Genomic DNA, 57,393 nt, shown 5'->3' on the forward strand with positions numbered 1-57,393 from the left:
TACTGGTTGCGTAGCCGGTATCACTGCTAAACATGGAGCTTTTGGCGGTCGCTGATGTTTTGTCGAAGGTGATAAACGTCACTCTAAAATCACCTAATAAAACCTTGTTTTGGCCGGTAAAAGTGTCGGCATTTTCAATGGCAATTGGATCAACTTGCTTTGTGGCGCCACCTATTCCGGCGCAGGCGCTTATCAGCGTGAGAATCACGGCTGAGAAAATTATTTTTTTCATGGGGAACTCGTAATTTTTCTAGGGGGTGTTCATTTTAGGAGGCTAGGCGTGCGTGGGTAACCCCCTAATTAGGGGGCTTCAGGTGGGGAATAAGGGCGGAGCTATAAACTGCGTTTACAACGGTTTGTCTCCGCCCTAATAATCACTGGCTTTTCTTAACGAATTCTGACTTTAGCATCATCGGGCCTATACCTTTGATATTGCAATCGATGTCGTGATCGCCCTCTACCAGCCGACCAATTTTCACTTTAGTGCCAATTTTTGCGGTAGTCGATGTGCCCTTGATTTTAAGGTCTTTAATCAGTGTCACATAGTCACCTTCGGCCAGCAGGTTGCCGTTGGCATCTTTAACAACGAATTCACTTTCTGTTGCTACTGTTTCGTTAGGATTCCATTCGAATCCGCATTCCGGACAAGATAATACGGCTTGTACTTCATAGACGTAGCTTGATTCACATTTTGGGCAGGGGGGTAGAGTATTCATTACTTATCTCCTTTAAAAAATTATAAATAAACCGTGAAATCACTTAGGCCAAGTGATTTGATTAATGGGACTAATGTATTTAAGTCTTCTGTGGCGATGGGTTCGTCATCATTGTCGGCAAAAACAAATGACTTGCTGTGCTTGTCGCGTAGCATAACAAACCATTGGGCTTGATTGCCCGGCCTGATTCGCACTTGCGCTTCTTTCCAAGCGCCGGTTTTGCCTAAGGCAATGGCATTATCTAGTTTCATATGATGTTCCTTTCTTTAGGGCATCTTCAATGGCATCGTCTAGCGTGGGAAATGATGCGGCTAGAGCGCCTGAAGCTTCTCCTCGTGCTTTTGCTAAGGTTTTTAGTGGTTGAAATTGCCAGTTAGAAAAACGAATTGATATTTTATTTTTTTCGCAGTGGTCAATTAATTTCTTGATCGCAGAGAGCCCGCCGGCGTCCAAGTAGGCGCTGTATTGTAAGTGTATGATAAGGCCATTAACCTCAACCATTTGGGTAGAAAGTTCTCCGACGATGCGATCGGCGGCGGCAAAAAATAAGGGACCTCGAATTTTTAAAACTCTTATATTCTTTGGTGGCTTTGTGTGGACAAAGTCCGGGTTGTTAGTAATGTCGACCACATCTGTTAGTGCGGCAATTTCTTTCATAAATAATAGAGAAGCCAACACGATGCCGGCGGTGATGGCGATGACCATATCGAAGAAAACAGTCAGCGATAGGCAGGTCAAAAATACCAGTACATCGCTGGTGGGAGAGGAGCGTACCAGTTTTACGGATTTTGCCGCTTCGCTCATATTCCAGGCAACCACTATAAGAAGTGCTGCCATGGCGGGCATAGGAATGTACGCCAAGATTCGAGCTAGAAGTAATAAACTGAGTAATACAACTATTGAGTGAACAATGGCTGCAATAGGCGATGCGGCACCGGTCTTAAAGTTGGTTGCTGAGCGCGCGATGGCTGCTGTTGCCGTTACGCCGCCAAAGAAAGGAGTTATCAGGTTACCTAAACCTTGCGCTAGTAATTCGCTATTGGCGCTGTGGCGTTTGCCTGACATGCCGTCGAGTACAACTGCGCACAGCAATGATTCGATGGCACCTAGCATGGCGATGGCGAAGGCGGCGGGAAGTAGCTCTGATATTAAGCTCAGGGATAGCCCCAGTGCTTGCCCATCTGCGCCGGGTCTGTTCCAGGGCCAGTCAAATGTGGGTAGGTAAGGGGGGATGCCAGGCGCTTGTTCACCGCTGGGTAGCAAGTAATGGAAGCGGGAGCCAATGGTGTCCACGTCGATGCCTTGCCAACTCAAGACAATCCCTAATAGGCAGGCTAATACCAGTGCGGGCAAGTGCGCTGGAATACGGGTACCAAGTCGCGGCCACACAATCATAACCGCAAGCGTGAATAGGGCTATGGCGAAACTACCCAAATCGATTTGCTGAAAATGGCTGCTGATGGCGATTAGCTTATCGATGAAGTGTTCCGGCATTTTGTCGATTGTCATGCCGGTAAAATCGGTGATCTGTAAGACGGCGATTACAATGGCAATACCGCCCGTAAACCCCAATGTTACTGATTCAGGGATGTACTCAATAAAGCGGCCGAGTCGCGCGTAGGCCATAGCGACCAAGATGCCACCGGCCATAATTGAGGCCAACAATAAACCTGCTAAGCCATATTTTTCTGCCAGTGGATGCAAGATAACGACGAATGCAGCCGTCGGTCCAGAAATGCTGAAACGACTCCCCCCCGTCAACGCAATGATGGCACCGGCAATCAGCGCCGTATACAGACCGTATTGCGGTGCTACACCGCTGGCAATAGCCAGTGCCATGGCTAATGGAATGGCAATAATACCGACGGTTATTCCGGCGATGACGTCTTTGATTAAATCTGCGCGGGAGTATCCATCGGCAAATGCTTCACGGAGTGCATGCCCTGCTCGCAATGACAAAAGATGTCCTCTATGAGACAAGCGAGGTTTTCCTTTTCAGGGTGAGTGGTGGATTAGCTTCTTACTACCATCAATTTGGCCTTGCCGCGTGGGCGAAAATATCATCTCCATGCATTGGGGTGTGCTTAGTTATGCTATACGGGAGCATTGTTAAGTATGATAATAGTATTATAATGATATTATCATTTAAGGTTGTTGAAAGTCACATCCATATTAACTTCAGTAAAAGGAACCCTAGTCATGTCTCTCCTCCGATTACAGCAGGCCCTTCAGCACTATGGCATTCATGATTCTGAGGCGATTCTATACAATCCGGACTATGAGACCTTATTCCAAGAAGAAACGCGTTCAGAGCTGGAGGGTTATGAGTCGGCGCGTTTAACAAGCAGCGGCGCAGTCGCGGTGGATACCGGTATATTCACTGGCCGCTCGCCAAAGGATAAATATTTCGTCAAGGACGATACCACCCGCGATACGCTGTGGTGGTCAGATCAGGGTAAGAACGACAATAAACCAATTACTCAAGAAACTTGGCAATCCCTAAAGGCCGTAGTGGGCGAGCAGCTTAGCGGTAAGCGCTTGTTTGTTGATGATCTATTTTGTGGCGCGAATCCTGCGAGCCGTTTAAAAGTCCGCTTTGTAACAGAAGTCGCTTGGCAGTCTCACTTTGTAAAGAATATGTTCATTCGTCCTTCGGCGACTGAGCTTGAAAACTTTGAGCCGGACTTCGTTGTGCTGAACGGGGCTAAGACGGTTAATCCGAATTGGCAGGACCAGGGTCTGAATTCGGAGAATTTCGTTGCTTTTAATATGACCGAGGGGGTGCAGCTTATTGGCGGTACTTGGTATGGCGGCGAAATGAAAAAAGGGCTTTTTTCAGTTATGAATTACCTGCTGCCGCAGAAGGGAATTGCTTCCATGCATTGCTCTGCCAATGTTGGGCCCGACGGCGACACTGCGATATTTTTCGGGCTGTCTGGGACAGGCAAAACCACCTTGTCAACCGACCCCAAGCGCGCATTAATCGGTGATGATGAACACGGTTGGGATGACAGCGGCGTGTTTAATTTTGAGGGTGGCTGCTACGCCAAAACCATTAACCTTAGTCAAGAGCAAGAACCCGAAATATATGCAGCGATCAAGCGCGATGCATTATTGGAAAATGTGGTTGTTGATGACGCCGGTAATGTCGATTTTTCAGATTCGTCTAAAACTGAAAATACCCGAGTTTCGTACCCGATTTACCATATTGATAATATCGTCAAGCCGGTTTCTGTGGGTGGTCATGCAAATAAGGTTATCTTCTTAACCGCTGATGCGTTTGGTGTGTTGCCGCCGGTGGCGCGATTGACTAAAGAGCAGGCGCGCTATTATTTCTTGTCCGGCTATACCTCTAAATTGGCGGGCACCGAGCGGGGAATTACCGAACCTACGCCAACCTTTTCGGCGTGTTTTGGTGCTGCGTTTTTAAGTTTGCATCCCACCCAGTATGCAGAGGTGCTTAATAATCGCATGGAACAGTCTAACGCTCAGGCTTATCTCGTAAATACGGGTTGGAACGGCACCGGTGAGCGAATCTCTATTAAAGCGACTCGACGTATTATTGACGCCATTCTGAATGGTTCAATTGAGGACGCGGAATTTAATACGTTACCTATTTTTGGCCTGCAAATTCCTCAGGCTCTTGAAGGGGTAGATGGCGGTATTATCGACCCGAGAAATACTTACGGTGATATTAACGAATGGACCGATAAGGCCTCCGCGCTTGCTGCAAAGTTTGTTGCTAATTTCAGCCAATTTACGGATACCGAGAACGGCCTTGCCTTGGTGGCTGCAGGCCCCAAACTAGGCTAGTGAGAGGTGTAAGCCAATTTGAGGTGGGTGTTGAGTGCGGGTAGCATTTTCCCCTGCTTCAGTTTGGTCGACGGGTTTTTGTCAGTTTTTTGGGCTGCGGATAAGTTCTGGTGTAGTGCTTGTAGTCGCGATCTATCGCATAGCGGCCAGTGTTATCGCTTCGATTTTGGGCCTTTTGCGGTAGCTGGGCTTGTGCTGTAGGTGACGCCATGCTCGTTTAGGTAGCCGCGAATTAGTTGGCGTACTACTTGTGATGGGGTGAGGTCTTGAGTTGCGCAAAGCTCTTCGAATGCCGCCTTCTTTGCAGGGTCAACTAAGACAGTCAGTCGAGCAGTTTTTGATTCCAAAACATTCTCCAATTATCATTAAATTATAACTCAATGATAATATTAAGATATCGCGCGGCAATGATCCATTAATTTACGTAATTAGACGTGGTGCATTGTGTCATGAGGGTTGAGGTAGGTCTGTGATCAGCTGAGGCAGATTAGTTGTGTTTGCTGGAGTTACTGTAAAGTGCTTCTAAGCTCATCAACTTCTTGTTTTGCTTCTGTTAAAAATGCTAGGCCTTGTTCGGGGCCTATTTCTTCTAGCCCTAGCTTTTTAAACGCCGGTAATCTGGATAGTTGTGGCAGTTTGCCGTGACTGCGTTCGGCAAGGTAGGTGTGGTAGCGAGCGACTAGAATAAGGTCGGCTAGGTCGGCTTGCGGGGATTTGTCTCTCATCCAGTTTTCGCGGTTAAGGCCGACTTGAACGAGCTCTTCGTCAAATTGCCAGTTGTGCAGTATGAGTCCGCTAATCTTGCCGCTAAATTCGGCGAGTAATTTTTGTAATTCGCCGGGGGCTGCGCAGAGTTCTGGGTATGACTTAACATTTGCCAACAGTGGCAGCGCGCCAATATCTTGGAGTAGCCCTGCGAGCAGTGCGCGGTCAGGATCAAATTTACAGTGCCGAGCCATTACATGGGCGAGTGCGGCGGTGTGCACACTGCGTTTCCAAATATCCCGCATATAGCTTTTTACGGTTGGATCCTGAATAAGGAACAAGGTTTTTAAGGCGTAGCTCGCGGTAAAGTCGCGGGCGGCGTTGAGGCCTAGGCGCTGGATGGCGGCGCTAAGATTACGGGCGGGCCTGCCTCGGTTGTAATGTGCGCTGTGACTAATTTTTAGTAAATAGGCGCTGAGGCCGGGGTCCTGTTGGATGAGTTTTGCAAGGTCGCTTATTTCTAAATCTGCTTGGTTAATGGCGACGCGAATGTCGATCGCAATATCTGGAAGGCTCGGTAATTCTATAGTGCCGGCGCGCAACGAGTCCGCCACAAACTTTAAAAGCTGTGTTTTGGGCGGTGTTGCTAAAGCTTCTGTTGCCGGCATTATTGAGTCTATTCAGTACAAATGACCTTACACTGTCAGGCTTGTACGTTTTTTACTCAATAGGGGCTTGCCGTAGTGGAGATTGAAGGCCGACGCGACTATGTCGGCCTTCAATTGGTTTGATTTACTTGGCGAGCGCCAGTTGATGCGACAGAAACTCGTCGTAGCTTCCTTGGAAATCAATCAGTTGCTCGTCTTTAATTTCGACAATGCGGGTTGCTAACGACGACACAAACTCACGGTCGTGGCTGGCGAAGATCAGCGTGCCTTCGTAGTGCTCTAGGGCTAAGTTGAGCGCCTCGATGGCTTCCATGTCCAAGTGGTTGGTCGGTTCGTCCATGATCAAGACGTTGGTGTCTTGCATCATGAGCTTGCCGAACAATAGGCGGTTTTTCTCGCCGCCGGAACACACTTTGGCGCGCTTGTTAAAGTCGTCTGATGAAAATAATAGGCGGCCTAAGGTGGCGCGAACAATCTGGTCGTCGTGTTCTGGTTTGCGCCAGCGGCTCATCCAGTCGAAAAGATTTAGGTCGTTATCAAAGTCGTCGGTGCTGTCCTGTGGGCAGTAGCCTAAGGTGGCGTTCTCCGCCCATTTAACAACACCTTCGTTGGCGCTTAACTCATTCATTAGGCAGCGTAAGAAAGTGGTCTTGCCCGCGCCGTTTTCGCCTAATACGGCCAAGCGGGTTCCCGCGTCTAAAATCATGCTGCCTTTTTTGAACAGGACTTCGTCAAAACCGTGGCCGATGTTCTCAAGGGTTAGGGCTTGGCGGTGAAGCTTTTTGTCTTGTTTGAAACGAATATAGGGCGACTGGCGGCTAGAGGCTTTGATTTCATCTAGCTGAATTTTGTCTATTTTCTTAGCGCGCGACGTCGCTTGTTTTGCTTTGGATGCGTTGGCAGAGAAGCGGCTTACGAAGGCTTGTAAGTCGGCAATTTGGGCCGTTTTCTTGGCGTTCTGGGATTGCATGCGCTCGCGTGCGGCGGTGGCCGCGGTCATAAAGTCGTCGTAGGTGCCGGGGTAAACACGCAGCTCGCCGTAATCGATGTCGGCCATGTGAGTACACACTTCGTTTAAGAAGTGACGGTCATGGGAGATAATGACCATGGTGCTTTTGCGATCGTTAAGCACGCCTTCCAGCCAGCGGATGGTGTTGATGTCCAAGTTGTTGGTTGGCTCGTCCAACAGCAAAATATCTGGATCAGAGAATAGTGCCTGCGCGAGTAGTACGCGGAGCTTCCAGCCGGGTGCCACTTCACTCATGGGGCCAAAGTGCAGGTCTAGTTCAATGCCCGCGCCGAGTAAGATTTCGCCAGCACGGCTTTCTGCGCTGTAGCCGTCCAATTCCATGAACTGGGTTTCAAGATCGGCTACTTTCATACCGTCTTCTTCAGACATTTCTGGCAGAGAGTAAATACGTTCCCGTTCTTGCTTTATTTCCCACAGTTCGGTGTGACCCATGATGACGGTGTCGATGACCGAATATTCCTCAAAGGCGAACTGGTCTTGGTGCAGCTTGCCGATGCGCTCATTGGGGTCTAGTGACACATTGCCGGAGCTGGGCTTTAAACTGCCGTCCAGAATCTTCATGAAGGTGGACTTGCCGCAGCCGTTTGCGCCGATAAGGCCGTAGCGATTACCACCGCCAAATTTAACGGAGATGTTTTCAAAAAGCGGCTTGGCACCAAACTGCATGGTGATATTTGCGGCGGAAATCAATGTTGTATACCCAATGAGTGATGAAGTAAAAATTGCTAAAAGAGGACGATGTGCGGGGCGCGTACTATACGGGTTTCTTGGTCTCAGGTCGAGGTATGGCTTGGAATTGACGTGATAATCCGCGAAAACGATGTCAATTCGTGCTATGCGGCGCCATTTGCCGCCACCTTAGCGACTGAGCGAGCATGGAATAAGTGAAAGTAGTCCTTTTATTAGTGAGTGTCGTTAATTAACAGCGAAGTCGTCGTGCGCCGCTATTCTAATTTTTACTGGTCAGCGTAGTTTATGGGTATCTGATAAAACCATAAAAATGAGGTAGCTATGAATAATGATACGCGGGAGCCAGTACCGCTCTGGGCCAGATTCTTTTTGGCCTTTGCGGATATAACCATCTTCAACGCCCCAGGTAAGCCCTTTATGAAAGTGGCTTGGGCGGTGGATTTACACAAAATATTCACCCTCTTTATTATTTACGGCATGATGAGCTACTACGGCAACTTTAGTGTGGGCGCGTGGGTGTTTTTGGGCTTGCACGGCATATATGGCTACTGCTGGCTGATCAAAGATTTCGGTTTTCGGGATCATCAATTAGAAAACAAACTGAGCTTTCTAGGCTTTATAAATCTCTATGTACTATTGATAGCGTGGTATTGGTTGATGCCGTGGTTGTTTATTGCGCGCGCGATTGAGCCTTCCGGCTTGGTGCTGTTTTTCGCGATAGCCATCCACACTCTAGGTGTTGTAACCATGGTGGCTGGTGATGGCCAGCGTCATTGGATTTTAAAGTACCGCAGTCAGCCGGGTCTAATTCGTGAAGGTATGTACCGTTACACCCGCAATCCAAATTACCTCGGTGAGCTTATGTTGTATGCGGCTTACGCATTGCTCGCTAATCATTGGATTGCTTGGGCTATTTACGGGTATATGGCGATTTATTTTCTTGCGCGTATGAAGGGTAAAGATAATGCCATTTCTCGTCATCCCGGCTGGGCAGATTATAAAGCGCAGTCAGGCTTGGTTATTCCTTGGGCGCTTATTAATGGTCGGGCAGTAATGGATCGCATCTCTAAAAATAATAAGAAAACAAGGGAGTCACAATTACATGAAAAATAGTCGTGCTTGGCGGGGCTTCTTCCAGTTCTCCGCCATTTTTAATTTTACCGCTGCGTTTGCCATGCTGTTTGCTCCTGAGTTGCTGTTCAAGATTTTAATGATGAGCGACACGCTAACGAAGGAAGCCATTCCATGGCTACATCAATTTGCCGGTTTGGTCTTGGTGTTCGGTATGGGGTATTGGGTTATTTCAAGAAATCCTATGCTCCATAAAGATATTGTCTGGATGGGCTGTATAGGGAAAATAGTGGTGTTTTCTTTGGCGTGGATTGATATCGCGCTATTTAATGCACCGGTGGGTTTTGGGATTTTGGTAATAGCTGATTTACTGTTTGCGATATTTTTTGCGATGGTATGGCGGGCTAAGGAATAATTTTTTTCTGGTGAAACTGCGTAGTTGAGCCGGCTTGAATGACTTTAATATTAGCTTGGGCCTCTAAACCAAGCTAATCCTCAATCAAACAAACCGGTTCAATCTATTCCCCCGTTATTGCCAAGGGTTGTTCATGTATCCCAGTTTATGGAATTTCTCGATGAGTTCGCGGTGACCAAATGCCCCGGCGGCTGACTGGAAACCCACCGCCTTAAGTTCACCATTTAATAAGCGCTCCGCAGCCTCTGTGCAAATTTCACCTGTAAAGGTGTAGGGCGCATTTAATGATAGCGGGAAAACGGTAGTGACTTGGCGGCCTTGGCCAATACAGGTAATCACGGTGCGGTGAATATCTGGGCTGTCTTTGGGCGGCTCTGCGGGCGTCATTTCATCGCCAAACTGATTGGTTAGTGCTTCTTTTTGCTCTTGGTTCATGCCAACAGATTCTTTGTTAAAGCGATGAATTAACGCAACCACACCCTCTATAATTTCATCACCGAAGGCGGTGAGCACTTTACAGTTGATAACACGGTCGTCGTGTTCGTACCAAACCGGCTCGCAGCCACCGCTCCAAGGTAGGGCAAGTGCGGGTTGCGACATATGAGGAGCGGTAATGGTGAAGTGGCGGTCACCTTGCCATTCAATCATTTCATTATTTTTCAATAAATACTGTGGATTGTTCACCATGCGCAGGAATGATTTTGTAGACGCCTGGGAAGGTAGTGCATCATTAATTTGATAGCTTAGATCCAAGCTGTCGACGCCTTCGGTTTCAAGTACAACTTCAGCCGCTAGCGCACCGGCGCACCACATATAGCTATTTGCGGGACTTAGTAACAAGTTCTTTTCGGCGAAGGCTTTGCCATATTGATTACGAACTGCAATAACAAAATCCTGTTCACCGGTGGTGTCCAAGTAGTGGCAGTTGGTTTCAAGACAGGTTTCAACCACTGGCCACGCCAATTGCATAAATGGCCCTGCGACATTGATAACGACTTCAACTTTTTCGAATAAAGGCAGTAACTCTTCTCGGGTGTTTGCGGCCTGAACAATCGTGGCCGGTGCCTTGCACCCTAGTCGTTCCTCTACGATTGCTAACGACGCCTCTAATTTTTCTTTACTTCTACCTACAAAGTAGAAGGGCATATTGCGTTGCGAAAGGCACTCGGCGACTAATTTTCCGGTATAGCCACTGGCACCATAGATGAGTATGCGTGGTGAATCAGACATGGTCATGCTCCGTTATTTTATTGTTAGGAAATTATTTTGAGCCATTTCAATAATAAAAATGGCGGTGATTTAAAGTATCGAAAGCGCATGATTTTAAGAATGCGAAATCCGGACAGGCGCTTGCGAAATACGGACGCCGGTGATAGCTTGAAAAGAAAAGAGCCTTGTGTGAAGCCAAAATATCATTCCGCAAAAACGATACTTTCGCCACTAACGCGTCTGCGTGAAGAGGGTGTTTCGGTTGGTCAGGCTTTAACGGGCACCGGCTTGTCGCTGTCGATTTTGAATAAGCCGGAACAGCATGTGAGCTTGAGTCAGGAGCTGATGTTTTTGAGGAATTTGCGCAAGGCTACGGCTAATCCAGCTATTGGGCTAAAAGTGGGGGCGTGCTATCCATTAAGCTTATTCGGTATTTATGGTTACGCCTTGATGAGTGCGGCAACGATTAGCGATGCGTTAAAACTCGCCTACGAGTATGTAGAGCTTAGCTTTGCGTTTTTTGAGCACAGTTTGTCGTTCAGTGGTAATCACGTTGTTATGTGTATGAGCTCGAACGATTACAGTGCTGACGATATCGCCATGCTTAACGAGCGTGAAATGATCGCCACCCTGATGATTCTTCGCGGTTTGATGGGCGAAGATTTTCGCTTGCACTCGGCAACCTTGCGCAATGCGCCGCAAACGTCGATGTCAGAGTACGAGAAATATTTTGAATGCACGGTTAGCTTTAATGCAGACAATAATGCACTGATTTTCTCTGCAGAATTACTTCATATTCCAGTACTGCAGTGCGATAGCGATACCGCCAGCCTATGTATTGAGCGGTGTGAGCGCTTAAAGGCAAGATTGACAGAGGAATATAATATTGTTGATGAGGTGCGTGAATTAATACTTTTGCGGCCAGGTTACTTTCCAAATATTGATGAGTTGGCTGGTAAGTTAAATATGTCTGGCCGAACCTTGAGACGTAAGTTGTCTGCGCATGGTGTTGGCTATCAAAAAATACTAGATGATTTGCGCTTTGAGTTGTCGAGGGAGTATTTGTATACCACTAATATTAGTGTGGAGCAGATGTCGATATTATTAGGTTATAGTGATCCCGCACATTTTTCTCATGCCTTCCGCCGTTGGGCGGGTGTGTCGCCGTCTGATTTTCGCTCGGCGTTTATCGCTGAATCTCGGTGACGTAAATCGCTGGGATTAACGCCGGTCCAGCGTTTATAGGCGTGGCAAAAACTAGATGAGTCTGAGTAACCTAGTCTCACGGCAATTTCTTCAATCGTGAAGGTGGTGCTTTGCAAATATTCTATTGCTAGGTTGCGGCGCACATCTTCAAGTATATCTTTGTAGCTGCTGCTTTCTGCGCTTAATTTGCGCTGCACGGTTCGCGCAGTCATATTTAACGGTTCGGCAATGGTTTCTAGCGTAAAAATTTCTCTGGGCGACGACAAAATATGATTGCGAATAATATCTGAAAATGTACTGTTTCTAGATAGCTGAGCACATATTTTTTCACATTGATTACCGTATATTCTCGCGGTTTCTGGTTCTGACTGTGCCAGTGATTGGTATAGCAGTTTACTGTCAAAGGCGTAGTAATTTTCCGCCGAGTTAAAGTGCACTGGGCATTTAAAATAGTCGCTATATACGTCTGCGTATGAGGGCTTTGCCTGCTTTAAATGGACTTCGAGAACGGGCAGGTCCTGACCGAGGGCTTCTTTAAAAATGGTATGGGACGCAACTAGGCCGCGATCAATCATGTACTGATAACTGCCGCCAAGGTCTCTGAGTTTTTCTAGGCTGACATAGGCTCGGTCTCCACGCACGGTGGTGTTCCATAGCATGTACGTCCATGTCATTAATATATTTTTGTATAGAACGGTCATGCCTGCCAGTAGGTTTTCGCTGGTCATAATCGCCAGCCCCAGTAATCCGTAGGCCGATAAGTGATAGCGGCCCCCAACGATCAAACCAATTTCGGGAATATTAATTCCGCGGATAACTTCTGTGGTGAAGCTCAATTCTTGGTGGGGTGTTAGCTCGTAGGTTGGGTCTTCCAATGCCTGTGCGGGAATGCCGGCCACATCTAGCATCGGTGCCGGATCGAGTTTGTGTTCCTTTAGTAAGGATATCAAGGGGTTGAGCCCGTAGCTTAGGTGTCTAGCGGGTGGTGTGCTTAATGACGACCTTAGCTCCATCGTTGGATTCTCTTATTATAATTTTAAAGGCTGTCGTAAATTAACAATCATATTGTCCTCTGTAAACATCTAACTTCTCAACTTGCACCGATAGTATGGTCACCTAATTTGGAATATTTATAAAAACCATAAGAATAGAGGTGAGCCAATGTCTACTCAATCAGTCCAAGAAATCGATTTACCCGCTGCCACAGATTATAGAAATTTAGATGCCCCTATTTATTCATGGGACGCGACGCCGAAGGGCAAGTTAACGGTATCTGGTGCGGAAGCGGCCTTGCCTGAACACATTGCTGATTTTCAGCAAACGCTGAGAAGTTTTGCGCTCAACGTTATGCGACCTATTGGTATAAAGCTAGATCGTATGACGCCAGAGCAAGTGATTGCTAAGGATTCTCCATTCTGGGAATTTAGAAAAAAGTATTTGGAGCTTGGCGTGACAGTCGAGGCGCTTGGCGAAATGGAGCCTCAGGAAGCGGCGCTGCTCTTCTCAATTTTATTTGAAGAGCTGGGCTACGGTGATGCGGGCCTTGCGATATCGGTTGGTGCGGGAATATTGCCGCAGTGGTTGTGTGCGAAGTTCGGCCGCAAAGATTTATTAGACGAGTTCCCAGATGCGGTGCTGGGTTGCTGGGGTATTACCGAACCAGATCACGGCACGGATATGCTCGATCCAAGCCGTCAAATCGTCTACCCCGGAAGTTCCTATGGGCGCCCAAACCTAGTTGCAGATTTAACGGGTGATGACATTGTTTTAAACGGTCAGAAATCTGCATGGGTATCTAACGGCGTCATTGCCGATGTGTGTATTCTTTACTGCGCGGCAGACTCGGGTAATGGCCCATCGGCGACGGAAGGTTGTGCATTGGTGTTTCCAATGAATCTTGTGGGTATTAGTCGTGGTAAGCCTTTGGATAAGCTTGGGCAGCGAGCTTTAAACCAAGGCGAAATATTTTTCGATAATGTGCGCATCCCTCGCAAATATTTACTGGCAGGACCTGAGGATTATCAGCGTGCAGTGTATTGCATTCACGCAGAGGCCAACGCCCTAATGGGCGCAACTTTTACTGGTCTGGCTCAGGCCGCGGCAGATTTAGCGCTGGATTACGCCCACGAAAGAGTCGCTGGTGGTGTCCAAATTATTCAGCATCAGTCGGTTCGCAGTCGTCTTTTTCATATGTTTAGAAAGGTTGAAATTTCACGTGCGGTAACTCGGCGCGGCCTCAATTTTAATAATGATCCTCAGCTCGGCACCCCATCGTTGTGTGCGGCGATGTTCTCAAAAACTACCGGCACCCAAAATGCCTTCGAAGTCACCAGTGATGCCTTGCAGATATTTGGCGGCAATGGTCTGACCAAAGAATATCCCATAGAAAAAATGCTGCGAGATGCCCGCGCATCTTTAATTGAAGATGGTTGCAACGAAGTGTTGGCAATCAAGGGCGGCAGCTACCTCATAGATAGCGAAAAACTTTCATAAGGGGTAGAACAGTGAAGCAAACTGCTTACGTTGCCGGCGTCGGTATGACGCCGTTTGGCAACGCTATGGATAAAACCCTTAACGAACTGGCGTGCGCTTCTATAAAGGATGCCTTGCAAGACGCGGGTATCAACAAAGAGGATCTAAATGCCGCGTATATGGGCAATGCTGCGGGGGCGGTGATAACGGGTCAGGTTTGTGTGCCGGGTCAGGTTGCTTTGCGCAGTATGGGTATTAGCAAAATTCCGGTCATTAATGTCGAGAATGCCTGCGCGACCTCGGCTACTGCGTTTCAACAAGCCTGCACCATGGTTACCTTGGGTGTCTACGATGTGGTCTTGGTCTGTGGTTACGAAAAGCTTTATCACCAAGATAAAAATAAAACATTCTCGGTATTTACCGGTGCGATTGATGTAACTAAAACCGACGCCATTGCCGCGGGCTTGCAGGCGCGTAATGACGCCATTGGGCAACCCTTAGATATGTCGGGTGCAGGTAGTAGTCGATCTATCTTTATTGATATATATGCAACATGGGCTCGGGAGCACATGCATCAGTACGGCACAACTAGAGAGCAATTGGCGGCGGTGTCTGCCAAAAACTCTGTGCATGGCAGTTTGAATCCAAAGTCACAATTCCAGAATGTAATCACTATTGAGGACGTCTTGGCGGCACGTGAAGTGGTGGCGCCGTTAACGCTACCGATGTGCGCACCAATAGGTGATGGTGCGGCAGCGGTAATTGTTGTTAGTGAAAAATTCGCGAAGAAGATGGGGAAGAAGCGCTGTATTCGCGTCAATGCCTCTAGTCTCCACAGCGGTTGGGATGTCGCTGAGGGTGAGCGGCCGATGGTGTCTAGCGCCGTATCTGAATTGTATGAGCAAGCTGGCATGGGAGCGGAAGATCTCAATTGTGTTGAGTTACATGATGCCTCTGCGATATCGGAAATTAAATATTACGAATTTTTAGGTTTGTGTGAAAACGGGACGGGTGGTGAGTTTGTCGCTAGCGGTGCATCGTCATTAGGTGGGCGGGTACCGGTAAATACATCTGGTGGCTTAATGCGTAAAGGTCACCCAATAGGGGCAACCGGTGCAGCACAAATTGTGGAGCTAGTGATGCAGTTGCGTGGCGAAGCCGGGGCCCGTCAAGTAAATGGGGCTAGGGTAGCTCTCGCGGAAAACGGCGGTGGCTATATTGGTACGGATGCGGCTGCATTGGTGCTAAGCATTTTGTCAAAAGAATAAGAAGGGACGGCATATGAAAGACCTCAGAATATTGTCAAATTTGATTGAAGATAAAAAAAATTCGAATCCAAACTTGGATGTGCTGACTTTTGTGAACGTGCTGCCCAGTGGAGATTTGGAGCACGAAATACGAACCTACAATGATCTTTGGGAGCAGGGGCAGAGGGTGTTTTCTGGCTTGCGTAACGAAGGCATGGCGCCGGGCGAAAGTTTTGCGATGGTGATGCAAAATCATCCTGAATTTGTAGATTGCATGGTAGGTAGTTCACTTGCCGCTACGGTGTTTGTGCCTATTGACCCGCGCACAAATGGTGACCGATTGGAGTACATGCTGAGTTGGTCTGATTGCAAAGGTGTTGTTTGTGCAGACTATTGTCTTAATGCTGTTTTAGCGGCTTGCAAAAATTTACCAAAAATTCGCTGGATATGGGTTTTACATAGTGGCGAGCTAATAAAATTACCTGCCAGCGATTCACGGCTAAGAAAGTGGGCTGACATTGCAGGTGCTCCACTTAAAGAAGTTGAAGGGCGAGTACGCAGTGCCGATGAAACCATGCAGATGTTGTACACCTCTGGCACTACCGGCGATCCCAAAGCAATCAGGGCGCCTTATACACGCTATGACGCAGTCTCTTCCATTGGGCCAATGATAGGTCTTGTCGAGAAAGACCGTCCTTACACTGGTCTATCTTTTACCCATGCAAATGCGCAGCTCATCAGTTTGGGAAATATTCTGAAGATGGGTTTGCGAGGTGTTATTAGTCGCAAATTTACCAAATCGAGATTGTGGGATATTTGCCGTGCTTATGGCTGTACCACCTTTAATTTGCTGGGTGGTATGACTACCGCAATTTACAGCGAACCGCTTCGTGCAAATGATGCGAATAATCCGGTACGTTTTATTTTAAGCGCAGGTATGCCGGCGGCAATCTGGAGGGAGTTTAGTAAACGTTTTGACGTTGAACTTTTTGAATTCTACGGCGCTGCTGAAGGCGGCATGATGTTTAACCCGCCAGGGGTGGGGCCGATAGGCAGTATCGGCAAGCCGCCGCCAAGTTTAATCGCGCGCATTATAGATGAAGAGGGTAATACTTGTCCGCCTGGTCAGCGCGGCGAGATTGTATTCGAGGCGGCCAGCGGCGAGGAATTGGCGATTGAATATTATAAAAATCCCGAGGCCTCAGATAAAAAAGCCCGCAATGGCGTTTTATATATGGGCGATATTGGCCATCAGGATGAAGATGGCTGGTACTACTTTGATAGTCGCAAGGGCGATGAGATACGTCGCAATGGTGAGTTTGTTGATATTGCTAAGATAGAAAAAATAATTGCTGAATTTGACGATGTTGAAGATGTATTTGTTTACGGTATTCCTGCTCTAAACGGTGCTCCCGGCGAAAAGGATGTTATTGCAGCAGTAGTGCCGGTTGAAGCGAAGTTGTTCGATCCCGATGTGCTAGTTAGGCATTGCAGAGAGGTTTTGGGGCGCAATGATCTCCCCAGTTATATTCAAGTTATGTCTGAAATACCAAAGACGGCATCAGAAAAACCACAATCTAGATTTTGCTATGAGTATTTTTTGGAGCAAAAAAATCACGTCTATGATGTGGCGTCATAAAGTAAATAATAATTAAAAATAATGATGTCGTAAATTAACAGTGAATGGGTCGGTAATGAGCATTACTGACACTTACATTCAAGGCTAATATCAAGTTCAAGATAGAACAGATAAGACTCTTATAGAACGACATAATAATTTTATGTAGGAAGAATGTTTTCGTTTCTTTTTACAGTAATGGGGTAGTAAACCTTAATGAATACAATAAGAAACAGAATAGCGATGGCTGTTTTGGAGAACCGAAAAACTGCTTGGTTCCTGTTTGCGGCTGTCACTATATTCTTTGCTATGGGTCTAAAGAATGTTGAATTGAAGACGATATTCTCGGATTTGCTACCCAAGGATGATCCGTTTATTCAGGTGTTTAAAGATCATCCTAATTTTGGTAATCCGCTGACCTTCACGCTAATGGTAAAAACCAAGAGCGGTGATATTTATAACGCAGAAACCTTAGATAAAGTATGGCAGCTTACCCGTGATATCGATTTATCGCCGGGAGTGGATCACGATCAAATTTTATCTATTGCATCAGCAAAAGCACGTTATGCGGAAGCAGCGCCATTTGGTATAGATGCGCAACCTTTAATGGGTGACTCTGTTCCTGCTACGAGCGAGGAAATTGCAGCATTCAAAGAGAATGTCCGTAAGTCGCCCAATGCCCAGCAGTTTCTTATTTCTGGCGACGAAACTGCAACGTTAATATCAGCAACGTTTATAGAGCAGCGTTTGGATTACGGTGAGGCCTTCACCTTCGTTAAAAATCTGGCTGACACTGCTCGGGATGCTAACCACGATGTCTATATGGCTGGGCAGCCAGCGTTAACGGGTTGGGTATACGAATACCAGCATCAAATGATTGGCATCTTTGGTATTACATTGGGAGCCTTGGTTATTGCTCTTGTGCTTTATACCCAAAACATTGCAGGCGTTGTCACACCCGTTTTCGCAAGTATTGTGGCAGCGATTTGGGGTTTCGGTTTTGCTGGTTGGATGAAACTGCCCATAGAGCCTTTGTTAATGATTGTGCCACTGCTTTTGATCGCGCGATCATTTAGCCATTGCGTGCAATTTACTGAACGCTTTTACGAAGTGTTCGCACAAGTGGGTGATAAAGTTAGGGCAGCCGGCATCACTACTGGGCTGATGTTAGCACCGTCGATATTGGGCATTATCACCGACGCGGCGGATATCTTTTTAATTTCCATTGCGCCTATTCCTGCGATGGAGCGCTTCTCTTTGTTCTGCGGGTTTTGGGCAATGATGTTGGCGCCCACCGGTGTATTCCTTGCGCCGCTGTTGTTGTCGGTATTACCTGCGCCTAAAAATCTCGACAAGATTATTTCTGATGAGTCGGGTGGTGTGCATGGCAGGGTGAAGTCTGTATTGGCATGGATCGCAACCTTTTCCCAGGGTAAGCGGGCGCGTTATACCACGGTTGTTGTCGTCATTATTGCGGCCTTTTCTTTCTATCATTCTATGCGTATTCAAATCGGTAATCCCGTGGAAGGTAGTAATCTGCTGTGGGAAGACTCTGAATACAATGTGTCAGTTTCAGAGATTAATCATCATTTCCCTGGGGTAAATACCCTAGAGGTTATCCTTGAAGCAAAGGATTCAAACAATCCCAATCGGGTAGCTCGTCAGGCTGAAACTGTGGCTACCATGTTGCAACTTCAAGCCATTATGGAGGGTGGTGAAAGCGCGCCGCGGGCAACACTTTCCTTTGGTGATTTTTTGATGGACGCCAATCGCCTGATTTCCGGCGGTCACCCTAAGTGGTTGCCATTGGATAATACCGACTCGGCGGTGAACGCGGCAACGTCGGCGGTACTCATGGGTACTAGCCCAAAAGCCTACTCCCACGTTGTCGATTTTGAATTACAAAATTCTACGGTGTCTTTTTGGTATCCAGACAATAAACAGGACACCGTCGATCACGCACTTGCCTCAGCGGAAGCAGCTATTGCCATAGTGGGTATAGATCACTCAGATTTCACCGTTCGCCTTGGTAGCGGCACCATTGCAATACAGCAGGCTATAAATCATGTGGTTGAACGTTATCACTGGTTGATTATGGGTTTGCTAAACCTCGTTATTTTGCTGGTGTCTAGCTACGCCTATCGCTCATTGATAGCAGGTGTGGTGCTGCTCATTCCCGTGAACCTTTCCAATATGATTCTTACTACATGTATGTCATTCATGGGGATTGGCTTGGATATTAATTCATTAATGGTGGCGGCAATTGGCGTGGGCGTTGGTATTGATTATGGCATTTATCTACTAAGTAGAATGTGTGAGGAGTATCAGGAACGCGGGAGTTATGGTGAATCAATAACTGGGGCTTTAACGACCACAGGTAAGGCGATTATGTTCACCGCCAGTATTATGTTGATAGGTATTCTTCCTTGGTATTTTCTTTCTGGGCTTAAATTCCTCGCTGATATGGGGTTGCTACTGGTGCTGGTCATGTTGATCAATATGGTTATCGCGCTCGTGGTTTTGCCCTTGCTGGTGTGGCTCATCAAGCCAAAGTTTGTGTCGAGTAAAGACATTATGGTTCTAGGTGAAGGGGTAGACATTGCCAAGCTAATGGCGGAAGACGCCGAAAAAAAGCAGGCAATGAATCACAATAATTTAAAGGCCGAAGCACTGTAATAAACGATTTTTTACTGTGCTTCCACAATGCGCAAGATGACAACAATAAAAGGGTTTATCCCGGAGGAATATTATGCACATCAAGAAATATGATACCAACTATAGTCGTCGTCGTTTCATGGAGAATACGATTAAAGGTATTGGCGCTGGCGGCGTGTTAGCACCACTGTGGCCACTAATTGCAAACGCAGGTGATGTTAGTAAGGCTTACCCAGACGAGTTACTTTCCATAGAAATGTACACAAAGGGTAAGGTTAAACCCGGCGATGTTATTACCGCTGATAATGTTGAGCATGTAAAAGAATTGTTGGACCCAATTGCTTATAAACACGTTAAGGAAATGGGGCGACGTATTCATATTGTTGAGCCAGTGAAAGACATTGGACGAATTTTCCCGACCGAATACTTAGAGGCGACACTCAAAAATCAAGGTAAGGCCGTTGTTGGTAAAGACGGGAATGTCTATACCAAAGCTGGCGAACCTTGGATTGGCGGAACACCTTTTCCTGAACCTAAAAATGGGGTTGAAGCGCAATATAATTTGACCTTGAGTTGGGGGCGCCACGATTATTCTCAATATGCAGTGCGCGATTGGGATATAGATTCTTCCGGTGATTTGTCTTATCAATATGATTTCGTGTGGACTGAATTAAATACGACTGCACGCACCGACGGTACCGTTTGGAAGGGTAAAAAGGATTTGCTCCGCTATCAGTCCGTTTTCTTTACTGCGCCAAATGATAGTGCCGGTACCTCCTTTTTGAATATTTGGGATTACGATCAACGTAAATTCCCTGAGCTACATGGCTATATTCCAGCATTCCGTCGTGTTCGCCAGTTCCCAACCAATCAGCGTTTTGAGCCTTTAGTTCCGGGTATTACATTGTTCTTATCTGATGCGTGGGCGGCGGGTGATCCACTGCAAACGTGGGGTAATTATAAAATTATTGGCCGTCAGCCAATGTTGGGTGCTATCGGTTCACGCAACTTCCATGGTGGTTATCATGATAACTGGGAAAAGCCTGTTCATGGTGGGCCAAAGGATCAAACCTTCTTTGATACCTATATGGAGCTAGTACCCGAGTGCATCGTGCTTGAGGCCGAGCCAACGGGGTACGCAAGAGCACCGGTGGGCAAAAAGCGCGTTTGGATTGATGTGCGTAATCAGATGTACGTTGCCTACGTTATTTATGATCGCCGCGGTGAAATTTGGAAGTCGTTTGAGCCGCATTACGCGATGCAGGATAACGACAAGATGACCCGCAACGACGGTGCTCATCCAGCGTGGTCGTGGTCGAGTGTGCACAGTCATGACATTCAATCAAATCGCATGAGCCGCTTTGTACAAGCGAAATCGGTGACGGGCGGCTATCAAAGTAACTACGATCCTGGTGATGTTGATGTCTTTAATAAGTACCTCACTATTCAGGCCATGCAACGGCTTGGGGGTTAATGTGAGTACGGTAGCGAAAATGGCTAAATGCGCGGTTCCGTTGTTGTTAAGTGTTGCAATGTGCGCTGCAAATGCAGCGCCCTTGCAGGGCGACATGGTCAATAAGGGGCATGCACATGAGGCGTTGTTTGGCGTTAACGCCAGCGCCGATGGCCTTATTGCGGTGGGCGGCGCGGGGCAGATAAGTAGTAGTAAAGACGGCGTTACGTGGCAGCGGATTAATGTTGATCTTGCCGGTCGCTCTTTGTTAGCGGTGTCTGATGTTGGAGGTAATGCCATTGCCGTTGGGCAGCAGGGCGTCATCGTTCTTCGTAATGCAGATACCTGGCAGGAGCAGGAATCACCAACGACAGAGCGTCTGTTTTCGGTTGCTCAAGATGGTGCTGGTTTTGTGATTGCCGCTGGTGGCTTCGGCACTGTTTTGCGCTCAGTAGACAGCGGTAAAAGCTGGGAGAAATTGCTTATCGATTGGCAGGCGTTAATCGGCCAGTCTTACGAGCCCCATGTTTATAACGTCACCGTTGATGATCAGGGACGAGCGTATATGGCGGGTGAGTTCGGTATGATCGCGCGTTCTGATGATCAAGGTAAATCTTGGCAAGCCTTACATAGCGGTGATGAGTCCTTGTTTGGTTTGGCCATCGGTGATCGCGGCCTTGCTTATGCTGTAGGCCAGAGCGGCACTATTTTGCGCAGTTTGGATGGTGGCGACAGTTGGTCAAAAATTGAATCTGGCAGTGATGCGATTTTATTAGATGTATCAGTTCGCAGCGACGATCGCGCTGTGGTCACCGGTATTCGTGAAGCCTTGTCGATTGCGCCTGGCGGGCAGCGTGCGGAGCGCTTAGACAATTCGCAGTTGTTGGATTCATGGTATTGCGATGTTGGTGTTTATAAAGGCGATTTCTACGTTGTTGGGCAAAAGGCCAATGTTCTAAAACTCTCTATTTAAAATATCTTCTGGAGATTTACGGGTATGAAAAATAATAATCAGCTGGCGGCAGCTATTACCCTTGCTACACTCGGATTAAGTAACCCTGCGTGGTCGGCGAACGGCGAGCTATTCGGGATTGATTACAGTTCTAGTGGCTTTATTCGTGTTGAAGCAGCGGCGAAGACGGTTGGTGAAGAAAATCCCTTTAATCAGCGCGGCAATGTCTTTAATGGTGAATCGGTTAGCCGTTTCGGTGGGATTAATGCAGGCACGTTATTAGGTTTGAATTTACCTATTTCTGTGGGCGTTCCCATTAGTGATACGGCTACTCGAAATGGCGAGCCGGCTAATAACGATTTTAATGTTACTCAAGTGCGCTTAGAAAATACGGTGCAATTGCGTTTTAGTGACAATTGGTCTGCCACAGCTAAAATTCGTGGCATCTTTGATGCGGCGCAATACGATGAGTTCGATCCGAGTAGCGTGAATAGCAATGCGGCCGGTTATTTATATGGCGAGTCAAATTATTTTGAATACGATGATTATAAAACAGGCGGTGAGCAGAATCGCTTAGAAGTTGCCGGTGACAATTACATGGTGGATTTTCCATCACTGTATTTAGATTATCAAAACGGGCCCATTTTAGTACGCGCTGGTAATCAGCAAATTGCATGGGGCCAAGCCTTGTTTTTTCGGGTAATGGATGTTGCTAATGGCTTGGATTTGCGCCGACATTTGATATTGGATTTCGCTTCAGAAGAATATGCGGATGAGCGGATATCGTCCCCAGCCATTAGGGTGTCGTACCAATTAAACTCTAGCTGGGAGTTGGATATGTTTGCGCAAGCTTTTCAGCCTACTATTTATGCAAACCCAAATACGCCATACAACGTGATTCCTAGCCAGTTCACAGTTCATGATCGGTATAGCGACGCAAATGAAAAAATTAATAGCGGCTTTCGTTTGAAAGGCAATATTGGTGATTTCGGTTTACAGTTTATGTACACCAATCGTTACAACCCCGACGGCGTTATTCGTTGGACGGCATCAGGCGTTAATCGAGACGCTCCTGGTTTGCCAGGCACAGGTTTGATTCTGGCTGAGACGCCATTGGAAGTAGACCCAACAGGTGTATGGAGCGCTGAGGAATGGTTCACTTATGCTGGTATGGCAAGGCTAGATGGTGCTGAAGGTTTGAACAAGCTGATCACGGAGTTTCCTGCATCGCAGCTGTTATTGGCTAGACCCGTAAACGGAATTGATGCGGCCAAAGAAGAGTTGGACTTGTTCTTTATTCTTACTGGCGGTGTAACGGGCAGTCTCACTAGTGGCCAAGGTATGGGTGGTTTGCGTGGTCATATCGAGCGCGAATATAAGCGAGAAGATATTTTTGGTACTGGATTTAGCTATGTCTTTAGCGGCGAGCCCGGTAGCTGGCTTGATCAGTTAATTCTAAATTTTGAGGTGTCATTTACACCAGATCGTGTATTTACCTCGCCAGACCTGCGCCAAGATTATTTGGTTGAAGATGAATTTATATCAGCCTTAGTTCTAGAAAAATATCAGCGCTTCAGTCGAAATTTTCCTGCGACTTACTTCGTTTTTCAATGGATGCATCGCACAGAGAGTGATTTATTCGGTCGACATTTGAGTGGCATGGGCGGCACTGCGAACAATACGCCCTTAGGTGTAGACGGATGGGATGGATTGGTATTGGCACTGCAGCAACCTTTTCCTGGTTTGGTGTGGCGAGCGGATCTTTCGGTACTGTATGACACGCGTGGTGGTATTTTTGTGCAGCCAGCACTTAAATGGAAGCCTAGTGGAAACTGGAATGTTGAGGCTTTCTATACCTATATAGATGATGATATTAGCTCAGGCGCTAACGAGAATATTATGCAGACTTTTGATTGGGCTGAGGAGTTTGGATTAAGGGTAGCTTACCAGTTCTAATACCTACCCTGCCGGGGCGAGTACTCGGCTTTGTCCGCGTAATTACGGGACCTTTCCGGCGGGATTTCCCGCCGGCTTTTTCTTTGGTTCTTTTGTTGGTGAGAAGCGTCATGGTATTTCATATAAAACAATACGATCGACACTACGTAAGACGCGAGTTCTTGAAAAAAACAGCGGGACTTGCCTTGGGTGGTTTGTTAATGCCGGTATGGAAGGCAATGGCAAACAATGGCGATTTTGCTGCGGCCTATCCCGATGAATTGCTATCGATTGATGAGTACAGTGGCGGCAAATTAAAAGCCGGTGATTACATAGACGCTAGCAATGTAGAGCTAGTGAAAGATTTACTGGAGCCCGTTAAGTACTACCAAGTTAAAGAAATGGGTCGTCGTTTACGGCTGCGGGAAACGACCCGCGACATAATGAAGTTAAGTCCTTGGGAATATCTTGAGGCCAGCTTCAAAAATCGTGGTCAGGCGAAATTTGATGACAAGGGCAATGTTGTCACGCTGGACGGTAAGCCTTGGATTGGCGGTCTGCCTTTTCCGGAAGCAAAAAGCGGTTTGGAATTGTTCGCCGGATTAACTATGAGTTGGGGCCGGCACGATGCGTCTTTTTACGCCATTCGGGAATACGATTTAAGTCGTGAGGGCAAAGTAAATTACCAATATGAAAATGGCTGGGCTGAATATGCACCCACTGGCAGAGTGGTGTTGCCAGGGGTGTACTGGAAAGGCCATGAAGACAAGCTGCGCTATCAAAGCGTGTTTTTTTCCGAGCCTGATAGCGTGCGTGGCACGTCGTATCTAAATATATGGCATTACGATCAGAATAAATTTCCTGAACTATACGGCTACATTCCAGATTTTAAACGTATTCGACGCTTTCCTACCGATCAGCGCTTTGAGCCTTTGGTGCCAGGGTCGAGCTTGTACTTATCAGATGCCTGGGCGGCGGGCGACCCACTACATACATGGGGTAATTACAAAATAGTATCGCGCGGGCCCATGTTGGCTGCAGTGAGCGGCGGTTGGAATTCATCTAGTGAGAGCTGGGCACACACTACCCACGGTGGGCCTAAAGGAGATACCTTCTGGGATACCGACGTCGAGTTAGTCCCTGAAGCGATTGCGGTCGATGCCGAGCCAACGGGCTTTCCGCGCGCACCAGTCGGTAAAAAACGCGTGTGGTTTGATGCTCGCACTCAGCTACCGCTAGGTATGGTGTCATTTGATAGGCGAGGCGAAATTTTCCGTTCTTTTGATGGCGCATACGGGCTGTATGAGGATGGGAATAAGCGCGTGATGGACGGCAAACATCCCTATTGGTCTTGGGGGCATGTTCATGCGTTTGATGTGCAAACAGGGCAGATGACGCGCCTAGAACAAATGGCCAGTATGAGTGGTGGCCATAAGATGATGGTGAATGATCAGGATATATACGACCGCTATTTAACCAATAGTGCATTGCGGCGCTTAGGTAATTAACACGTAATTTTATAATGAGGTAAATGACATGACACAGACTTATAAGGCATTGGTAGCAAAGCGTTTGGACGGAAAACTGGCGGTAGGTTTTGAACAGTTGAGTGCGGCCGAAATTGGCGAAGGCGATGTGGAAATTGCGGTTGAGTATTCAACCCTAAATTACAAAGATGGTTTGGCCATGAGCGATGCCATACCGATTGTTCAGCAAGACAAATTAATACTCGGTATTGATATGGCCGGTACCGTTGTCAGTTCAGATAACTCACGTTTCAGTGTTGGCGATAAAGTTGTATTGAATGGCTATGGCGCATCAGAAACTCATAACGGGGGTTATACCCAACGTTTGCGTACAAAAGGCGAATACTTGGTGAAGCTGCCGGCAGGTATAAGTACTCGTCAGGCAATGGCCATTGGCACCGCTGGCTACACTGCCATGTTGTCGGTTATGCGTTTGGAGCGTCTTGGCGTGGTGCCAGAGTCTGGTGTTGTTTTGGTAACGGGGGCGTCTGGTGGTGTTGGTACCGTCGCGATTTCTTTGCTGTCTGCTTTAGGGTATCGGGTAACCGCATCAACAGGCCGAATGGAAGAGGCAGATTTTTTAAAGAGCCTTGGTGCAAGTGATGTTATTAATCGCGCCGAGCTATCTGAGCCAGGTGAAATGATGCAGGCCCCGCGATGGGCGGCTGCGGTAGATTCTTGCGGTAGCCATACCTTGGCAAACGTGATTGCGCAGCTGCATTACAGTGGTGTGGTAACAGCCTGCGGTTTGGCTCAGGGTTTAGATTTACCTAGCAATATGATGCCGTTTGCGCTGCGCAATGTGTCGTTATTAGGTGTGGATTCAGTTCATGCGCCTATGCCTTTACGAGAAGAAGCGTGGCGCAGATTGGCGAAGGATTTAGATATGGCCAAGCTAGAAGCCTTGTTGGTGAATATCCCCTTTGATGATGTGCCGGCGGCCGCCGGTAAAATTCTACAGGGACAAATTCGCGGGCGAGCTGTCGTCGAAATTGGATCTTAGTCACCGTTAAATTATTTTAAAAACTAAAATAATAAGGATTCTGTTATGAGTAATGAGCTCGCCGTTTTCGGTTTAGAGGGTAAGGTCGCAGTGGTGACGGGTGCCGGCGGTGGTATTGGGGAAGCTTGCGCGCGGATGTTTGCAAAGGCCGGCGCCGCCGTAATGCTAAGCGATATAAATATAGAGTCTTGCGAGCGCATTGCAGCGGATCTCAATGAGCAGGGCTTGCAGGCGAAGGCTATACGGTTAGATGTGACGAGTGAGGAAGATTGGGCGGCATTAAAGCTGGCGCTGCAAGATTGGAAAAACCGCTGGGATGTATTGCTTAATAACGCCGGTATTTATATTGGTGGCTTGCTAGAGAGCAACACCAGTGCGCAGGTAAGTAAGATTAATCAAATAAATATTGAGTCGGTATTTCTTGGTACGCGAGCAGCGGCTGAAAGCATGAAACCGGGCGCTGCTTTCGGTCAGGGTGGCTCTATTATTAATTTGTCATCTATTGCAGGTTTGGTTGGCGTGCCTGGTCATAGTATTTATGGTGCAACGAAAGGTGCGGTTCGCTCTTTAACTAAACACAGTGCTGTAGAGTTTGCCAAATTTGGTTATGGGATTCGTGTTAATTCTCTGCATCCCGGTTTAATAGAAACCGCAATGGGCGATCAAGCTTTGCAAGACTTTGTAGACATTGGCGTGGTTGCCAATGTCGAAGAAGCAGCGGCGCTGCTTAAATCGGCAATGATACCGATGGGACGTTTGGGCAATGTGCAAGATATTGCGAATGCCGCGTTGTTCTTAGCGTCTGATGCGAGTTCCTACGTGACGGGCATTGAGCTAACAGTCGATGGCGGCTTTTGCGCTGGGTAATACTAGGAGATTTTATGTCTTGTCAGGGCAAGGTCGCATTGGTTACGGGTGCCGGTGTAGGTATAGGGGAAGCGACATGCAGAGGCTTAGCGGCAGCTGGCGCGGTTGTTGTGGTTAGTGATATTGATGAAGCATCAGGCAGTCGAGTGGCGAATGAATTAAATGCTGCAGGCCATCAAGCGATTTTCATGCGTTTAGATGTGTGTGACGAGTCGCAGTGGCAGGCGGTAGTCGCGGAAATTATCACTCGCTTTGGCGGTTTACAGATTTTGATTAATAACGCGGGCATTGCCAATATCTGCGGAATTGAAGACGAGACTTTAGAAGGCTGGCGTAAAACCAACACTATTAATAGTGATGCGGTATTTCTTGGTACGCGGGAAGCGATCAAGGTGATGAAAGAGTCCGGTGGAAGCATTGTAAATATTTCGTCGATAGAGGGAATTGTCGGTGATCCAATGCTGCCAGCCTACAATGCCAGTAAAGGTGCGGTGCGCGCGTTTACAAAATCCGTCGCCTTGTATTGCGCAGACAAAGCTTATTCCATCAGAGTCAATTCTGTGCATCCAGGTTATGTGGCTACGCCATTAGTAAGTGGTGCCTTGTCTCGGTTAAGCAGTAGCGACGCCGAGGCATTCGCTCAGCGCGTTGTCGCCAGTATACCGATGGGCCGTATGGCTGAGGCAGCCGAGATTGCCAAGGGCATTGTATTTCTGGCGTCCGATGATGCGAGCTATATGACCGGTTCCGAGTTAATCATGGATGGCGGTTACACGGCTCGTTAACGTAAAGCCGCTGCCCCCGCGATACAGTCACCGCGGAGTCTCGCTTGAAGGAGTAGCTTGCGTATAATAGTGCGATGATTGTCTGCCACTATTGTGAGTTACTCCCCATGTCTGAAAATACTGAACTTAAATTATCCCCACTGAGCCGCACCATTGAGCAAGATGGTAAAACCCTTCGCGTTGAAATTTGTGAAGATGGTGATGGTGCTTGGGTGCTTGAGGTTTTTGACGAGTTTAATAACTCTACAGTATGGGAAGATGCCTTTGAGTCTGACGAAGATGCTTTATTTGAAATAGAGGCAACCATACGGGAAGAGGGCATCGACTGCTTGATTGGTCCTGTTGACGGCGGTATGGCGTGAATGTGAGTGGGCGTGGGGATGGGAATGGAAGCGACATGTTTGATGGCGAAGACTCGCCGGTCGCCTTAGTTACCGGCGCAGCTCAGCGTTTGGGTGCTGAAATTTGTCGGCGGCTTCATGCGCGTGGCTATCGTATTATTATTCATTACCGGCATTCCGCGGCGGCAGCGAATGACTTGTGTGACGTCTTAAATACTCTGCGATCTAAGTCTGCAGTGACTTTAAGTGCGGATATGAATTCAATTGCTGACGTTGAGGTTTTAGCAGTCAAAGCGGTGTCGCAATGGCAGCGTTTGGACGTGTTGGTAAATAATGCCTCTGGTTTTTATCCGACGTCGATGGGGTCGGTAACTGAGTCGCAGTGGGATGATTTGTTTGGCAGCAACCTTAAGGGCGCTTTCTTTTTGTCACAGGCTGTGGCGCCTGCTTTGAAGATGGCAGCGGGATGCATCGTTAATCTTGTCGATATCTACGGTAGTAAACCTTTAAAAAGCTACCCAGCTTATTCTATGGCGAAGGCGGGGGTGGCCATGATGACACAATCTTTGGCGCTGGAACTGGCGCCGGATGTTCGTGTGAACGGGGTGTCGCCGGGCGCGATTTTATGGCCAGCTGAAGAAACCGAATACAGTATTCAAGAAAAGCAGGAGTTGAGCCAGCGGGTGCCTTTACAGCGGCAAGGTGAGGCTACTGATATCGCCCAGACGGTGGTGTTCTTGGTCGCTGATGCACCTTATATTACGGGGCAAATTATTGCTGTCGATGGCGGCCGCTCGGTGTCGTTGTAGGTCCAGAAAAGCGATGTCTGCTTTGATATAGCGGCATATTCTATTTGTCTTTGCTGTTGAGTATCTTTTTTAGTTTTTGATTTTTCTTTTCATAAACGCGTTGAAATAAAAATGGGGTGCACGTAGTTGTGCACCCCGTTTTGCATTGTGATATCTATTAGCGATTTAGGCGATCTTCAACGAGGTTATCTACCACCGCCGGATCGGCCAGCGTTGACGTGTCGCCTAGCGTATCGAGTTCGTTGGCGGCAATTTTGCGCAAAATACGCCGCATGATTTTGCCTGAACGGGTTTTAGGTAGTCCCGGTGCCCACTGAATTAAGTCTGGTTTGGCGATGGGGCCTATTTCTTGAACGCAGAGCGCGGTGAGTTCTTTTATGAGTTGCTCGCTGCCAACGACGTCATGCATAAGGGTGACGTAGGCGTAAATTCCCTGTCCTTTAAGATCGTGGGGATAACCCACGACGGCGGCTTCGGCAACGGCCTCATGAAGTACCAGTGCGCTTTCTACTTCAGCGGTACCCATGCGGTGGCCCGAAATATTTAGAACGTCATCAACGCGGCCGGTAATCCAGTAGTCGCCGTCGGCGTCGCGGCGGGCGCCGTCGCCGGTAAAGTAGTAGCCGGGGTGGGTGCTGAAATAGGTTTCGATAAGGCGTTGATGGTCGCCATAGACGCTACGGATTTGCCCAGGCCATGAGCGTTTTATCACTAATAAGCCTTCACCGGCACCTTCGATTTCTTTGCCGTCAGTGTCTAGCAGCGCGGGTTCAACACCAAAGAAGGGGCGGGTGGCCGAGCCGGGCTTCATATCGATGGCGCCGGGTAGCGGGGTGAGCATATGAGCGCCGGTTTCGGTTTGCCACCATGTGTCTACGATGGGGCAGCGCTCCTCCCCAACAACGCGGTGGTACCACTCCCACGCTTCGGGGTTGATGGGCTCGCCTACAGTGCCGAGCAAGCGCAAGCTGCTGCGATCCGTTTTGTTCACGAACTCGTCGCCAGCACCCATTAGGGCGCGCAGTGCGGTCGGCGCGGTGTAGAAAATACTGACCTTGTGCTTGTCGATCACCTGCCAGCAGCGTGAGGCGTCGGGGTAGGTTGGTACGCCTTCAAATAGCAGCGTGGTACCGCCGTTGGCGAGTGGGCCATACACAATATAGCTGTGGCCGGTAATCCAGCCTACGTCTGCAGTACACCAAAACACTTCACCGTCTTTGTAGTCAAAAACGTATTTGTGGCTCATGGCAGATTGCAGCAGGTAGCCGGCGCTGGTGTGCAGCACGCCTTTGGGTTTACCGGTGGAGCCAGAGGTGTAAAGAATGAATAGCGGGGCTTCGCTTTCTACGGCAACGGCGGGACATTCTGCAGATACCTTGGCGACTTCGTCGTGGTACCAGATATCGCGGTCGGCCTGCCAGTTTATGGCGCCGCCGGTGCGCTTTATGACTAGGCAAGATTCAATACTAGGGCAGTCACGCAGGGCGAGGTCGGCATTGGCTTTGAGGGCGATTTTTTTGCCGCTGCGCAGGCCTTCATCGGCGGTAATGAGAATTTTGCATTCGGCGTTTTGGATGCGATCTTTAAGTGCTTCTGGCGAGAAGCCGCCAAATACCACTGAGTGAACAGCGCCGATGCGTGCGCAGGCTAGCATGGCGTAGGCTGCCTCTGGAATCATTGGCATGTAAATACATACCCGATCACCTTTGGTAATTCCTTGGGCTAGCAGTACATTTGCAAGTTTACAGACGGCGGTATGGAGTTCGCGATAAGTAATATGACTGGATTCGGCGGGGTTGTCGCCCTCCCAGATAATCGCGGTTTGGTCGCCACGAGTGTCTAAATGACGGTCTATGCAGTTATAGGCAACATTTAGTTTTCCACCGTCAAACCAGCTTGCTTCGCCTTTTTCAAAGTCGTATCGGTTAATTGTGTGCCAGCGTTTGTCCCAGCTTAAAAATTCATCTGCTTGGTCTGCCCAGAAGTTGTCGGCATCGTTGAGTGATTGGTGGTACATCTCGTCGTATTGCGCTCGATTAATGTGAGCGCTGGCGGCGAACGCAGGTGGAACGGGATGGACGATACTCTTGCTCATGACGTTACTCTCTTTATGCATTTGTTATGATTTTGGGTCTGCTGTAAATGCTGGCTACGACCAGAACAGATGATGTCGCTTACTGGCAGGATAACGGCTTGGTCGTGCGGATTGAACCCTAAAATAGACTAATTTTATTTGCAGAAATAAGAAGATGGCAGGCAGGGGGAATTCACCGGCAAAGGGCAGCTAAATATCGGGAAGGATAGTGGCAGAGGCGGGCGCCCCTGCCAGAGAATCAGGCGACCTGAACGGGGATGGCGTTGCTGGCGTGGCTGACAGTATTGTCAGCATTCATATAAATAAGGCGCGGCTTAAAGTTGATCAGCTCGGCCTCAGAATATGTGGCGTACGCACAAATAATAATGATGTCGTCGACATTCGCTTTATGCGCGGCCGCACCATTAATAGAAATGATGCCGCTATTGTCTTCGCCACGAATTGCATAGGTGGTGAAGCGCTCGCCATTGGTGACGTTGTAAATTTGAATTTGCTCAAATTCACGGATACTCGACATGTCGAGTAATTTACCGTCGATGGCGCACGAACCTTCATAGTTGAGCACTGCGTGGGTAACGCGGGCTTTGTGAAGTTTAGCTTTCAGCATAACGGACTGCATAACGCTATTCCTTTCTCTCTCAGTCTTTACCGGCTTAATTAGTAGCCAGCATTCCCCAGTCGGCGCTGGGGTTAACATTCAGGGTTACGTTGTCAATCAAACGCGTGCTGCCAAGTTTGGCGGCGGCGAGTATGACCACTTCTTCGGTGTCCGCTGTTACCGGACGCAGGGTACTAGCATCGCAAATAGTAAAGTAGTCAGACTCCAAGCCAGCTTTGCTAAGGCTGATTTTGGCATGCTGTTCTAGCTTGCTATAGCTGTCGTAGCCGCAGGCGATGGCCTCGCGGGTTTCCTGCAATACACGATGTAAAACGGGTGCAATTTCACGTTGCTCGGCATTTAAATAGCCGTTGCGTGAGCTCAGGGCTAAGCCGTCTTCGCTGCGAGCTGTTGCAACACCAACAATGTTGATTGGCATGCATAGGTCGCGGACCATTTTACGGATAACGCTAAGTTGCTGAAAATCCTTTTCACCAAACACGGCAGTGTCTGGTTGCACAATATTAAATAGCTTCGCCACAATGGTTGCGACGCCGGTAAAGTGCCCGGGTCGGCTTGCGCCACAGTGGTCGTCGGACAGTTCTGGCACAGCAATTTTGCTGTGACTGTCCATGCCTTCCGGATAAATTTCGCTTACGTGCGGAAGGAATAAAAATTGTGCGCCTGCGGCAAACAGTTTTTCTTTGTCTGCGGCCAAGGTGCGTGGATAGCTGCTGAGGTCTTCGTTGGCGCCAAATTGCAGCGGATTAACAAAGATGCTGACAACGACGATGTCGGCGTGCTGCTTAGCGCGCTGAACAAGGCGTAGATGCCCGTCATGCAGATTGCCCATAGTCGGTACAAAGGCGACGGTTTTACCGGCGCGTTTTCCCGAATTAAGAGCGGCCCTTAATGATGCGGCTGTGCTATATGTTTTCATACCACCCAACTTCCCAATCTCATACTTCGCAGGGCGAAGGTAGTTTGCTGTGAAGTCAGTCCGCGCACACCGCGGGCTGGCGACCAATACACTGGCTATACGGCCTTAAAAACCTGAAAAGACTGTTCATAATCTGATCAGTTTGGCCAGTGGCGGGCAAGTATGCCCCAATCGGAATTGCCGTTCAATGCTTTGGTAACAAAAAATTCACGACTTTGTTACCTACCAAAACGTTCCCCGAGGTAACAGTTTGGGATTATAAACCCTTAGTCAAAACTATGCTCGTCTGCGGGGAAGCTACCGTCGATGACGGCGCTATTGTAGCGCTTCAGGGCATCCTCTACACCGTTACTGCCTTCCGCAAAGTTACGTACAAAGCGTGCGGTCTTCTCGGTTATACCGAGCAGGTCGTGTAGTACCAGTACTTGGGCGTCTGTGCCGTTGCCGGCCCCAATACCAATAACGGGGATTTTTAGGATGGCGCTGATTTCTGTTGCGAGTTTGCGTGGTACACATTCCAGCACCAGCATTGCCGCTCCTGCGGCTTCCAGCGCCACTGCGTCGGCAAGAATGGCTTTGGCTTGGCTGTCGTCGCGCCCCTGCACTCGGTAGCCCCCCAATACGTTAACGGATTGAGGGGTTAGACCGAGGTGGCCGCATACCGGAATACCGGCTTGGTTCAGCAGCGTTACGCTCTCTGCAAGCCAGCCGCCGCCCTCAATTTTGACCATATGCGCGCCAGCTCGCATTAGCGTGGCGGCATTGTCGGCACATTGTTGGGCGGTGTTATAGCTGCCAAAAGGCATATCACTAATAATGAGTGGTTGCGTGCAGCCACGGGCAACGCAGGCTGTGTGGTAGGCCATGTCGTCTAAAGTAACGGGTAGGGTGGAATCGCGCCCCTGTAGCACCATGCCAAGTGAGTCGCCGACAAGAATAGCGTCTATACCTGCTTTTTCGACAAGTTTGGCAAAGCTGGCGTCGTAGCACGTAACCACGGCAAATTTTTCATGCTGTTGCTTTTTTGTCAGCAGTTTGAGGGTGTTTACCTTGCTCATAGCGGGCCTCGGCGGTGCTCAGAAAAATGTGGGGTTAAAGTAATGGCGACCGCTGCGTATTTCCAGCACATATTGCAATAATTTCTCATATTGCTGGTCATTGTTGGCAAAGTCGATGTCGCTGGCGTTAATGATGAGTAGCGGTGAGTCGTTGTACGACAGGAAAAATTCGCTATAGGCGGCATTTACTCGCTCTAAATAGTCGCCATGTATGCTTTGTTCAAATTGCACCCCGCGATGTTGTATTCGTTCTTTTAGCACTTTTACCGGCGCTTGTAAGTAAATCACTAGGTCTGGCGTGGGAATGTCGACCTGCACCTGTTGGTAGACTTTTTGGTATAGCTCTAGCTCGTTGGTGTCGAGGGTGATTTGGGCGAATAAAGGGTCTTTTTGGAATAAAAAATCGGCGATATGGGTTTGATTAAACATGTCGCTTTGGCGTAAGTCGCTGAGCTGCTGTGCGCGCTGAAATAAGAAAAACAGCTGGGCTGATAAGGCCGCGTGGCGCTGGTTGGCGTAAAAACGTTCCAGAAAGGGATTGTCTTCGGCTTTCTCAAGCAGCATTTGGTAGTTAAGTGATTCCGCTAGGCGCCGCACTAGGGTGCTTTTGCCCACACCGATAGGCCCTTCCACTGCGATAAAACAGGGCGGTTTTTCGGTATTGATAATAGGCTCGTTAATTAGTGATCGCTTTATCATCTGACTCTAAAACCCATAAATTGTCGTTGTCGGAATAGCCCACGTTGGCATTTTCGCCTAGATAGCGGCGAAGTAGCTCAGCGGGTGCAATATCTGCGAGTGGACGAAGGACGAAGTCTCTATCAAACATTCGTGGATGTGGAATGATCAGGTCGCTTGTGTGGATGTTTTCCCTGCCGTACAGAAGTAGGTCGAGGTCAAGGGTTCTGGCGGCCCAGCGGATATTACGCTGCCGATGATGCCGGGCTTCAATGGCTTGTAGGGTGGTGAGCAGATTGTGTGCATTCAGGCTGGTATCAATGGCGATGACGGCATTGACGTAGTTGCCTTGTGTTCCTGGGCCTATAGCGATTGAGCCGTAAAGGCGGGATTGCGCAATGATGTGGCAGTCAGGCGTAGCGGCAATCGTCTGTATTGCCGTTAATACCTGCTGCTTTGGCTGATCTAAGTTACTGCCCAGCGCAATGTAACTGCGGATCATCGCGGTTTGCGAGGGCTGCGTCGGCGCCGGGGTGCGCGAGGCTTTTCTCCGGCAGGGACTTGCGTGAGCATAGCACCACGCGTGTCTGCATGAGCCTCTTGAAACGCTAGCCACCATTGGCCCAGTCCAGCTTCAACTTCACCGGCTTGTTCGCGTAGCAGTAGGAAGTCGAAGCCCGCGCGGAAATAACGATGTTCCAGAAGCTGTTCTGCCCGCTTACCGGTGCGGCGGGTGAGTCGGCTTTGTAGTTCCCATATGTCACGCATTGGCAGCGAGAAACGTTTGGGAATGGCAACGGTTTGCTGCTGCTTGTGCAGTACGCGTTCGGCCGCTTGGTGAAGCGCGGGGATTTCCGGTACTCCGCTGTCAAGAATTTCTTTGTAGACTTTTTTTACCACTGGCCACAGCAGTACTGCGTAGATAAAGGCCGGCGTAACGGGTTTACCCTCTGCAATTCTAGCGTCGGTATTAATAAGGCCCTGTTGAATAATTGCTTCTGTTGCCGGCTCGTGTTGATTCAGCATTTTTTGTGTTGCTGGGAATAGCGGGCTGAAGAGACCGTAGCGCTGCAATAACGCGTAGGTTTGAATGCCTTGCCCAGACATCAGCAGTTTGATGACTTCGTCAAACATGCGTGCTGCAGAGATGTCGGTCAGCAGAGGCGCTAATCGCTTGAGCGGCTCTTCGGTATGCTTCTCTATATCGAAATTGAGTTTTGCGGCAAAGCGGACAACGCGCAGCATGCGCACTGGATCTTCGCGATAGCGGGTTTCTGGATCACCAATAATGCGGATAAGCTTTTGCTCTAGATCCCGCATGCCGCCGACATAGTCGTAAACGCAAAAGTCACGGCTTGAATAATACAGGGCGTTTATGCTGAGGTCGCGACGTGCGGCGTCTTCATTTACTGAGCCGTAAACGTTGTCGCGGGTTAGCATGCCAGATTCGGTGCGGGCCGAGTGCTTGTTGCGCTGGGCGCTAGTACTGGGCGCATCGTGCCCACCCCTAAAGGTGGTGACTTCAATAATTTCATTACCAAAGCGGACGTGGACGATACGGAATCGGCGGCCGATGATGCGGCTATTGCGGAAGACGCCGCGAACCTGTTCGGGCGTTGCGTTAGTGGCAATATCGAAATCTTTGGGTTGCCCGCCTAGTAAAAGGTCGCGCACACCGCCGCCAACGAGAAATGCATCATAGCCCTCTTCGTTGAGTCGTCTTATGACTTTAATTGCGGCGTCGCTAATATTCTTGCGGGAGACGCAGTGTTCGTCTCGCGGAATGATTGCCACGGTGTTTGATGTGTATTGGCTGGGTTTGGAAAACTTGCCTGAGAGCTTTTTCCAGAGCCCGGTAACGGAGCTAGATGTCATTGATGTCTGCGGTTAGCCGATGAATTTTATGAAGCCAGTATTCTAGCACAGGCGTATTTGGAGTGTTGTTAAACGAATGATGGAATTTTATAGGGAGTGCGCGTTCGAATAAGTGTCTGTGGAGTAATTTGCGGGGTTTTAAAACGAAGAAGGGGAAAACAATGTCTTCCCCACCCAGGTCTCTTTGCTTATGTATTATTATTATTCTTTCTCTGTTTTTTTATTATTATTTTCATTTTTTATTATTCTTCGCTCCCAACATAGAGCATTTGCTGTGCCAACTTTATAATCTCTTTATTTATCAGTTGCTTAGTGTGTTTTGGTGTTTGGTTTTCACTTTGCAATTTTGTGAATTGTTACCTTAATAAACGCCCTTTGTTACGTTGTCTGAGCTTGGGTAACGCCTGGTCGCAACTTATGTTCCCGCCCGTGAGCTGACTTTCTTGCGCGGAATACCCAAGCGCTGGCGACGTTCCCATAGGCACTTTCGACTTACGCCAAGTTTTTGCGCTAGCTCGGTTTCACTCATGGAGTCTTGGTGCTCTAGCACAAAACGCTGAAAGTAATCTTCTAGTGACAGGTCTTCACTGGGGTCTGCGTGAATGGGTTTGCGGTTGTCGCGATTGCGATCTGGGGTGCTGCTCGTCGCGCGGGGTGGGTTGTCGTTGCGGCGGCCACGAATCTGGCTGATGTCAACGAGCTCTAAATCTATGTCGAGGAGCTCGTTATCGATTTCTTTACGGTCACATAATATGACTGCGCGCTCAATGGCATTTTCTAGCTCCCTAATATTGCCTGGCCATATATAGGTGGTTATCGCTTGGATGGCCTTGGGGCTGAAATGCATCAGCGGTTTCTTCATTTTTTCGCAGCGGCTTTTTAGTAGCGTTTCGGCCAGCTCAAGAATGTCTTTACCGCGCTCACGCAGTGGTGGTAATTCCAGTTTCATAACATTTATACGGTAGTACAAATCTTCACGGAAGCGACCGGAGTGCGCCATGTCTTTTAGGTCGCGGTGAGTTGCGCAGATAAGTCTCACGTTAACTTTTATAGATTCTACCGAGCCTATACGGCGGATTTCGTTTTCCTGAATAAAGCGTAACAGTCGCGCTTGAGCCTCTAGGGGCAGTTCTCCAATTTCGTCGAGGAATAAGGTGCCGCCGTCAGCTGCTTCGATCAGCCCGGTGCGGTTGGTGTTGGCGCCAGTAAATGCACCTTTCTCATAGCCGAATAATTCGGACTCGATTAAGGTTTCAGGAATTGCCGCACAGTTGACACAAATAATGGGTTTGCCGTTGCGTGTGCTTTGATTATGAATTGCACGGGCTACTAATTCCTTACCGGTACCGGTTTCTCCATGAACGAGTACGGTTGCATCTGTGGGGGCGGCGCGGCGAATATGGTCATAGAGTTGCTGCATGGCTTTGCAGCTGCCGATCATGCCATTGGCGTCGGCGATTTGTTTGCGTTGAATACTGCTCGGTTCGGTCGCATTGGGCTGCCGTTCTACAGTGGTACTCTGGATAATACGCTCGACGGTTTCCAGCATTTCATCGTGATCGAAGGGCTTGGCGATATAGTCGATAGCGCCTTTTTTCATCGAGTCCACGGCAGACTTCAGGCTTGCGTAGCTGGTCATAATCAGTACGGGGGCTTCAGTTTTACTGATTAGGTCGGTGCCTGCTGCGCCAGGCAGCCGCAAGTCACTGATAATTAGCGAGTAGTCGTTGACGTTATAGTTAGTTAACGCTTTTTGAACAGAGTCCGCCTCGTCTACCTGATAGTCATTGCGTTCGAGCAGGCGCCGCAGTGCCAGACGGATGACATCTTCGTCTTCGACTATTAGGATCTTGGGCATAATTTTCTCCGTGGATTCGTGCGGCCACTACCAAACAGGCGCGTAGCCGAACAACATAACGCGATCAGCAAAATAATTCTAGTTTGGCTCGGCGTGGCTTAGTGCCAGTCGAATATGAATTCGGGTGCCGTGGGTACTGAATTCAGGCACGGGACTTTCGATAGTAATGTCACCACCGAAGTCGTTAATAATGTTGTAAACCAATGCTAAGCCTAGGCCGGTTCCTTTTCCTGGATCTTTGGTGGTGAAAAACGGCTCAAAAATTCTGTTTTGTAAGTTTTGGTCAATGCCGCTGCCGTGATCCGTGACGGTGATGTGTGCTTCGGTATCTTCGCGTAGCACATCAATAGTGATCATCGCATTGTCGCTACTGGCGTCTCGGGCATTTGATAGCAAGTTGATAAAAACTTGCATTAAACGTTGGTTGTCACCTTGCACAACAATGTCTGCAGGGCAATTGTTGTTGTAATGAATTTGACGCGCTTCGTTATCAAGACTCAGCAGTTGCACTGCTTCGGAAACACAGCTCCGCACATTGACCGCTTCGGTCGCTAGTGAGCGGGCCTCTCGTCCAGTGTGGGCGAAGTTGACCAAGCTATGAACAATACTGCTAATACGTTGGGTTTGTTTGACGATTTGTGACGCCGTTTCGAGTGTGTCTGGGTTTTCGGTTTCGTAGCGCAAGTTTTGCGCAAGACAGGCGATGCCAGTGACGGGGTTGCCAATTTCATGTGCGACACCGGCGGCTAAACGGCCAATAGAGGCTAGTCGCTCTTGATGGGTGAGTTCGTGCTCTAGCAATTGGGTGTCGGTGATGTCTTCAACTACGACAATAACTTCGTCGCGGCCCCACATTTGTGATTCGGTGCGGTGCAAATTAAGCCAGCGTAGACCTTTGTCGGTTTCGACACAAAATTTGCTGCGATGCAGGTCGCTGCTAGCTAAAAAGTTAATTAGGCAGCTTGCCCAAGGCTCGGGAAGGCCTGTTAGGCGAGAGCCGGTGACGGTGCTAGATTTGATTGCAGTAATGTCGGCCATCGACATATTCCATAGCAATATCTCCTGATCGCGCCCTAGTGCGCATACGCCGATGGGAAGGTCTTCTAGGGTTTGGCGGTGATAGCGGCGTAGGCTGTCAAGGTCGGCGGCGAGGCCGGTGAGATTGGTTTGGTAGCGCTCAAGGCGTTCTTCTATATAGGTTATGTCTTCACTATTGCCAAGTACGCTGTCGGTATAGGGCAGTACGCGATCAATGACACGGCGTGCGCTTGATGGTCCAACTAGGGATGATAGGTTGATTTCAATTCGATCACGAATACGTCGAAGCGCGTACGGGCGGGTTTCTTGTTCATTGAGTTGGAGTTCTTCTAGTGCGCGGCTAAACTCTTGCTCCGCGGCGTGGTCTCCCAAGGCCTCTTGCAAACGCTGTTTCATTTCTCCCGCTGTTTGCAAATTTAACGCATGCCTGCTGGGGCGGTTTAGGTCATCGAGTGTGCAGGCCTCTGCGGCGCTACGCTCTTCTGCAGAGGTATCGCTAAATATGGAAACCACAATAAAAAGTGCGCTGTTAACACCAAGTGACAGGCTGGCGACCACCACCCAAAATAGATCTTCGTCTACTTCATTAAGATATAGCGTTTCCATAAAGGCGGGATGGTAATTGCTGAACATGGGGATCAGCAGGCCGAAAATCCACACTATAAAACCGGCGGTCAGGCCGCTAATAAATCCATTGCGATTGGCGCGGGGCCAATATAGTACCGCAAGTACGCCAGGTAAAAATTGCAGGAAGCCGCAGGCTGAGGCCATGGTGAGGTTGGTAAGGGTTTGAGTTTCGTCAATTAACTCATAAAAAATATAGCCAATTAAAATTATGGCGCAGATGAGCAGTTGACGAGTCATCAGTAGCCAGCGATAGATATCAACATTACGGCCTTTGGGTCGCAGGATGGGTAGAACTAAATGATTCAGGCTCATTGATGCTAGCGCAAGGGTGGTAACAATAATGGCGCCGCTGGCGGCGGAGAGACCGCCCAAATAGATCAAGGTTGTTAGCCATGGTTTGTCAATATTCAGCGATAAACCGAGGGCGTAATAGTCGCTTGTAAGGTTCAGCTCAGAGGCTTGGCCGGCCCAGAGTATAGGGAGCACTGGTAGGCTCATTACCAGTAGAAATAGCGGTAGGCCCCAGCTCGCAGTGACGAGGTTTTTTCTGTTGGGGTTTTCGGCAAATAACATGTGAAAGACGTGGGGCATACAGACTGACGCGGCAAAAAACATAATCAGCATTAGTCTGTTGGTGTCGCCAGACTGCGGAGTGCTCAATTCTTTTATGACTTCTGGGTGGCTGTCTAGCCAGAGCTGTAGACCGTTAAAACCACCAAATACCGAGTAAATAGCAATGATGCCGACTAAGACAATGGCGAGCATTTTCACAATAGATTCAAAGGCAAGGGCAACAACCAGTCCACGATGACTGTCTTTAGAAGCAAGATTTCGTGAGCCAAATAAAATGGTGAAAACGGTGATAACCGCACAAAAAAGTAACGCGGTTAGGTTTTTAAAGCTAGCATGATCACTGCCCATGGCTTCGCCAGCACTTAAAATTAAGGTAGATTCAGACACGATTTTTATCTGAATGGCGAGTAGTGGCCAAACGGCAAGTGCCAAAAAGAGGGTGGCTAGTGAACCAGCCCATGAGCTCCGAAAACGAAAGCTCAGTAAGTCTGCAAGAGAGTTGAGACGATAGCTTTTGCAAATTTGGTGCAGTGGCGCGAGCAAAATAGGTAGCAAGATTAGCGCGACAGACAGGCCAATATAATAATTGAGAAAGCTGTAGCCGTAGCGCTCGGCAAAACCGACCGCACCGTAAATGGCAAAACCGCTGGCGTATACGCCTAGCGACAAGACATAGATGCTGGGGTGGTTAACCAGGCGTGAGGGTAGTAGCTGACGTTCGGTGGCGTAGGCAATGGCAAATAAGAGTAATAAATAGCCGATACCAATAAAGAACAGTGTATTGGGGCTAAGGGTCATTGCGGCGCTGCTGATGTAAGCTAATAAACACAAAAATAATGATAAGTAGCCAAACCACGTGGTGGAGATACCACACGCTGCTGGCGTCACTTAGCCATCGGTTTAGCGCCGGTGCAAAGATAAAGGTAAAGGTCGCTAGAAGCAGTAATGAGGAGTGAATTTGCATGGTGGCCGCGAGACTTTCAGTGTCGAACTGATGTTACTGGAGCGGCTATCAAACTGCAAAACATTGCTAGCTGCTTTATAGACTAAGTGCGGTTTGGTTTGGGATATGGTCGGCTTGCCAATGTTGGGTGGCCCACCGCAATAGTTCCGTAATATTTAGGTCAGCCGGCGGGAGTGCTTGCCCTAAGTAGCGCAAGACTTGAAGCAGATTGGCCTTGGCGGTTTGATCGTTTATTGCAGGGGCAAAACTTTGTTTGCTGAGTTTATGGCCATCATCGCCGACGATAACCGGAAGGTGGAGGTAGCGAATAGGCTTTAGCGACAGCGTCTGCTGTAAGTGAAGTTGCCATGCGGTCGCGTCGAGTAAATCTACGCCGCGAACGATGTCGGTAATTTGTTGCTCGGCATCGTCGACGACTACGGCGAGTTGGTAGGCATACAGGCCATCTCGGCGTTTGAGAACTGGGTCGCCAATTTGCGTACTTTGGTAGCATTGAGGGCCTTGCACGCGATCCAGAAACTCCACGCTGTGCTGTTCAATCTTTAGGCGAATAGCGGCATCACCAAGGGTGAAAGCCTGAAAACAGCATTCTGGGTGTATGCCGCCGGTGTTGGCAAGTTGGGCGCGGGAGCAGCTGCAGTAATAGGCGCGCTGCTTATTTAATAACCGATCTAGCGCTGCGTCGTAGCTGTCACTGCGCTGGCTTTGCCACAGTATATCGCCATCCCATTGTAAGCCGTGGGCAATTAGGCTGTTGATGATGAGGTTTACCGCGCCCTCTTGTTCTCGTGGCGGGTCAATGTCTTCTATGCGTAATAGCCATTGGCCGTGTGTGGCACGTGCGTCGAGATAACTGGCAACTGCAGTAAGCAAGGAGCCGAGGTGTAATGGACCGCTGGGGGAGGGGGCAAACCGGCCAATATAGCCGGTATTGGAGACTGACATAGCAAGCCTGCTGGCATGGGCGGCGGAGGAACCGCTACCCATGCAGATTAACCGCGTTCTTGGCGCTCTTTGATCTCGTCTAGCGTTTTACAATCAATACACAAGGTCGCAGTTGGTCTGGCTTCTAGGCGTTTAATACCGATATCGACTCCACAGGTGTCACAGAAACCATAATCGTCTTCGTCTATGAGATTGAGGGTTGAGTCAATCTTCTTGATGAGCTTGCGCTCGCGATCACGGGTACGTAACTCGAGACTAAACTCCTCTTCCTGGGTCGCGCGGTCTGCGGGATCGGGAAAGTTAGATGCCTCGTCTTTCATATGGCTTACAGTACGGTCTACTTCTTCCATCAACTCAGCTTTCCAGCTAAGCAGAATCTGGCGAAAGTGCTCCTTTTGATCTTCGTTCATGTATTTTTCGCCCTTTTTCTCTTTATAAGGGACGAACGTCTTTAAATTCTCAGGTGTACTCTGCTGTGCAGGCATGGCTGGCCCTCTTCTGTACAAGCCGTTAACCGCAAACTGCGGACATGCGCGACGACGCTGTGTCGCCAAACCGGCAAAACTACCAGATATGAGCCGCTCGCGCTACACGAAATTCATCTTAAGTGCATCTCATAGCCTGTTACGGTGATGTTAAGGTACTGCGGATAAAGCTACACTCCCATTTTTACTCAATAGAGACAGTATAGGTGAATAATTCCTTTGCGCGCCGACTTGCAGATATAGAGCCGTTTCGAGTGGTTGAGGTGTTAACTCGGGCTAAGCAGCTTGCTGCGGCGGGGCGAGATATAGTGCATATGGAAGCGGGCGAGCCAGATTTTAGTACGGTGGCGGCGGTTGTGAATGCCGCGAAGGCATCCTTGGATCGTGGCGAAACCCACTATACGCCGGCAGCGGGTATCCCTGAGTTGCGTCAGGCAATTTCGCGCTATTATCGTAATGACTATGGCTTAGACATTGCGCCAGAGCGAATCATGATTACGCCGGGTGCCTCGGGCGCCCTGTTGCTATTGGCAGGGTTATTAATTAACCCTGGTGATGGCATGTTAATGACGGATCCTGGTTATCCTTGCAACCGGCATTTTTTGCGCTTGGTTGAGGGGGAGGGGCAGTTGGTGCCGGTGGGGCCGGAGGATCGTTTTCAACTTAGTGCCGAAAAAGCTGAGCAATATTGGCAAGCCAATACCAAGGGCATTATGGTCGCGTCGCCGGCAAATCCGACCGGCGAAATTTTAACTGCAACCCAGCTGCGAGATCTGCAGTCACTGTGTGAGCGAAAAAATGGATATTTGGTTGTCGATGAAATTTATCACGGCTTAAATTACGGCGTAGACGCCCCCAGTATTTTATCCATCACCGATAAAGCTTTTGTGATTAACAGCTTTTCAAAATATTTTGGTATGACTGGGTGGCGCTTAGGCTGGTTAGTTGCACCAGAAGCAGCAGTGCCGCATTTAGAAAAATTAGCTCAGAACTTTTTTATATCGATGTCTACTATGGGGCAATACGCCGCTCTGGCTGCTTTTGAGCCTGAAACTAGAATAGAACTAAATCGGCGTCGTGATGAATTTGCGGCGCGGCGCGATTATTTGTTACCGGAATTGCGGGATTTGGGTTTTGATATTCCGCACTGCCCTGCAGGCGCTTTGTATTTGTACGCGGGCATAGAGCGATTTAAAACCAATAGCCAGCAATTTTGTTTGGATTTATTAGAAAACCACGGTATTGCGATCACCCCAGGTGAAGATTTTGGGCGTTATAAAGCGGATCAGCATGTGCGCTTTGCATACACTACTGGGCTAGATCGCTTAGAAGAAGCTGTCGCTCGACTTCGTCGCTTGTATGGGTAATTAATTCGGATCAAAAAGCTGTACGCCGTCGAGGGTGGTATTGGGGGGTGCTTTTTGTACGAGTGTAGTACCCATAGAGTTGGCAATACGGGCGGCGCGGGTTCTCATCGTTGTACAGTTCGTACCTTCAAAATGCTGGTCGATACTATTGTTTAACAGATGCAGCCAGCGGTGAAAATGGTGATGACTGAGATTGGCTTGTAGGTGAATGTTTTGGTGACGTTCAAAAAGTTGCCCGTGGTAAGACGTTTCGTTAAAAAGTAGTTGCGCCCAAAAGTCGACGACTCGGGGTAGGTGGTGTTCCAGTGAGAATGGTATGACGTCGTTAAAATAAAAACCGATGATGGGGTCTGCTAGTACGTCTTTATAAAAATATCTAAGTAATTCTTCAAGATCGCGGCGGTCAGTAATATCGGGTTTCGTCATAGCTATACATTCACTTTACACGGCAGGGTCAGGCCGTTGTCTGTGGGTGTTATTATGTAAATTATTTTTAGAACGGTAATGTTAGCACGAGTGCCGCTAAGTGGTTGGTTTGGGCTAAAGGGGTTGGTATTGATTAGTAAAACATCGGAAGCGATGGCGCTTCAGCATATTATTGAGCGCTTAGATAAGTTTAAGCCCCGCCAGCGATGGTGGCGGCGCTGGGTGAAGCGCTCAGCAGTGGCGTTAATTTTACGAGAGCTGAACGACCATATCGAAGTATTAATGATTAAACGAGCTGACCGAGAGGGTGACCCCTGGTCGGGGCATATGGCGTTTCCCGGTGGTAGAATGGATCGTGATGATGTTACCGGTTTGCGTACCGCGATTAGGGAAACCGAGGAAGAGACGGGTATTTACTTAGAAAAAGCGGGCCACTGTATTGGCCGCTTGTCGGATATCGTTAGTCGCCCCCATTCTGGTCGACGGCCGATGGTTGTGACGCCCTATGTTTTTAAGTTGCACACGGCGGTCAGTATTCAAGCAAATCATGAGGTAGCGGAGGCAGTATGGATTCCGTTGAGCTTTTTAATGGATCCTAGTCAGCGCGATACGATGGAGTGGCGCCGTGGTAAGTTGGCGATGACTTTGCCCTGCTACCATTTTGGTAAGCGCCGCATTTGGGGTATGTCCTTAAAAATGTTGGACGAGTTACTCAGTCTCGTTTGAGTTGTCGCTGTTTGCAGGTAGCGTTATGTCTTCAAGTCTTGTGGGTGGTCGAAAATCTAAATCTTCCGCGTCTGGCAGTGGGTTGCGCTGCTGTTCCCATAAATGAATTTTGGTTTCATTTAGTAATTGCCTTGCGCGGGTTTGTGGCTTTACCGCTTCAGCTATGGCGTCATCGGGCAGAATGTTTTTTATCCACGCTTCAAATACAGGCATGATGACTGGTGTCTTTTTTGTGTCTATGTACTGCCAGCGTGAGCCGTCTAGAATGTTTCCTGATACCCGCTGCTGCTTTACTGGCAGCCAGTAAACACCGCAGCTAGACAAGCTAAAGTCATCTTGGCGGCCAAAACTGATATTCGCTTTAAAGGGATTAAAGGCGTCGGCTGGTGGGTTGTCGATGCGCTTGAGAGCCATAACCCACTGGCTGCCTGGGGTGAATTCGTCTACCTCTGGGCGGCATAAGTCGTCTTTTTTACCCCAAATTCGAATTTGTTCGCGGTGTTCACTGCCCTGGAAAATAGTATCTACGATGAGATCAAAACCGTTGCCTTGGGTGGCGCCTACTTCGCCGTAAACTATTAAGTCTGCATTGGCATAGACCGATTTAAACGGGCCTTCCCACAGGCATTCACAGGTGAGCGCGACGGGGCTGATGATGAGTCCGGCAATGAGTGATAGAGTTTTCAACATAGTGCTTTTCATTTTGAATGGCGGTTCAGTAGTAAAGATATTGGGTTAGGAGTAATTAAGACAATTTTAAACAAAAAAGGCGCAATATCTTGCGCCTTTTTTGAGGGTTTCTTTTGGTGAGGGCTAAATATCGATAACCACACCTAAAAAGTAACCGTCTACAGTGACGTTGGCTTCTTCATTGTCATCTTCAAGATCAACATCGAAGTTGCGGTAACCTAGCTCAATTCCAACAATGCCAAACTCATAACCTAGGCCAAGACTTATATCGGTTATTTTATTGTCACCATAAGAAATAACGTTAGCGAGACCAGATGCGTATAGCCCAGTAAGCGGCAGCTCAAAGCGCGCATTGATATAGCCCATCGGTACTGGTGCATCAAGATCTATAGAGCCTTCGCCACTCGTGCCTTTAATGCTAACTTCGCCATCGAACATCCGTACCGTTACACCCACGTCAAGATTGACCCAGTTGTCTAGGATTTCGTAGTACAGGGTGGCGTCGGTATGGCTTAGGTCGGTGGTTGAATCTACGACTTCACTTTGAGCATAGCTTTTACCGTCGAAGGTAAAGGTTTTTGATAATGTGCCTTGCTCAGAAATATCGAGATCAGTGCGTTGTAGGCGAATATTGGGTATTACAGGGACGGGATGCTCTAGGGCTACGAAAAAGCTTTTGCCGGTTTCGTCGTCGTAGCCTAGGTCCTTGTTCATATCTACACTTTGAGAGCCTGCTTTAACATCACCTTCCCAGCTTTGCTTCCACATATAGGCGCCAGCCGTGGCACCGATGATATCAGCCTGAGTGGTAACAGATGCACTCGCTGCGAGTATTGCCAAGGCTATCAGTCGTTTTTGCATGGTAGATCCCCTGTAGTATGTAGTTTTATTCATCGTAACGATAAGTGTTGCATGTGACAGCGTAAACACTAGTTGTTAAGTAATAATGCCACGTCTTTGGCGAAATACGTGAGTATTCCGTCTGCGCCAGCGCGTTTGAACGCGAGTAGTGATTCCATCATGACCGCATTTTTGTCTAACCAGCCGTTTTCAAATGCCGCGCAGTGCATAGCGTATTCACCGCTGACTTGGTAGGCATAGGTGGGTACTGCTAGCTCCTCTTTTACGCGGCGGATAATGTCGAGATAGGGCATGCCGGGTTTAACCATGATCATATCGGCGCCTTCTGCTAGATCTAAAGCGCATTCGTGCAGGGCTTCGTTGCTGTTGGCGGGGTCCATTTGATAGGTGTATTTGTTGCCGCCACCGAGATTACCTGCTGAACCTACCGCATCGCGAAACGGGCCGTAATAGGCTGAGGCGTATTTTGCCGCGTAGCTCAGTATGCAGGTGTTGATGTGCCCTGTGCTTTCAAGCGCTTGGCGTATTGCGCCAATACGTCCGTCCATCATGTCCGAGGGGGCGACAATATCGGCGCCGGCATCCGCTTGCGCTTGCGCTTGTAGGCATAGGGTTTCTACGGTGCGGTCATTTAATACATAACCAGTATCGTCGATGATGCCGTCTTGCCCGTGGGTGGTGTAGGGGTCGAGGGCGACGTCGGTGATAATGCCAAGTTCGGGAACAGCATCTTTAATGGCTTTTATGGTGTTTTGAGCAAGGCCATTTTGGTTGTAAGCTTCTTCGGCTAGCAGCGATTTTTTGCCTGCGCCGACGACGGGGAAAAGCGCGATTGCGGGTATGCCTAGCGACGCGAGTAATTTCGCTTCTTTTACGAGTAGGTCAATGCTTAAGCGCTCGATACTTGGCATAGAGCCGATGGCTTGGCGTTCGTTGCTACCTTCACAGACAAACATGGGGTAGATCAGGTCGTTTACGCCCAGTTGATTCTCGCGCATTAACCGCCGAGTAAAGTCCTTGGCGCGCAGGCGGCGAAGTCGAGTATTGGGAAATGCACCGCGTTCAAGTGATTTAGTCATTGGCTTGCCTCAGCGCAGTGTGGCGAAAACACGTTCCGCAACATCTAGAGTGTCTTTTATATCGGCGTCACTGTGGGCCGATGACAGAAAGCCGGCTTCATAAGAGGCGGGAGCAAGATAAACACCACCTTCTAGCATGCCGTGGAAAAAGCGGTTAAAGCGATCGGTGTCGCAGGCCATTACTTGTTGGTAGTTAGTGATATGTTCTGCCTCGGTAAAGAATACCCCGAACATGCTGCCAACGTGATTGCTGGTCATGGCGATTCCGGCGGCTTTAGCGCGTTCTCTTAAGCCGTTTATAAGCATATCGGTCGCACGGAAAACCGGCTCGTAAAAACCGTCTTTTTCGATGTGCTTTAACATACAAAGACCGGCGGCCATCGCAATGGGATTGCCAGAGAGCGTTCCCGCTTGGTAGACCGGCCCGCTAGGCGCGATGTATTCCATAATTTCGCGCTTGCCGCCGAAGGCTGCCACCGGCATACCGCCGCCAATCACTTTGCCGAGGCAAGTAATGTCTGCATTCACACCGTAGTAGCCTTGCGCACCTTGTAGGCCAAGGCGGAACCCTGTCATTACTTCATCAATAATGAATACCGCACCACTTTGATCGCAGCATTCTCTTAAGCATTCTAGAAAACCGGGTATGGGGGGTACGCAGTTCATGTTGCCGGCAACGGGCTCTACAATAATGCAGGCAACTTGTTCGCCGTATTCGGCAAAGGCGGCGCGAACGCCATCGATGTCGTTGTAGCTCAGGGTGATGGTGTGTTCTGCCAATGCGGCGGGAACACCGGGTGAACTGGGTACCCCCATGGTCAGCGCGCCGGAGCCGGCTTTAATCAGCAATGAATCTGAGTGACCGTGATAGCAGCCTTCGAATTTGATGATTTTGTCGCGATTGGTATAGCCACGCGCAAGCCGGATGGCGCTCATGGTGGCTTCGGTGCCGGAATTAACCATGCGAACCATGTCCATGCCGGGCATGATACTGCAGAGTTTTTCGGCTAGTTGGGTTTCGATTTCCGTTGGTGCGCCAAAGCTGAGGCCTTTTTGCAGTTGTGCAGTGACGGTGGCGATGACATCTGGGTGGGCGTGACCGAGTAGCATGGGCCCCCACGATAATACGTAGTCGATGTATTTTTTGCCTTCAACGTCAAAAAGGTAAGGCCCTGAAGCGTGGTCGATAAATTTTGGGGTGCCACCGACCGCTTTAAATGCGCGCACCGGACTGTTAACGCCACCGGGAATACGGTGACGGGCGGTTTCAAATAATTGCTCAGAGCTAGTCATAGAAGAATCTTAATAATAAAAATGTAAGCGGGCATTATCCCGCGCTAGGTAAATTATCGCCAGTGCGGGGGTGGCTGGCCTCAAAAGGGTTTGAGTACCACTAAAAGCACAATCGCAAATAAGGCGATAACAGGTGCTTCGTTAAACCAGCGATAAAATACGTGCTGGCGCTGATTTTGGTCATTGGCGAATTTGTTAACTAAGTGGCCGCAGTACAGGTGGTAGGCGATAAGGCCGACTACAAAAAGTAATTTCAGATGCAGCCAGCCAGCACTGAGATAGTAGTCCATGTTTTGCGCAATAAGTAAGGCGCCGAACACAATGGTTAACACGGCGAATGGGCTTATAAAACGATACAGTTTGCGCTCCATGACTTTAAGGTAATCACGCGTGGCTTGGTCTTCTGCCATGGCATGGTAAACAAAGAGTCGGGGCAGATAAAAAATACCGGCAAACCAGCAAATAACCGCAATGATGTGAAAAGCTTTTAGCCAAAGCATGAGGGTGTGCCTAAATAGTTAGTGTGGGGCAATGGTAAAATCACATTTCTGGGTACTGGGTGTTGTCAGTGAATTAGCATACAATATCTGTCTGCCAATTGCGGCCCGCCGCATTAATTTTTATCTAGCGCATTCTCATTAAGCTCTGCCGCCTGCACAGGCCCCTTGATTACATGACCGCCAATAACAAACGTACACAGACTGCTCGCAGACTTCGTCTGTGGTGGACGCTGGGCAATCGTCACACGCGTCGGCAGTTAGGTACGGTAGAAGACTGGAAAACCCGCGGTGTGTTTTGGTTCGGTGCCTTAACGGTTGGCTTGGTTATCCAAGGATTTGCTTGGCTGTCAGAAGAAAGCTTTTCAATTACCCAGCATGTTTTTGATCGCTACCCATATGCCTTTTTGATTATCACACCATTCGGTCTAATGGCGATTGTGTGGGTCATGAATATGGGAGGGAAGGCGGCCAGAGGTAGTGGTATTCCTCAGGTATTGTTGGCGCATAAGCAAAGTTATCATTGGTTACGGGTGCCGTTTCTTTCTCTGCGAGTGGCAACATTGAAGGTGCTTTTGACCTGCGCTGGCTTATTGGTGGGTGCAACAGTCGGGCGAGAAGGGCCTAGCGTTCATGTTGGCGCCGCACTAATGTATAAATTTGGTACATGGGCCAAGTTAAAGCAGAAACAGGTAGAGAGTAGCTTGATTGTAGCGGGGGGCGCTGCCGGTGTATCGGCTGCTTTCAATGCGCCGTTGGCGGGTATCGTGTTTGCAATCGAAGAGCTTCAGCAGTCGATGGAGGCGAGAACCACCGGTACCTTTATTATGGCGATTATTCTCTCGGGGGTGGTTGTATTGGCCTTCGCTGGGCACTACAGCTATTTTGGCGTTCCAGATGTAACTGCGCTCCCTTTGGTAGATTATCCTTATATTATTGGCGTGAGCGTTGCTTGTGGCTTATTAGGCGGTTTGTTTAGCTTGTTTTTAGTACAGGGTAATCGGGCTATTGCGCCGTTTGTGATGAAGAGTCCGCTGCGAGTCGCGTTTATAATCGGCATCTTTTTGGCAGGGATGGCAATTCTGTCTGGTGGCCTAACGATGGGTAGCGGCTACGTTGAGGCGAGGGCTCTGTTAGCAGGAGAGGCTGAGGGAAGTTGGTTGACCGCTGGTGGCAAAGTGTTAGCGACACTGCTGACTTACTTTAGCGGCATACCTGGCGGTATTTTCTCGCCAAGTTTAGCCGCCGGTGCAGAACTTGGTTCGGCTATGGGTCCCATGTTTCCCCAGGTGCCTGCGGTGTCTTTGATATTGGTTGGTATGGCGAGTTATTTTGCTGGCGTGGTTCAGCGCCCAATCACCGCATTTGTTATTGTGCTGGAGTTGACGGGCAATAATCACGATATACTACCAGCCCTTATGGTTAGTGCGCTTGTCGCAACAGCGGTGTCAAAGCTGGTGATGACAGAGCCGGTTTACCATGTGTTGGCGAGAGATTTAGTGCGCGGCTGGGATCACTTGTTGCGTGAAAAAGAAGAATCAGAGTTGGTGGCAACTAATGACGTCGTTGCAGATCAAAAGAATGAACAGCGTTAAGGGAGAAATATTCAGGTGCTAAAAGTTGGGATAGTGGGTGGTACTGGTTACACCGGAGCTGAATTGCTGCGTTTATTCTCTACTCATGCCGAGGCAGAGGTGGCAATGATTACCTCGCGTGCGGAAGATGGTGTTCCGGTTGATGAGTTATTTCCGAGTTTGCGCGGGGCAATTGATTTACGTTTTACCGCCCCGGATGTGAAGGCGCTGGCGAGTTGCGATGTGGTGTTTTTTGCGACGCCTCACAATGTTGCCATGAACATGGTGCCAGAATTGCTCGCAGCGGGAACCCGTATCATCGACCTGTCTGCAGATTTTCGGATTAGCGACGCTGAGCTATGGTCTAAATGGTACAACGAAGAGCATGTGTGCCCAGATGTGTTAGCGACGGCTGTGTACGGTTTACCTGAGCGTAATGCCGATAAAATTCGAGACGCTCAGTTGATCGCCTGTCCCGGTTGTTATCCAACGGCGATAGAGCTTGGTTTGATTCCTTTACTTGAGCAAAAGCTGGTTGATCCCAAGCGCTTGATCGCGAGTGCGGCGTCGGGCGTGAGTGGTGCGGGGCGCCAGGCGAAGCTTGATAATATTTACGCGGAACTGTCCGAAAGCTTTAAGGCTTATGGTGTAGCAGGTCACCGTCATTTGCCTGAAATAGAACAGGAATTGGCTTTGGCTGCGGGCGGTCCTGTAGGGCTGACTTTTACACCGCATTTGTTACCGCAGGTACGGGGCATTCACGCGACCTTGTTCTCAGAGCTATTAGATCCTGCGGTATCTTTGGATGAGCTGCAGTTTATGTTTGAAAAGCGTTACGCTGATGCGCCTTTTGTCGATGTAATGCCTTTGGGTAGTTTGCCGCAAACACGCTCAGTACGTGGTGCTAATACCTGCCGTATAGCTGTCTATCGTCCGCAGAATCGAGACACCGTAGTGGTCTTGTCGGTCATTGATAACTTGGTGAAGGGTGCTTCCGGTCAAGCTATTCAGAACATGAATATTATGTTCGGCTTACCAGAAACGATGGGGTTGCAGGGCTTGGCCTTGTTGCCTTAATACGTCGCTGAGGGTTTAATACTTGACTAAATTAGTCGGAAAAGCCGATAATTGCGTTAGTTGTGGTACAAATTTGTGCCAATGTAGTAGCGAGGTGATATATGTCTGCGGTTGAACAATTCACGCCGTCAGTCCTAACATTGACGGATAAGGCGGTGGCAAAGGTTAGAAGCCTAGTCGAGTCAGAAGCTAACGATGATTTGAAATTGCGCGTGTTTGTCACTGGAGGGGGCTGTTCTGGGTTTCAGTACGGTTTCACTTTTGATGAAATTGCTGAAGAAGACGACACGCTAGTGCAGCGCGATGGTGTCACCGTACTGGTCGATCCATTAAGTTATCAGTACATTGACGGTGCGCAGGTTGATTACACGGAGGGGCTTGAGGGCTCGCGCTTTGTAGTCAGCAATCCAAATGCTAGTACTACCTGTGGTTGTGGGTCTTCGTTTTCGGTTTAGTTTTATCTCGGCCTGACGCTCGTTGGGCCGATCTCTGCTCCATTCTCGTTCTTACTACTTTCCTTATAAGTGTTGCTGAAACTTTGCGTCGCTGTCACGCGGGATAAATTGCACCGAGTATACGTGGTCCGTCAGCGCCGGTGACGGTGGGGATATTACCTGGAAGTTGGTTTAGCGTTTGTTTGGCTAGCCATGCAAATGCTACGGCCTCTACCCAGTCGGGTGGAATGCCAAGTACGCGGGTATCTTCGACTCGGCGAGATGGGAGTAGCGCGCTAATACGTTTGCGAAGAGCAAGATTGGCGCTGCCGCCGCCGCATATGAAAACGGGGGTAATGCCTGTGCTGGACTTTTCTATGGCATCGCAAATACTGCGCGCCGTGAGCTCCAGTAGTGTTGCCTGCACATCCTCTGCTGCAAGGCTTGGAAAATGGCTTAAAGCATCGAAGATGGATTTTTGATTGAATTGCTCGCGTCCCGTACTTTTAGGTCCAGACTGGGCGTAAAACGGTAGCTGTAAAAAATGCTCTAATAATTTCGAATGACATATTCCGCTGGCGGCCCAGTTGCCGTCGCGATCAAAGTCTTGTTTTAAATTTGTGTGTATCCAGCTGTCCATCAGTACATTGCCGGGGCCGGTATCGAAACCGATAACATCGCCATTTTTCTTTAGAAGGCTAATATTGGCCATGCCGCCAATATTTAGAATAACGCGTTCTTCGTTCTCGCTAGCAAATGCCGCGGCGTGAAAGGCGGGTACCAGTGGCGCTCCCTGGCCGCCGGCGGCAATATCGCGCCGCCGAAAGTCGGCGATGGTGGTGATGCCACTTAATTCCGCGATTGTGTTTGGGTCGCCAATTTGCAAGGTAAATGCTTGGTTCCTGTCGCGCGTTGTATCTGGCGGGCGGTGTCTTACTGTCTGGCCGTGGCTGCCAATTGCGGTGACGTCGGCGGGGCTGATGTTCGCGCTGGCGCAGAGTTGCAGGACGGCATTGGCAAAAACGTGGCCGATTTCTCGATCGGTTTTGCCTAGTAGCTCAATCTCGTCGGCGCTTGTGGCGCAGAGCGTGAGTATGTCTGCTTTTAGCTCGACTGGCAGAGTTGCCGAAATACTGTGTTCAAAGTGGATGTTGTCATTGTCATCGACGGTAATTAGCGCTGCGTCGATGCCATCTAGACTGGTGCCGGACATCAAGCCAATGTACTTCGAGATCATCAGCCTGCGTCGATATTGTTATAACTGCGCTGGGCAGCGTAGGTCTTTAGCTGAAGTTGCATGCCAGAGATCTGGCTTTTGAAAATTGACATCTCGCCAGCATTCACCTTTGTAGGCGGCGGCAGCTTAGTGACGATTGTTGCAGGGTTGCGGTGTACGCCGTTAACTAAAAATTCGTAGTGCAGGTGTGGTCCCGTCGCGTAGCCAGTGGAGCCAACCCAGCCAATGGTTTCGCGCTGCCGAACCCGCTCGCCCTTTGATACGGCACGCTTATGTAAGTGGAGGTATTTGGTGATATAGGCCTCGCCGTGCTTGATGAACACGTAATTGCCGTTAGCTTTTGAGTAGCCCGCGTCTGAAACCCGGCCATCGCCCGCGGCATATACTGGAGTTCCGCGGGGGGCGGCGTAGTCTATGCCGCGATGTGGACGTACTGTTTTAAAGACAGGGTGTAGGCGCTTGGGATTGAAGCCAGAGCTGATGCGTGTGAAGTCCAGCGGCGCTCGCAAGAAAGCCTTGCGCATGCTTTCACCGCTTTCCGAAAAGTAGTCGACGTCGCCGCGACTATTTATATAGCGGTAGGCTTGAAACGAGCGGCCTTGGTTAAAATATTGTGCGGCTAGGATTTGCCCGCTGCCTAAACGTTCGCCATTTAAATAGAGATCTTCGTATATGACGATAAAATAATCATCTTTGCGGACGTCGTATACGAAATCTAAAACACCGCCGAAAATATTGGCGAGCTCCATGATGATGCTCTGATTTACGCCAGCATCTTGCGCTGCTTTATATAATGATGAAGTGATGGTGGCACTGGCTACTCGCTGTCGGATTTCGGGTGTTTCTGCGAGTTCTGTGGTGCCAAAGCCTGTTACGCCGCGTTCAAAAACAAGGCTATTGAGCTTGTCTACTTGGTAGCTTAAGGCGGCGAGTTTACCGTTGTCATCTATCTGGAATGATAACTTCTGTCCGGGACGAATTTTATTAAGCGCTTTTGCTTTGGGGGCGGTTGTTAATAATTCGTGAAGGTCTTGTGGTGTAAGGTCTGCGCGGCTAAAAATAGCAGAAAGTGAATCACCTGATTTAACCTGTACTTCTGCCCACGGCTTTTCAGCCTCTTCTGTGGGGGTGGTGTCGGCGCCTATCGAGCTGCTCGCTGCTCTGGTCGGGCTGAGTTCGAGGTTTAGTGGAATGGCTGTGCGTTTTGCTTCAGCATTTTCGCCGGGCAGTAACAATAGAGACAATCCAAGCGCGATAAGAGTCGATGCGGCAAGAGCCAAATGGCGTCGCGGAAATTTGCCGTTAATGCCTTTGCGAACGGCGTGCCTTTTGGGTATCCAATTTTGCATAGTTCTAATTACTACATGCCTGTTGGTGGTTTTTTACGCAGTATAACAAATGTACTGCGTGCTTAAAGCCCGTAAAAACCGAAACTTAAAGTAGATTCTAGCTTGAGTGCGCCGGCCTGTCAGCTTTTCGCGGTTTGCATTTGTTGTCGGTTGTTGTATCTTGCCGGCTCTTCGGTATTTTCCTGATTTTGCAGATTACCTGAATGGGGTGATTTGCGCTTCTTTATATGAAGGTCGGTGTATGACAGCGGTAAACGCAGATTTACTCACAGAATTAGAGGCGAGAGGTTTGGTCGCGCAAATGACCGGCGAAAATGGTTTGTCCGAGTATCTGTCGGAGGGGGCGCGCACTTTATATTGCGGTTTTGACCCTACTGCAGACAGTCTTCATATCGGTCATCTTGTGCCACTGTTGGCGTTGCGTCGTTTTCAACAGGCTGGCCACAAGCCAATAGCGTTGGTTGGTGGTGCGACGGGCCTTATTGGTGACCCAAGCTTTAAGGCGCAGGAGCGGCAGTTAAATACGTCGGATGTTGTTGCGAATTGGGTTGATCGCCTAAAGGCGCAGGTTTCGCGGTTTATTGATTTTGATTGTGGCGAAAACTCAGCTGAGGTCGCGAATAACTTAGATTGGTTTGGTTCAATGTCGGCGCTTGAATTTTTGCGTGATATTGGTAAGCACTTCTCTGTAAATAGCATGATTGCCAAGGAATCGGTGAAGCAGCGTATTAATAGAGAGGGTTCGGGGATCTCCTTCACCGAGTTTAGTTATTCTTTATTGCAGGGAATGGATTTTTCCGAGTTATATAAAAGATACGGTTGTACCTTGCAGTTAGGTGGCTCTGATCAGTGGGGTAATATTATCGCGGGGGTGGATCTCACTCGTCGCCAGCATGGTGCTGCTGTTCACGGCCTAACTATGCCGCTGGTAACTAAAGCGGATGGCACAAAATTTGGTAAAACGGAGTCCGGCACCATTTGGCTTGATCCGGCTAAGACCTCACCGTATGCCTTCTACCAGTTCTGGCTTGGCACTGCTGATGCAGATGTTTATAAATTCCTCCGTTACTTTACCTTTCTGTCTCTCAAGGATGTTGATGCTATTGAAGCAGAGGATCGCGAAGTGGGGCGCCCAGCTGCGCAGCGTGTGCTTGCTGAAGAAATGACGAAGTTGATTCACGGTGCCGATGAATTAGCTGGGGCGCAGCGTATTACCGAGGCGCTGTTTTCTGGTGAATTGACTGAATTGTCTGCGGGTGACTTTCAGCAATTGCAGTTAGACGGGTTGCCGACGGCCGAGTTGGGGCGCGATGATTTGAAAGATAAGCCATTAACCCAGCTGCTTGCGGATATAGGTATGGGTGTTGGCAAGCAAATAAAAGACGCATTGGGTCGCAATGCCGTATTGATTAATGGTGTCGCGGTTGGTCTGGCGGACAATATGAGGCTGGAAGATGTGTTTTCTGACGCATCGGCATTGTTCGAGAAGTACTACCTCGTAAAGTTAGGTAAAAAGAAATATCAGCTAGTGGTGATTAAGTAAGCAGTTTGCTTATTTAATCGCCGTTAAGTGGTTGATAAATAACCGAAGTGAGTGGTTTTTGTACGTCGGTAAATGTTTTTAAAATTCTTTGTAAAAGTGTGTTGACTCCCATCGCGGTATCTCTATAATGCGCCTCCTCAACTGCTGACGCGGACTTCACCGAGGTGAGGGAAGCGGATTTAAGAAGCGGTTGAGGTGGTAAGAAAGTTTAAAAAACTACTTGCTACTGAGGACGAAGTATATATAATACGCCTCCTCGCTTAAGGGCAACAACTTAAGCAAAATCAAAACCCTGGCGGTTTTGAGTTATTTAAAAACAA

The 57,393-nt window shown here is 48.8% G+C and carries 51 protein-coding genes (1 of these 51 cut by a window edge); 23 read left to right on the forward strand and 28 right to left on the reverse strand.

Annotated features, from left to right (window positions below; genetic code table 11):
* The 4 genes from GVJ32_RS13905 to dauA form a co-directional block, all read right to left on the reverse strand.
* Positions 1-232, reverse strand: partial view of a hypothetical protein gene (locus tag GVJ32_RS13905; protein ID WP_159240693.1) — the 5' end (the start) only. 758 nt of this gene lie to the left of the window's left edge; 232 of the gene's 990 nt are visible here — the first part of the coding sequence; the start codon lies at positions 230-232; its stop codon lies off the left edge, out of view.
* Positions 233-374: 142 nt separating this feature from the next.
* Positions 375-716: a zinc ribbon domain-containing protein YjdM gene (locus GVJ32_RS13910; RefSeq protein WP_159240694.1), complete on the reverse strand. Its 342-nt coding sequence runs from the start codon at positions 714-716 to the stop codon at positions 375-377.
* A 20-nt stretch (positions 717-736) separates the two neighbouring features.
* Positions 737-967, reverse strand: a complete 231-nt coding sequence (locus GVJ32_RS13915; protein WP_159240695.1) for a hypothetical protein — start codon at positions 965-967, stop codon at positions 737-739.
* Positions 954-2,696, reverse strand: a complete 1,743-nt coding sequence (gene dauA, locus GVJ32_RS13920; RefSeq protein ID WP_159240696.1) for a C4-dicarboxylic acid transporter DauA — start codon at positions 2,694-2,696, stop codon at positions 954-956. Before dauA ends, GVJ32_RS13915 begins: the two co-directional genes overlap by 14 nt.
* Before the next feature lie 219 nt (positions 2,697-2,915).
* Here dauA and pckA point away from each other — a divergent pair, with 219 nt between their 5' ends.
* On the forward strand, positions 2,916-4,529 hold the full coding sequence (gene pckA / locus GVJ32_RS13925) for a phosphoenolpyruvate carboxykinase (ATP) (protein WP_159240697.1): 1,614 nt from the start codon (positions 2,916-2,918) through the stop codon (positions 4,527-4,529).
* 152 nt (positions 4,530-4,681) lie between these two features.
* On the opposite strand, the gene GVJ32_RS13930 is transcribed toward pckA, so the two are convergent.
* The 3 genes from GVJ32_RS13930 to GVJ32_RS13940 all read right to left on the reverse strand — a co-directional run bounded on the left by GVJ32_RS13930 (position 4,682) and on the right by GVJ32_RS13940 (position 7,622).
* The gene (locus GVJ32_RS13930) at positions 4,682-4,876 is read right to left on the reverse strand and encodes a ribbon-helix-helix domain-containing protein (protein WP_159240698.1); all 195 of its coding nucleotides are present in this window, start codon (positions 4,874-4,876) and stop codon (positions 4,682-4,684) included.
* Between the two features lie 159 nt (positions 4,877-5,035).
* On the reverse strand, positions 5,036-5,902 hold the full coding sequence (locus GVJ32_RS13935) for an HDOD domain-containing protein (protein WP_159240699.1): 867 nt from the start codon (positions 5,900-5,902) through the stop codon (positions 5,036-5,038).
* Positions 5,903-6,026: 124 nt separating this feature from the next.
* Positions 6,027-7,622: an ABC-F family ATPase gene (locus GVJ32_RS13940; protein ID WP_159240700.1), complete on the reverse strand. Its 1,596-nt coding sequence runs from the start codon at positions 7,620-7,622 to the stop codon at positions 6,027-6,029.
* Positions 7,623-7,943: 321 nt separating this feature from the next.
* Between GVJ32_RS13940 and GVJ32_RS13945 the strand changes: the two genes are divergently transcribed.
* Positions 7,944-8,735, forward strand: coding sequence for a methyltransferase family protein (locus tag GVJ32_RS13945; protein WP_235035139.1), 792 nt, complete (start codon positions 7,944-7,946; stop codon positions 8,733-8,735).
* Complete coding sequence (locus GVJ32_RS13950) at positions 8,725-9,108, forward strand: hypothetical protein (RefSeq protein ID WP_159240701.1); 384 nt, start codon at positions 8,725-8,727, stop codon at positions 9,106-9,108. Before GVJ32_RS13945 ends, GVJ32_RS13950 begins: the two co-directional genes overlap by 11 nt.
* A gap of 114 nt (positions 9,109-9,222) precedes the next feature.
* Here the strand turns inward: GVJ32_RS13950 and GVJ32_RS13955 are convergent, their stop codons facing one another.
* The gene (locus tag GVJ32_RS13955) at positions 9,223-10,338 is read right to left on the reverse strand and encodes a saccharopine dehydrogenase family protein (RefSeq protein WP_159240702.1); all 1,116 of its coding nucleotides are present in this window, start codon (positions 10,336-10,338) and stop codon (positions 9,223-9,225) included.
* 168 nt (positions 10,339-10,506) lie between these two features.
* Between GVJ32_RS13955 and GVJ32_RS13960 the strand changes: the two genes are divergently transcribed.
* A complete protein-coding gene (locus GVJ32_RS13960) occupies positions 10,507-11,523 on the forward strand; it encodes an AraC family transcriptional regulator (RefSeq protein WP_159240703.1) in 1,017 nt (338 codons plus the stop codon).
* Here the strand turns inward: GVJ32_RS13960 and GVJ32_RS13965 are convergent.
* On the reverse strand, positions 11,451-12,473 hold the full coding sequence (locus tag GVJ32_RS13965) for an AraC family transcriptional regulator (RefSeq protein ID WP_159240704.1): 1,023 nt from the start codon (positions 12,471-12,473) through the stop codon (positions 11,451-11,453). The two genes, GVJ32_RS13960 and GVJ32_RS13965, sit on opposite strands and share 73 nt — an antisense overlap.
* A 211-nt stretch (positions 12,474-12,684) precedes the next feature.
* Between GVJ32_RS13965 and GVJ32_RS13970 the strand changes: the two genes are divergently transcribed.
* The 13 genes from GVJ32_RS13970 (at position 12,685) to GVJ32_RS14030 (ending at position 29,186) form a co-directional block, all read left to right on the forward strand.
* On the forward strand, positions 12,685-14,016 hold the full coding sequence (locus tag GVJ32_RS13970) for an acyl-CoA dehydrogenase family protein (RefSeq protein ID WP_159240705.1): 1,332 nt from the start codon (positions 12,685-12,687) through the stop codon (positions 14,014-14,016).
* 11 nt (positions 14,017-14,027) lie between these two features.
* Positions 14,028-15,263: a thiolase family protein gene (locus GVJ32_RS13975; RefSeq protein ID WP_159240706.1), complete on the forward strand. Its 1,236-nt coding sequence runs from the start codon at positions 14,028-14,030 to the stop codon at positions 15,261-15,263.
* Between the two features lie 13 nt (positions 15,264-15,276).
* The gene (locus tag GVJ32_RS13980) at positions 15,277-16,881 is read left to right on the forward strand and encodes an AMP-binding protein (RefSeq protein WP_159240707.1); all 1,605 of its coding nucleotides are present in this window, start codon (positions 15,277-15,279) and stop codon (positions 16,879-16,881) included.
* Positions 16,882-17,190: 309 nt separating this feature from the next.
* Positions 17,191-19,536 carry an efflux RND transporter permease subunit gene (locus tag GVJ32_RS13985; protein WP_235035140.1) on the forward strand — a complete coding sequence of 782 codons (2,346 nt, stop codon included), beginning with the start codon at positions 17,191-17,193 and terminating at the stop codon, positions 19,534-19,536.
* 73 nt (positions 19,537-19,609) lie between these two features.
* Positions 19,610-20,989: a DUF1329 domain-containing protein gene (locus tag GVJ32_RS13990; protein ID WP_159240709.1), complete on the forward strand. Its 1,380-nt coding sequence runs from the start codon at positions 19,610-19,612 to the stop codon at positions 20,987-20,989.
* A 1-nt stretch (position 20,990) separates the two neighbouring features.
* Positions 20,991-21,941: a WD40/YVTN/BNR-like repeat-containing protein gene (locus GVJ32_RS13995; RefSeq protein ID WP_159240710.1), complete on the forward strand. Its 951-nt coding sequence runs from the start codon at positions 20,991-20,993 to the stop codon at positions 21,939-21,941.
* Positions 21,942-21,965: 24 nt separating this feature from the next.
* Positions 21,966-23,876 (forward strand): DUF1302 family protein, encoded by a 1,911-nt coding sequence (locus GVJ32_RS14000; protein WP_159240711.1) that lies wholly within the window; start codon positions 21,966-21,968, stop codon positions 23,874-23,876.
* A 161-nt stretch (positions 23,877-24,037) separates the two neighbouring features.
* Complete coding sequence (locus tag GVJ32_RS14005; RefSeq protein WP_353652906.1) at positions 24,038-25,363, forward strand: DUF1329 domain-containing protein; 1,326 nt, start codon at positions 24,038-24,040, stop codon at positions 25,361-25,363.
* A gap of 28 nt (positions 25,364-25,391) precedes the next feature.
* Entirely contained in the window at positions 25,392-26,384 is a 993-nt protein-coding gene (locus GVJ32_RS14010; RefSeq protein ID WP_159240713.1) for an MDR family oxidoreductase, read from the forward strand.
* A gap of 45 nt (positions 26,385-26,429) precedes the next feature.
* Positions 26,430-27,251, forward strand: coding sequence for an SDR family NAD(P)-dependent oxidoreductase (locus tag GVJ32_RS14015; protein ID WP_159240714.1), 822 nt, complete (start codon positions 26,430-26,432; stop codon positions 27,249-27,251).
* A gap of 14 nt (positions 27,252-27,265) precedes the next feature.
* The gene (locus GVJ32_RS14020) at positions 27,266-28,036 is read left to right on the forward strand and encodes a glucose 1-dehydrogenase (RefSeq protein WP_159240715.1); all 771 of its coding nucleotides are present in this window, start codon (positions 27,266-27,268) and stop codon (positions 28,034-28,036) included.
* A gap of 107 nt (positions 28,037-28,143) precedes the next feature.
* Entirely contained in the window at positions 28,144-28,398 is a 255-nt protein-coding gene (locus GVJ32_RS14025; protein WP_159240716.1) for a hypothetical protein, read from the forward strand.
* Between the two features lie 35 nt (positions 28,399-28,433).
* Entirely contained in the window at positions 28,434-29,186 is a 753-nt protein-coding gene (locus tag GVJ32_RS14030; protein WP_159240717.1) for a pteridine reductase, read from the forward strand.
* 157 nt (positions 29,187-29,343) lie between these two features.
* On the opposite strand, the gene acs is transcribed toward GVJ32_RS14030, so the two are convergent.
* From acs to dksA, 11 genes are all read right to left on the reverse strand, one after another.
* Entirely contained in the window at positions 29,344-31,281 is a 1,938-nt protein-coding gene (gene acs, locus GVJ32_RS14035) for an acetate--CoA ligase (RefSeq protein WP_159240718.1), read from the reverse strand.
* 238 nt (positions 31,282-31,519) lie between these two features.
* Positions 31,520-31,900, reverse strand: a complete 381-nt coding sequence (gene panD, locus GVJ32_RS14040; RefSeq protein WP_159240719.1) for an aspartate 1-decarboxylase — start codon at positions 31,898-31,900, stop codon at positions 31,520-31,522.
* A gap of 34 nt (positions 31,901-31,934) precedes the next feature.
* A complete protein-coding gene (gene panC, locus GVJ32_RS14045) occupies positions 31,935-32,819 on the reverse strand; it encodes a pantoate--beta-alanine ligase (protein WP_159240720.1) in 885 nt (294 codons plus the stop codon).
* A gap of 266 nt (positions 32,820-33,085) precedes the next feature.
* Positions 33,086-33,877 (reverse strand): 3-methyl-2-oxobutanoate hydroxymethyltransferase, encoded by a 792-nt coding sequence (gene panB / locus GVJ32_RS14050; RefSeq protein WP_159240721.1) that lies wholly within the window; start codon positions 33,875-33,877, stop codon positions 33,086-33,088.
* Positions 33,878-33,895: 18 nt separating this feature from the next.
* Complete coding sequence (locus GVJ32_RS14055) at positions 33,896-34,576, reverse strand: deoxynucleoside kinase (protein ID WP_159240722.1); 681 nt, start codon at positions 34,574-34,576, stop codon at positions 33,896-33,898.
* Positions 34,554-35,057: a 2-amino-4-hydroxy-6-hydroxymethyldihydropteridine diphosphokinase gene (folK, locus tag GVJ32_RS14060; protein WP_159240723.1), complete on the reverse strand. Its 504-nt coding sequence runs from the start codon at positions 35,055-35,057 to the stop codon at positions 34,554-34,556. Before folK ends, GVJ32_RS14055 begins: the two co-directional genes overlap by 23 nt.
* Positions 35,054-36,430, reverse strand: coding sequence for a polynucleotide adenylyltransferase PcnB (gene pcnB / locus GVJ32_RS14065; protein WP_159240724.1), 1,377 nt, complete (start codon positions 36,428-36,430; stop codon positions 35,054-35,056). The genes folK and pcnB overlap by 4 nt, the downstream gene beginning before the upstream one ends.
* A 415-nt stretch (positions 36,431-36,845) precedes the next feature.
* Positions 36,846-38,288 carry a sigma-54-dependent transcriptional regulator gene (locus GVJ32_RS14070; RefSeq protein ID WP_159240725.1) on the reverse strand — a complete coding sequence of 481 codons (1,443 nt, stop codon included), beginning with the start codon at positions 38,286-38,288 and terminating at the stop codon, positions 36,846-36,848.
* A 78-nt stretch (positions 38,289-38,366) separates the two neighbouring features.
* Positions 38,367-41,414: a sensor histidine kinase gene (locus tag GVJ32_RS14075; protein ID WP_235035141.1), complete on the reverse strand. Its 3,048-nt coding sequence runs from the start codon at positions 41,412-41,414 to the stop codon at positions 38,367-38,369.
* Between the two features lie 151 nt (positions 41,415-41,565).
* On the reverse strand, positions 41,566-42,435 hold the full coding sequence (gluQRS, locus tag GVJ32_RS14080) for a tRNA glutamyl-Q(34) synthetase GluQRS (RefSeq protein ID WP_159240726.1): 870 nt from the start codon (positions 42,433-42,435) through the stop codon (positions 41,566-41,568).
* A gap of 47 nt (positions 42,436-42,482) precedes the next feature.
* A complete protein-coding gene (dksA, locus tag GVJ32_RS14085; RefSeq protein ID WP_159240727.1) occupies positions 42,483-42,920 on the reverse strand; it encodes an RNA polymerase-binding protein DksA in 438 nt (145 codons plus the stop codon).
* Between the two features lie 206 nt (positions 42,921-43,126).
* Between dksA and GVJ32_RS14090 the strand changes: the two genes are divergently transcribed.
* Complete coding sequence (locus GVJ32_RS14090; protein WP_159240728.1) at positions 43,127-44,287, forward strand: pyridoxal phosphate-dependent aminotransferase; 1,161 nt, start codon at positions 43,127-43,129, stop codon at positions 44,285-44,287.
* Here GVJ32_RS14090 and GVJ32_RS14095 read toward each other — a convergent pair whose 3' ends face one another.
* The gene (locus tag GVJ32_RS14095) at positions 44,288-44,713 is read right to left on the reverse strand and encodes a group III truncated hemoglobin (protein WP_159240729.1); all 426 of its coding nucleotides are present in this window, start codon (positions 44,711-44,713) and stop codon (positions 44,288-44,290) included. It abuts the gene before it with no gap.
* A gap of 129 nt (positions 44,714-44,842) precedes the next feature.
* Here GVJ32_RS14095 and GVJ32_RS14100 point away from each other — a divergent pair, with 129 nt between their 5' ends.
* Positions 44,843-45,439: an NUDIX hydrolase gene (locus tag GVJ32_RS14100; RefSeq protein ID WP_235035142.1), complete on the forward strand. Its 597-nt coding sequence runs from the start codon at positions 44,843-44,845 to the stop codon at positions 45,437-45,439.
* Here GVJ32_RS14100 and GVJ32_RS14105 read toward each other — a convergent pair.
* From GVJ32_RS14105 to hemJ, 5 genes are all read right to left on the reverse strand, one after another.
* Positions 45,422-46,129: a hypothetical protein gene (locus GVJ32_RS14105; RefSeq protein WP_159240731.1), complete on the reverse strand. Its 708-nt coding sequence runs from the start codon at positions 46,127-46,129 to the stop codon at positions 45,422-45,424. The two genes, GVJ32_RS14100 and GVJ32_RS14105, sit on opposite strands and share 18 nt — an antisense overlap.
* 123 nt (positions 46,130-46,252) lie before the next feature.
* On the reverse strand, positions 46,253-46,990 hold the full coding sequence (locus GVJ32_RS14110) for a TIGR04219 family outer membrane beta-barrel protein (protein WP_159240732.1): 738 nt from the start codon (positions 46,988-46,990) through the stop codon (positions 46,253-46,255).
* Positions 46,991-47,058: 68 nt separating this feature from the next.
* Entirely contained in the window at positions 47,059-48,069 is a 1,011-nt protein-coding gene (gene hemB / locus GVJ32_RS14115) for a porphobilinogen synthase (RefSeq protein ID WP_159240733.1), read from the reverse strand.
* Positions 48,070-48,078: 9 nt separating this feature from the next.
* Positions 48,079-49,362: a glutamate-1-semialdehyde 2,1-aminomutase gene (gene hemL / locus GVJ32_RS14120; protein ID WP_159240734.1), complete on the reverse strand. Its 1,284-nt coding sequence runs from the start codon at positions 49,360-49,362 to the stop codon at positions 48,079-48,081.
* A gap of 80 nt (positions 49,363-49,442) precedes the next feature.
* A complete protein-coding gene (hemJ, locus tag GVJ32_RS14125) occupies positions 49,443-49,862 on the reverse strand; it encodes a protoporphyrinogen oxidase HemJ (protein WP_159240735.1) in 420 nt (139 codons plus the stop codon).
* Positions 49,863-50,035: 173 nt separating this feature from the next.
* On the opposite strand from hemJ, the gene GVJ32_RS14130 reads away from it, so the two are divergent.
* The 3 genes from GVJ32_RS14130 to erpA all read left to right on the forward strand — a co-directional run bounded on the left by GVJ32_RS14130 (position 50,036) and on the right by erpA (position 52,965).
* Positions 50,036-51,454, forward strand: a complete 1,419-nt coding sequence (locus GVJ32_RS14130) for a chloride channel protein (protein ID WP_235035143.1) — start codon at positions 50,036-50,038, stop codon at positions 51,452-51,454.
* A gap of 15 nt (positions 51,455-51,469) precedes the next feature.
* Positions 51,470-52,510, forward strand: a complete 1,041-nt coding sequence (gene argC, locus GVJ32_RS14135) for an N-acetyl-gamma-glutamyl-phosphate reductase (protein ID WP_159240736.1) — start codon at positions 51,470-51,472, stop codon at positions 52,508-52,510.
* Positions 52,511-52,611: 101 nt separating this feature from the next.
* A complete protein-coding gene (erpA, locus tag GVJ32_RS14140; RefSeq protein WP_103684435.1) occupies positions 52,612-52,965 on the forward strand; it encodes an iron-sulfur cluster insertion protein ErpA in 354 nt (117 codons plus the stop codon).
* A 94-nt stretch (positions 52,966-53,059) separates the two neighbouring features.
* Here erpA and GVJ32_RS14145 read toward each other — a convergent pair whose 3' ends face one another.
* On the reverse strand, positions 53,060-54,181 hold the full coding sequence (locus tag GVJ32_RS14145; protein ID WP_200841424.1) for an anhydro-N-acetylmuramic acid kinase: 1,122 nt from the start codon (positions 54,179-54,181) through the stop codon (positions 53,060-53,062).
* Positions 54,181-55,530: a peptidoglycan DD-metalloendopeptidase family protein gene (locus GVJ32_RS14150; protein WP_159240737.1), complete on the reverse strand. Its 1,350-nt coding sequence runs from the start codon at positions 55,528-55,530 to the stop codon at positions 54,181-54,183. Before GVJ32_RS14150 ends, GVJ32_RS14145 begins: the two co-directional genes overlap by 1 nt.
* A 241-nt stretch (positions 55,531-55,771) precedes the next feature.
* Here GVJ32_RS14150 and tyrS point away from each other — a divergent pair, with 241 nt between their 5' ends.
* Positions 55,772-57,073 carry a tyrosine--tRNA ligase gene (gene tyrS, locus GVJ32_RS14155; protein ID WP_159240738.1) on the forward strand — a complete coding sequence of 434 codons (1,302 nt, stop codon included), beginning with the start codon at positions 55,772-55,774 and terminating at the stop codon, positions 57,071-57,073.
* Positions 57,074-57,393: the final 320 nt, after the last annotated feature.

This window comes from Zhongshania aliphaticivorans (genome assembly GCF_902705855.1).
Taxonomy (GTDB): Bacteria; Pseudomonadota; Gammaproteobacteria; order Pseudomonadales; family Spongiibacteraceae; genus Spongiibacter; species Spongiibacter aliphaticivorans_B.

What these genes read in the sequence shown, in the direction of transcription:
- GVJ32_RS13910 (WP_159240694.1), bottom strand. Translation starts at nt 716, where the DNA reads ATGAATACTCTACCCCCCTGCCCAAAATGTGAATCAAGCTACGTCTAT.
- GVJ32_RS13915 (WP_159240695.1), bottom strand. Translation starts at nt 967, where the DNA reads ATGAAACTAGATAATGCCATTGCCTTAGGCAAAACCGGCGCTTGGAAA.
- pckA (WP_159240697.1), top strand. Translation starts at nt 2,916, where the DNA reads ATGTCTCTCCTCCGATTACAGCAGGCCCTTCAGCACTATGGCATTCAT.
- GVJ32_RS13935 (WP_159240699.1), bottom strand. Translation starts at nt 5,902, where the DNA reads ATGCCGGCAACAGAAGCTTTAGCAACACCGCCCAAAACACAGCTTTTA.
- GVJ32_RS13945 (WP_235035139.1), top strand. Translation starts at nt 7,944, where the DNA reads ATGAATAATGATACGCGGGAGCCAGTACCGCTCTGGGCCAGATTCTTT.
- GVJ32_RS13950 (WP_159240701.1), top strand. Translation starts at nt 8,725, where the DNA reads ATGAAAAATAGTCGTGCTTGGCGGGGCTTCTTCCAGTTCTCCGCCATT.
- GVJ32_RS13955 (WP_159240702.1), bottom strand. Translation starts at nt 10,338, where the DNA reads ATGTCTGATTCACCACGCATACTCATCTATGGTGCCAGTGGCTATACC.
- GVJ32_RS13970 (WP_159240705.1), top strand. Translation starts at nt 12,685, where the DNA reads ATGTCTACTCAATCAGTCCAAGAAATCGATTTACCCGCTGCCACAGAT.
- GVJ32_RS13980 (WP_159240707.1), top strand. Translation starts at nt 15,277, where the DNA reads ATGAAAGACCTCAGAATATTGTCAAATTTGATTGAAGATAAAAAAAAT.
- GVJ32_RS13990 (WP_159240709.1), top strand. Translation starts at nt 19,610, where the DNA reads ATGCACATCAAGAAATATGATACCAACTATAGTCGTCGTCGTTTCATG.
- GVJ32_RS14000 (WP_159240711.1), top strand. Translation starts at nt 21,966, where the DNA reads ATGAAAAATAATAATCAGCTGGCGGCAGCTATTACCCTTGCTACACTC.
- GVJ32_RS14010 (WP_159240713.1), top strand. Translation starts at nt 25,392, where the DNA reads ATGACACAGACTTATAAGGCATTGGTAGCAAAGCGTTTGGACGGAAAA.
- GVJ32_RS14015 (WP_159240714.1), top strand. Translation starts at nt 26,430, where the DNA reads ATGAGTAATGAGCTCGCCGTTTTCGGTTTAGAGGGTAAGGTCGCAGTG.
- GVJ32_RS14020 (WP_159240715.1), top strand. Translation starts at nt 27,266, where the DNA reads ATGTCTTGTCAGGGCAAGGTCGCATTGGTTACGGGTGCCGGTGTAGGT.
- GVJ32_RS14025 (WP_159240716.1), top strand. Translation starts at nt 28,144, where the DNA reads ATGTCTGAAAATACTGAACTTAAATTATCCCCACTGAGCCGCACCATT.
- GVJ32_RS14030 (WP_159240717.1), top strand. Translation starts at nt 28,434, where the DNA reads ATGTTTGATGGCGAAGACTCGCCGGTCGCCTTAGTTACCGGCGCAGCT.
- acs (WP_159240718.1), bottom strand. Translation starts at nt 31,281, where the DNA reads ATGAGCAAGAGTATCGTCCATCCCGTTCCACCTGCGTTCGCCGCCAGC.
- panD (WP_159240719.1), bottom strand. Translation starts at nt 31,900, where the DNA reads ATGCAGTCCGTTATGCTGAAAGCTAAACTTCACAAAGCCCGCGTTACC.
- panC (WP_159240720.1), bottom strand. Translation starts at nt 32,819, where the DNA reads ATGAAAACATATAGCACAGCCGCATCATTAAGGGCCGCTCTTAATTCG.
- panB (WP_159240721.1), bottom strand. Translation starts at nt 33,877, where the DNA reads ATGAGCAAGGTAAACACCCTCAAACTGCTGACAAAAAAGCAACAGCAT.
- GVJ32_RS14055 (WP_159240722.1), bottom strand. Translation starts at nt 34,576, where the DNA reads ATGATAAAGCGATCACTAATTAACGAGCCTATTATCAATACCGAAAAA.
- folK (WP_159240723.1), bottom strand. Translation starts at nt 35,057, where the DNA reads ATGATCCGCAGTTACATTGCGCTGGGCAGTAACTTAGATCAGCCAAAG.
- pcnB (WP_159240724.1), bottom strand. Translation starts at nt 36,430, where the DNA reads ATGACATCTAGCTCCGTTACCGGGCTCTGGAAAAAGCTCTCAGGCAAG.
- GVJ32_RS14070 (WP_159240725.1), bottom strand. Translation starts at nt 38,288, where the DNA reads ATGCCCAAGATCCTAATAGTCGAAGACGAAGATGTCATCCGTCTGGCA.
- gluQRS (WP_159240726.1), bottom strand. Translation starts at nt 42,435, where the DNA reads ATGTCAGTCTCCAATACCGGCTATATTGGCCGGTTTGCCCCCTCCCCC.
- dksA (WP_159240727.1), bottom strand. Translation starts at nt 42,920, where the DNA reads ATGCCTGCACAGCAGAGTACACCTGAGAATTTAAAGACGTTCGTCCCT.
- GVJ32_RS14095 (WP_159240729.1), bottom strand. Translation starts at nt 44,713, where the DNA reads ATGACGAAACCCGATATTACTGACCGCCGCGATCTTGAAGAATTACTT.
- GVJ32_RS14105 (WP_159240731.1), bottom strand. Translation starts at nt 46,129, where the DNA reads ATGTTGAAAACTCTATCACTCATTGCCGGACTCATCATCAGCCCCGTC.
- GVJ32_RS14110 (WP_159240732.1), bottom strand. Translation starts at nt 46,990, where the DNA reads ATGCAAAAACGACTGATAGCCTTGGCAATACTCGCAGCGAGTGCATCT.
- hemB (WP_159240733.1), bottom strand. Translation starts at nt 48,069, where the DNA reads ATGACTAAATCACTTGAACGCGGTGCATTTCCCAATACTCGACTTCGC.
- hemL (WP_159240734.1), bottom strand. Translation starts at nt 49,362, where the DNA reads ATGACTAGCTCTGAGCAATTATTTGAAACCGCCCGTCACCGTATTCCC.
- hemJ (WP_159240735.1), bottom strand. Translation starts at nt 49,862, where the DNA reads ATGCTTTGGCTAAAAGCTTTTCACATCATTGCGGTTATTTGCTGGTTT.
- GVJ32_RS14130 (WP_235035143.1), top strand. Translation starts at nt 50,036, where the DNA reads ATGACCGCCAATAACAAACGTACACAGACTGCTCGCAGACTTCGTCTG.
- erpA (WP_103684435.1), top strand. Translation starts at nt 52,612, where the DNA reads ATGTCTGCGGTTGAACAATTCACGCCGTCAGTCCTAACATTGACGGAT.
- GVJ32_RS14145 (WP_200841424.1), bottom strand. Translation starts at nt 54,181, where the DNA reads ATGATCTCGAAGTACATTGGCTTGATGTCCGGCACCAGTCTAGATGGC.
- GVJ32_RS14150 (WP_159240737.1), bottom strand. Translation starts at nt 55,530, where the DNA reads ATGCAAAATTGGATACCCAAAAGGCACGCCGTTCGCAAAGGCATTAAC.
- tyrS (WP_159240738.1), top strand. Translation starts at nt 55,772, where the DNA reads ATGACAGCGGTAAACGCAGATTTACTCACAGAATTAGAGGCGAGAGGT.